This window comes from Streptomyces sp. NPDC030862, from assembly GCF_055571835.1.
In genome coordinates, this window is the sequence record NZ_JBVIEN010000002.1 from 623,428 (window position 1) to 681,098 (window position 57,671).

Here is a 57,671-nt window from a genome sequence, read left to right on the forward strand (position 1 = left end):
AACCCGGGGCTTGACACCATTTGTGGGAGACAACAGGAAGGGAGTGGAAAAGCCCAGGGAGGTGGGGCGAAAAGGAGGGGGGGGAATCCCTTTGGCGGCGGGTCCGGAGGGGAGCTCCGGACCCGCCGCCTTCGTGTCGGCCGGTGTCAGCCGGTGTCCGTCAGGGTTGGACACCGAGGCCAACCACGGATGGGTGATCCTTCCGCAGTGGCGGAAAAGAAACCCCTCATCCGCACTACACTTCTGAACAACAACGCGTCAGGCCCACAGCGTCGTGCGTCTTCCACGCGGCATGCCCCCTCCACCGCCTGCGGCCGTCGGGACGGCCTCCGCACTGGACTTGTGAGGACTCACGTGAGCTCGCACCCCACGAAAAAGCCGGTTGTACTCATCGCTGAAGAGCTGTCGCCCGCCACTGTCGACGCGCTGGGACCGGACTTCGACATCCGGCACTGCAACGGCGCCGACCGGGCCGAACTGCTCCCCGCCCTCGCGGACGTGGACGCGATCCTGGTGCGCTCCGCGACCAAGGTCGACTCCGAGGCCATCGCCGCCGCCAAGCGGCTGAAGGTCATCGCCCGCGCCGGCGTCGGCCTCGACAACGTCGACGTCTCCGCCGCCACCAAGGCCGGCGTCATGGTCGTCAACGCGCCGACCTCCAACATCGTCACCGCCGCCGAGCTCGCGTGCGGCCTGCTCATCGCCACCGCGCGGAACATCCCGCAGGCCAACACCGCCCTCAAGAACGGCGAGTGGAAGCGCAGCAAGTACACCGGCGTCGAGCTCAGCGAGAAGACCCTCGGCGTCGTCGGCCTCGGCCGCATCGGCGTCCTGGTCGCCCAGCGCATGTCGGCCTTCGGCATGAAGATCGTCGCGTACGACCCCTACGTCCAGCCCGCGCGCGCCGCGCAGATGGGCGTCAAGCTGCTCTCCCTGGACGAGCTGCTGGAGGTCTCCGACTTCATCACCGTCCACCTGCCGAAGACCCCCGAGACGCTCGGCCTCATCGGCGACGAGGCGCTGCACAAGGTCAAGCCGACCGTCCGCATCGTCAACGCCGCGCGCGGCGGGATCGTCGACGAGGCGGCGCTGTACGCGGCGCTCAAGGAGGGCCGCGTCGCGGGCGCGGGCCTCGACGTGTACGCGAAGGAGCCGTGCACCGACTCCCCGCTGTTCGAGCTCGACCAGGTCGTGTGCACCCCGCACCTCGGCGCGTCGACGGACGAGGCGCAGGAGAAGGCCGGTATCGCGGTCGCCCGCTCGGTGCGGCTCGCGCTCGCCGGTGAGCTGGTGCCGGACGCGGTCAACGTCCAGGGCGGTGTCATCGCCGAGGACGTCAAGCCGGGCCTGCCGCTCGCCGAGCACCTCGGCCGGATCTTCACCGCCCTCGCGGGCGAGGTCGCCGTACGGCTGGACGTCGAGGTCTACGGCGAGATCACCCAGCACGACGTCAAGGTGCTGGAGCTCTCCGCGCTCAAGGGCGTCTTCGAGGACGTCGTCGACGAGACCGTCAGTTACGTCAACGCCCCGCTGTTCGCGCAGGAGCGCGGTGTCGAGGTCCGCCTCACCACCAGCTCCGAGTCGCCCGACCACCGCAACGTGGTCACCGTGCGCGGCACGCTCTCGGACGGCGAGGAGGTCGCGGTCTCCGGCACCCTGGCCGGCCCGAAGCACCTGCAGAAGATCGTCGCCGTCGGGGACTACGACGTGGACCTCGCGCTCGCCGACCACATGGTCGTCCTGCGGTACGAGGACCGTCCCGGTGTCGTCGGCACCGTGGGCCGCATCCTCGGTGAGGCCGGGCTCAACATCGCCGGCATGCAGGTCGCCCGCGCGGCCGAGGGCGGCGAGGCCCTCGCGGTCCTCACCGTCGACGACACGGTGCCGCAGCAGGTCCTGAACGAGGTCGCGGAGGAGATCGGCGCCACGTCGGCCCGCTCGGTGAACCTGGCCTGACCGGCCCCGTCACGTACACGCACCCGGCCCGCGGAAAGCTCCACGGGCCGGGTGCGTTGCTGTTCGCGCCGGTGATCGTTGAGCGGGTGGACGTGCTTCAGGTGCACGTCCGACCCAGACGCACCTCAGCGAAAGGCCTTGGCATGAGCAACACCGACAAGCGGCAGCAGTTCGACCAGATCGACACGGACGGGGACGGCTTCATCACCGCTGAGGAGCTGCGGGAGGCCCTCGACGGCGACGGCCGCGTCAGCGAGGAGCACCTCGCCACGATCATCCGCATGGCGGACGAGGACGGCGACCGCCGTATCGACTTCGAGGAGTACGCGAAGTTCGTCCGCTAGGGGCACGTGCTCAGAGCCGGTGCGCCTTGAGCGCCATGTGGAGCAGGAGCCGGTCCTCGCCGTCGTCGAGGTCGAGGCCGGTCAGCTGCTCCACGCGGGAGAGGCGGTAGTAGAGCGTCTGCCGGTGGATGCCCAAGGCCGCCGCCGTGCGGCCCGCCTGGCCCGCGCAGTCGAGGAACACCTCGGCCGTGCGGGCCAGTTCCGTGTGCGCGGGGGTGAGCAGGGCGCGGACCGCCGGGTCGTGGGGCGCGTCCGCCGGGAGGGCCGTGAGGAGCCGGTACGGCCCGATCGACGCCCATGGGGCCAGCGGCCCGAGCCGGGGCTGGGCCATGGCGGCGCGGGCGGCGGACGCCGCCTCCCGCCACGCCTCCGCGAGGTCGCCCAGCCCGCGCCGCGGGTCGGCCACCCCCGCGACGGCGGCGGTCGCGCCGCGGGTCGCCCACGCGGCCGTGGGCGTGGCGGCCGCCGGAGCCGGCGTGCCGCCGGCCGCGTCCCGGAGGCGGGTGGCCGCGGTGAGCGCGGGGGCCGGGGAGTCGGCGGAGCGGAGCCGGATCAGGGCGGCGAGGCAGCGGGGGCCGGTGGCCGGCGGCTGCGGGGCCTCCCGGCCCGGCCACGGCAGCGTGCACAGGGCCGCCGCGCCCGGTGCGACGCGTACCGACGGGGTGTCCGCGACAGGCCACGGGGCCACGCACACCAGGGCGTGCAGGCCCTCCGCGTCCGGGCCCAGGGCCGTGCGCAGCGCCGCCAGCGCCATGTCGTACTGCCAGCCCCGCTCGGCCGTGAGCACCGCGCGCAGCTCGCGCGAGAGGTCGGCGCCCGCGCGCTCCTCGTCCGCGAGCAGCGCGCCGATCCGGGAGGCCACCTCCATGGCCGCCGTCAGCCGTTCGGGCGAAGGCCCCGGGTCGGCGTCGAGGAGCCAGACGTACCCGAGGACGACACCCCGATGGCGTACCGGCAGGCAGATCCGGCCCCGGTAGACGCCCGCGTCGGGGGCGGCGGGGATACGGACGGGGCCGGTCGCCCGGGTGATGCCGAAGCCCTCGAACCAGGCGCGCACCGCGGGCGTCGACTTCCGGGTCAGGATCGACCGCGTCCGCACCGGGTCCATCGCGGCGTCGTCGTCGCTGTCGTGCGCGCCGAAGGCGATGAGCCCGAAATCCCGGTTCTCCAGCGTCGCGGGGGCGCCCAGCAGCGCGGAGATCTCGTCGACCAGGTCCTGGTAATCCGCCTTCACCCGGGCATTCTGTCACTCTCCCCTCCCGGCTTCAGACAGATGTATGAGAGGTGGGGCACGGATGCGTGACAGCTGTCGATGGCAGCGCGTGCGCGCGATCCTTAGGTTTCACGGTGGTTCTCCGTGCTGTTCCGGATCTGTACCGGAATGGCCTCCTTCTCTCCGTGTTCCGTGGAGGTGCCCCGTGCTGGGTCCCGTGATCCTTGCCGCGTCGCGCAGTGACAAGATGCGCCGCTTCGTCTCTGCCGCCCCGGGCACCAAGCAGGTCGTCGCCCGCTTCATCGCGGGGGAGAGGGTCGACCAGGTCGTCCCGATCGTCCGTGAGATGGCGGACAAGGGCCTGGAGGTCACCCTGGACGTGGTCGGCGAGGACATCACCACGCACGACCAGGCGCACGCCGCCCGCGACGCCTACATGGAGCTGATCGAGCACCTGGAGGAGCTCGGGCTGGGCGAGAAGGCCGAGATGTCGGTGAAGCTGTCGATGTTCGGCCAGTCCCTGGAGGGCGGGCACGAGCTGGCGCTCGCCAACGTCCGCCGCGTCGTCGAGGCCGCCGCCTCCATCGGCACCACGGTCACCCTCGACGCGGAGGACCACACCACCCTCGACTCGATGTTCGCCATCCACGAGGAGCTGCGGAAGGACTTCCCGCAGACGGGCTGCGTCATCCAGGCGTACCTCTTCCGCACCGAGGAGGACGCCCGCCGCCTCGCCGCGAACGGCAGCCGCGTACGGATCGTGAAGGGCGCCTACAAGGAGCCCGCCTCGGTCGCGTACCAGGACAAGCACGAGATCGACAAGGCGTACGTCCGGATCCTGAAGATCCTGATGGAGGGCGACGGCTACCCGATGATCGGGTCCCACGACCCGCGGCTCATCGCCGTCGGCCAGGAGCTCGCGCGCCGCGCCGGGCGCAAACTGGACGAGTACGAGTTCCAGATGCTGTACGGGATCCGCAGCGACGAGCACGTGCGGCTCGCCGCCGAAGGGCACCGGATGCGCGTCTACACCGCGTACGGAACCGACTGGTACGGGTACTTCATGCGCCGCCTCGCGGAGAAGCCGGCCAACCTGCTGTTCTTCGTCCGCTCGATGATCACCAAGAACTGAAGAATCAGAAGGAGATTCGGAACTCATGGACGCTGTGACCCAGGTCCCCGCTCCGGTCAACGAGCCGGTCCACACCTACGCCCCCGGCTCGGCCGAGCGCACCCGCCTGGAGGCCAAGCTCAAGGAGCTCGCCGAGAACCCCATCGACCTGCCGATGACCATCGGCGGCGTCAAGCGGATGGGCGGCGGTGAGCGCGTGAACGTCGTGCAGCCGCACGCCCACGCCAAGGTCCTCGGCACCTTCGCGGGCGCCACGCAGGCGGACGCCCAGGACGCGATCGACGCGGCCCTCGCCGCCGCCCCGGCGTGGCGCGCGATGTCCTTCGACGACCGCGCGGCGATCATCCTGCGCGCCGCCGAGCTGCTGGCCGGCCCGTGGCGCGAGACCCTGGCCGCCTCGACCATGCTGGGTCAGTCCAAGACCGCCCAGCAGGCCGAGATCGACACGCCGTGCGAGCTCGTCGACTTCTGGCGCTTCAACGTCAAGTACGCCCGCGACCTGCTCGCCGAGCAGCCGCCGGCCAACTCCCCGGGTGTGTGGAACCGCCTCGACCACCGCCCGCTGGAGGGCTTCGTCTACGCGATCACGCCGTTCAACTTCACGGCCATCGCGGGCAACCTCCCCACCGCCCCGGCGCTCATGGGCAACGTGGTCGTCTGGAAGCCCTCCCCGACGCAGACCCACGCCGCCGTGCTGCTCATGGAGCTGCTGGAGGAGGCCGGGCTGCCCAAGGGCGTCATCAACCTGGTGACGGGCGACGGCATCGCCGTCTCCGAGGTGGCCCTGCACCACCCGATGCTCGCCGGCATCCACTTCACCGGTTCGACCAAGACCTTCCAGCACCTGTGGAAGACGGTCGGCAACAACATCGAGAAGTACCGCTCCTACCCGCGCATCGTCGGCGAGACGGGCGGCAAGGACTTCGTCGTCGCGCACCCGAGCGCCGACCGCGCGATCCTGAAGACCGCGCTGACCCGCGGCGCCTTCGAGTTCCAGGGCCAGAAGTGCTCGGCGACCTCGCGCGCGTACATCCCGGCCTCGATCTGGAACTCCGGCTTCAAGGAGGAGTTCGCCACCGAGGTCGACGGCATCAAGATGGGTGACGTCACCGACCTGACGAACTTCATCGGCGCCGTCATCGACGAGCGGGCCTTCGCCAAGAACAAGGCGGCCATCGACCGCGCCAAGGCCGACCCGTCCTGCACGATCGTCGCGGGCGGCACGTACGACGACTCGGTCGGCTACTTCGTCCGCCCGACCGTCATCGCGTGCACCGACCCCGAGAACGAGGTCTTCACGACCGAGTACTTCGGCCCGATCCTCGCGGTGTACGTGTACGAGGACGACCAGTACGACGCGATGCTGGAGCAGATGGAGTCGGTGTCGGCGTACGCGCTGACCGGCTCGGTCATCGCCAACGACCGTGCGGCGGCCGCGTACACGATGGAGAAGCTGCGGTACGCCGCGGGCAACTTCTACATCAACGACAAGTCGACCGGCGCCGTCGTCGGCCAGCAGCCCTTCGGCGGCGGCCGCGCCTCCGGTACGAACGACAAGGCGGGCGCCCCGCAGAACCTGATGCGCTGGACGCTGACCCGCGCCATCAAGGAGACGCTGGTCCCGCCGACGGACTACACGTACCCGCACATGGGCTGAGGTCCGCCCCGCCCCTCGCCAGGGCCCTGAAACGCCGCCCCCGTCCCGGCCCCCACGCCGGACGGGGGCGGCTCGCTGCGCGGGTGCGCGCGCACTCTTGTGCTCATGTGATGCACATGTCAAATTCCCGAGTACCCCACCCGTCATTCACGACGAAGGAGACCCGGGATGAGACGACGCACCACCCGTGCGCGCATCGCCCTGTCCGCCGCACTCGTCTTAGGCTCGCTCGGCTTCGGCACCACCCCCGCCGGAGCCGCGGCCCCCGTCGACGTCCAGGCCGTCGACGTCCACGCCGTCGACTCCGCCGTCGAGCGCCGGCTCGGCGCCGACAGCGCCGGTACGTACGTCGAGGACGGCCGGCTGATCGCCACCGTCACCTCCGAAGCCGCCGCCGAGCGGGCCCGCGCCGCCGGGGCCGTGCCGCGGCTGGTGGAGCGCGGCGCCGCCGAACTCGACGCCGCCATGGCCGCCCTGGAGGCCCGGGCCAAGATCCCCGGCACCTCATGGGGCCTGGACCCGCGCACCAACCAGATCACCGTCGAGGCCGATTCCTCCGTCTCGCCCCGGGCCATGGCCCGGCTGCGGGCGGTCGCCGCCTCGCTCGACGGCGCGGTACGGATCAGCCGCGTCCCGGGCGTCTTCACGCGCGAGGTCGCGGGCGGCGACGCCATCCACGGCGGCGGCTACCGGTGCTCGGCCGCCTTCAACGTCCAGAAGGGGACCACCAAGTACTTCCTGACGGCCGGGCACTGCACCAACGCCGCCTCCAGCTGGTCGGCGACCTCCGGCGGCGCGCAGATCGGCGTAAGGGAAGGCACCAGCTTCCCCACCAACGACTACGGCCTCGTGCGCTACACCAACACGGCCAACACGCCCGGCAGCGTCAACCTCTACAACGGCTCCTTCCAGGACATCGCCTCCGCGGCGGACGCGGTCGTGGGCCAGGCCATCAAGAAGAGCGGCTCCACGACCAAGGTGACGAGCGGGACGGTCACCGCCGTGAACGTCACCGTCAACTACAGCGACGGCCCGGTCTACGGCATGGTCCGCACCACCGCCTGCTCGGCCGGCGGCGACAGCGGCGGCGCCCACTTCGCCGGCTCGGTCGCGCTCGGCATCCACTCCGGCAGTTCGGGCTGCACGGGCACGAACGGCTCGGCCATCCACCAGCCGGTGCGCGAGGCGCTGAGCGCGTACGGCGTCACCGTCTACTGATGCCTCCCGCGTGACGCAGGCGCGTCAGGCGGCTGCCGCGCCTCGGGCGACCACGCGGCGGGCGAGGAAGTCGTCCATCAGGGCGGCGATGTCCGCCGCGTGGGTCTCCAGCGCGAAGTGGCCGGTCGGCAGGAGGTGCACCTCCGCGTCCGGCGAGCCCCGCCGGAACGCCTCCGCCCCGGCCGGCACGAAGATCTCGTGGCCGCGGATGGTGAGGGTGCGGTGGTGCACGGGCATGTCTAACCCACCCATGAGCGCGTGGGTGGTTAGAGGCGAGGGAATCACGCCAGCGCTCAACCCGTCAACGCGCATTGAGCGGTTAGGAAATCGGCCAGATGAAGGGCGGTCAGTTTTGGAGCCCGTCAACCGGTTACACGCGCCCCATGGCGCAGACGAAGACGAACCAGAAGCAGGAATCCACCGCGGCCCCGAAGAAGGCCGCCCAGAACGCCGCCCAGAACGCCACCGAATCGGCGCGGGGCATCGGCGGGGTGACCGCCGACAAGGCGCTCGCCACGGCACGGACCGTCCAGCGGACCGCCGTGTCCGCCGCGTCGACGGCCGCCGAGCGGGCCGCCGGCACGGCGGGCGTCGTGTGGACGGTGGTGAAGGCCCGCAAGGCCGCAGTGGCCGGGGCGGGCGCGGGCGTCGCCACCGCCGTGGCCGGGTCCTACGTGCTCGGCCGCCGCGCGGGCCTGCGGCAACGCGGACCGCTGTCGCGTCTCACGGGCGGCCGCCTGTAAGCCCGGGGTCACACGTCGACCAGCACCTGGTCCAGGGACTTCCGTACGAGATCGGGCACCTCGCAGTCGTCCGCCGGGTAACCCACCGGGATGACCGCGAACGCCTTCTCGTTCTCGGGGCGGCCCAGCACCTCGGACAGGAAGCGCATCGGGCTCGGCGTGTGCACCAGGGCCGCCAGGCCCGACAGGTGCAGGGCCGACAGCAGCATGCCGACGGCGATGCCCACCGACTCGTCCACGTAGTAGTGCTTGTGCTTGGTGCCGTCCGCGCCCAGCCAGTAGCGCTGCTGGAAGACCACGATCAGCACCGGGGCGTCCGTGAGGTGCGGTTTCACGGCGTCCGTGCCCAACGGGCGCAGCGCCGCCAGCCACTCCTCGCCGAGCCGGCCGTCGTAGGAGACCCGCTCCTCCCGCTCGGCGGCCTCACGGATGCGCCGGCGGATGTCCGGGTCCTTGACGAGGACGAACGTCCACGGCTGCTGGTGCGCGCCGGACGGAGCGGTCGACGCGCACGCGATGGCGTCGCGCACCACCTGCTCCGGGACCGGATCGGGCGCGAACTGCCGTACCGTGCGCCGCTGGTCCATGCGCGCGCGCAGCTCCGCCGCGCGGGCCAGGGACTCGGCGGCGGACATCCGCTCGGGGCGGTACGGGACGGGGCGGTAGGCGGCGCCGTGGGTGGGCGTCCACCGTCGTTCGGATGTGGGTGACATGAGGCCGAGTGTGCGGCGCGGTGCGGCCCACGGGAAGGCCGTGGCAGGAGTACGCCGCCACCGCTCCGCACACCTGACCGGATCCTCACCCCGGGGCGTGCCGGGCCTGCCACAGTGGGCCGTATGACCGACGCACCGCGCACCGAACCTCGGACCACCGACCTCCTGCGCACCGCGCACACCTACGCGCTCGCCCCTGCCGTGCTGGACGCCATCCGCGCGATGCTGGAGACCGCCTTCGACGGGGACTTCGGCGACGAGGACTGGGACCACGGGCTCGGCGGCGTCCACGCGTACGTCGAGGACGAGCACGGCGTCGTCGCGCACGGCAGCGTGATCATGCGGCGGGTGGTGCACGCGGGGCGCGCGCACCGCGTCGGGTACGTCGAGGGCGTCGCCGTACGGGCCGACCGGCGCCGGCAGGGCCTCGGCAGCCGGGTGATGGCCGCCCTGGAGGAGGTCATCGACGGCGCCTACGCGTTCGGGGCGCTGTCGGCGTCCGACGAGGGTGCCGAGCTGTACCGGGCGCGGGGCTGGCAGCTGTGGAACGGCCGGATCGAGGCGTACGGGCCGCGCGGCGTGGTGCACCTGCCGCACGAGGAGGACTCGACCTACCTGGTCCCGTCGGCGGGGCGGCCGCTTCCCGCGGCGGAGAAGGGCGCGCTGATGTTCGACTGGCGCGACGGCGACGTGCTGTAACACCGCGCGCAACGCCTCCGAGCGACCCCGCGGGGGCCTCGCGAGCCACCCCGCGGGGCGGCCGCGTCTCAGATAGTAGGAAGTCCGAGTAATTGTGGAGACAGAAGCGTGGCCCGCGCGTAGCGTTGTAGGAGCCGAACGTCTCGCTCCATCCAGCGAATGGCGGTCCGCGAGCGCCCGTGCCCCGGCAGGCCACCCCTGCGGCAGCGCTCCCCGCCCCTTCCGGCGCCTTCGATCATCTCGCTGATCCCCCAGTTGACCAGCTGATCTCAAGGAGTCGACCACCATGGCCACTCAAGCCCTCCGCCGCCGCGTCCGCCACACCACCGCCCGCCCCACCGACGCCGAGCGCAAGAACGCCGCCGCCGCCCTCCAGCGGGCCCTCGACCGCAGGGACAACGGCGGCGCCACCGGGCACTGACCGCCCCGGCCCCGCTCGGCGTATCAGCCGGAACGCCGCACCTCGAAGTGGTCGATCCGCCGCCCGCTCTCCGCGAGCGCCGACACCTTCAGCACCGGCGAAGCACCGCTCACGGCCTCCACCGCGAGGAACGAGAAGCCGGTGTACCGCACGCGTGACCACTCCACGACGTCCGGGTCCGGCAGCCGCGCCTTGGTCCAGTGGAACGTCACGATGTGGTCGTGGTCGTGCACGCGCCCCTCGTAGCCGTCCCGCACGCCCGGCCCGAAGCCGTACAGCTCCCTGCCGGCGCCGCCCGCCGTCACGTACACGATCCCGTCCCGCACCGGATCGGTGGTGGCGCCGATCGGCACCGGGCGCCCCACCTCGCCGCCCCTGATCGCGTCGGTGCGCTCGTAGACGTGGTTGTGGCCGTTGATCACCAGGTCCACCTGGTGCTTGGCGAACAGCGGCACCCACGCGTCGCGCACCCCGCCGTCCGAGGCGTGCGTCGACGTCGAGTACGCGCAGTGGTGGAAGAAGACCACGACGAAGTCCACCGCGGGGTCGCGCCGCAGCGCGCCGAGCCGCCGGTCGAGCCAGGCCGTCTGGGCGCCGTCCGTGTAGCCCAGGTTGGCCGGGATCTCGTACGACACGTCGTTGGCGTCCAGCGCGACGACGCCGACGTTGCCGTAGACGAACGAGTAGACACCGGGCGCCCGCGCCGGGTCCGGGCCGTTGTCCGGCAGGGAGAAGCGGGCCGACTGGCCGCCGTAGCCGTGGGGCGAGTACCACGCCTCCATGTCGTGGTTGCCGGTCGTCACCATCCACGGCACGCTCGCCGCCACGCTCTCCGTCTGCGCCAGGAACTGGTCCCACACGCGCGCGTCGTACGTGTCGGAGTCCTTGCCGTGCCCGCTGTCGTCCGCGTAGCAGATGTCGCCCGCGTGGAGGTGGAACGCCGGGCCCTGCCCCAGGATCAGCTGGTCGTTCGCCAGGGCGTGGTAGCTCACCCCCTGGTCGCCGAAGGCCGTGAAGACGAACCGCTCGGGCGGTGTCGCCGGGGCCGTACGGAACGAGCCGATCGTGCCCAGCCGGGCGGGGGCGGCCGGGTCGAAACCGTCGTGCCCGACGCCGTAGTAGTACGTCGTCCCCGGCTGCAGCCCGTCCAGGCCGGCGTGCAGGTAGTACTGGTCGACCGCCGGGAGCCTGCGCGACAGCGACGGCGTGTGCAGCGGCCGCACCTCGGCCTCGATCTTCCGGCTCAGCTCCCAGGGCGTGAGCCCGATTCGTACGTACGGCCGGGTCACCGCGAGCGGCACCTGCCAGGAGATCCGCATCTGCGTGCGGGGGTCGGCGCCGAACGCGAGGTGGCGCCCGAAGGGGGCCACGAGCGAGCCGTCGACACCCGCGGTCGCGGGCGCCGTGACGAGGGTGGGGGAGGACGGGGACGAAGCGGCGGCGGAGGGGGCCGTGAGGAGACCCGCCCCCGCCGCGCCGGCCGCCGTGCCCGCGAGCACCCGCCGACGGGAGAGCTTCGCCCGCAGGTACGCGTGCTGCTCGGGCATGGACATGCGGCGGGCGAGGGACTCGGGGATGCCGAAGCGTGGGGTGTCTTCAGTCATGGCAGGCAACTTGCCAGTAACTTCCGACGCGCCGCCAGACTCCGGATGAACGAAATCCGACGAACACGGGTGCGGTCACCCGGACGCGCGACGTCCACATCATGGACTCCGCATGTCCGGGCACTGGACCCGGGAGTAGGGTGCCGTCATGTCTCGCAGCATCAATCTCGCAGTGATCCCCGGTGACGGCATCGGCCAGGAGGTCGTGGCCCAGGGCCTCAAGGTCCTTCGCTCCGTCCTCCCGCAGGATGTGAAGCTGGAGACCAAGGAGTACGACCTCGGCGCCCAGCGCTGGCACCGCACCGGGGAGACCCTCCCCGACGCGGAGCTGGACGCGCTCAAGAACCACGACGCGATCCTGCTCGGCGCGATCGGCGACCCGTCCGTGCCGTCCGGCGTCCTGGAGCGCGGGCTGCTGCTGAAGCTGCGCTTCGCCTTCGACCACTACGTGAACCTGCGTCCGTCGAAGCTCTTCCCGAACACCGCGACCCCGCTGGCCGGCCGCCCCGACATCGACTTCGTCGTCGTCCGCGAGGGCACCGAGGGCCCGTACACGGGCAACGGCGGCTCGCTCCGCACGGGTACGGAGCACGAGGTCGCCACCGAGGTCAGCCTCAACACGGCGTACGGCGTCGAGCGCGTCGTCCGCGACGCGTACGAGCGGGCCAACGCCCGCCCGCGCAAGAAGCTGACGCTGGTCCACAAGAACAACGTGCTCGTCTACGCCGGCCACATGTGGAAGAAGATCTTCGACAAGGTCGGCGCGGAGTACCCGGACGTCACCACGGACTACCTGCACGTCGACGCCGCGACGATCTTCTTCGTCACGCAGCCGGAGCGCTTCGACGTCATCGTCACCGACAACCTCTTCGGCGACATCCTCACCGACCTCGCCGCCGCCGTGACCGGCGGCATCGGCCTGGCGGCCTCCGGCAACATCAACCCGACGGGCGCGTTCCCGTCGATGTTCGAGCCCGTCCACGGCTCCGCGCCCGACATCGCGGGCCAGGGCAAGGCCGACCCCACCGCGACGATCCTCTCCGTCGCGCTGCTCCTGCGCCACCTCGGGTACGAGGCCGAGGCCGTCCGCATCGAGGACGCCGTGGCCGCGGACCTGGCCGCCCGGGACGGCTCGACGCCGCGTACGACGGACGAGATCGGCGACGCGCTCGCGGTACGCGTAGCGAGCTGACCCGCCGACTGGAGAAACCCCAGACACAGCCGCCGGGTCGCATTCCGCACCCGGCGGCTTCTCCTGTGCGGCCCCGGGTGCCACCATCAACCCCTGGACCGCACTCAACCGCTCCCCACCCACGCGTTTCGTTCACGGGGCCACCCGGGCGATAATCGAACGCGGGGCCGCGGCATGCGGGAAAGCTCGGACGTCCTAGCAAGTCGTAGCGGCGTGAGCGCGGTCCGTCACAACCAACCGGTGAAGGACACAGCACTCATGACGACGACGCCCACGATCGAGCTCAAGCCCTCCTCGAACCCGCTGTCCGACGCGGAGCGCGAGGCGATCCTGGCCAACCCCGGCTTCGGCCGCCACTTCACCGACCACATGGTGACGATCAAGTGGACGGAAGGGCGCGGCTGGCACGACGCCGAGCTGACGCCGTACGCGCCGCTGTCGATCGACCCGGCCAACATGACCCTGCACTACGCGCAGGAGATCTTCGAGGGCCTGAAGGCGTACCGTCGCCCCGACGGCTCGGTCTCGCTCTTCCGCCCGGAGGCCAACGCCGAGCGGTTCCAGCGCTCCGCCCGCCGCCTGGCCATGCCGGAGCTGCCCGTCGAGACGTTCGTCGCCGCCTGCGACGCGCTGGTCCGCCAGGACGAGGCGTGGGTGCCGCCGCACGGCGGCGAGGAGTCGCTGTACCTGCGGCCGTTCATGATCGCCAACGAGGTCGGGCTCGGCGTCCGCCCGGCCAACGAGTACCTCTTCCTCGTCATCGCCTCGCCCGCCGGCGCGTACTTCCCCGGCGGCGTCAAGCCCGTCTCGGTCTGGCTGTCGGAGAACTACGTCCGCGCCGTCCCCGGCGGCATGGGCTTCGCCAAGACCGGCGGCAACTACGCCGCCTCGCTGCTCGCGCAGGCCGAGGCGGCCGCCAAGGGCTGCGACCAGGTCGTCTGGCTCGACGCGCTGGAGCACAAGTGGGTCGAGGAGATGGGCGGCATGAACCTGTACTTCGTGTACGGGAACAAGATCGTCACCCCCGAGCTCACCGGTTCCCTCCTCGCCGGCATCACCCGTGACTCGCTCCTCCGCCTCGCCCACGACCTCGGGTACGAGTCCGAGGAGGGCCGCATCTCCACCGAGCAGTGGCAGCGGGACACCGAGAACGGCACCCTCACCGAGGTCTTCGCCTGCGGCACCGCCGCCGTCATCACGCCGGTCGGCCTGGTCAAGTCGGAGCAGGGCGAGTGGACCCAGTCGGGCGGCGAGCCGGGCGAGGTCACGCTGAAGCTGCGCAAGGCGCTGCTGGACATCCAGACCGGCGCCGCGGAGGACCCGCACGGCTGGACGCACCGGATCGGCTGAGCCGGTCCCGACAACGGCCCCGGACAGCATGGAAACGCCCGCACCCCCCGCTCGAGGGTGCGGGCGTTCCGCTGCGCCGCGCGTCAGGACGCGGCGGTCTCGGGGGCGGACGCCTCGGGAGCCGGCGTCTCGGACACGGGCGCCGTGGCCGCCGCCTCGTCGGGCCTCGGGAACGCCGCCCGGCTGTTGAGGGTCAGCGCCGTGTACACGCCGCCGCCCACCAGGCCCGACAGGATGAAGCTGCAGTCCACGCCGCCCGTCACGAGCAGCAGCGGGCCCCCGTAGAGCGGGGTCGACACGGCCGCCAGGCCCACCGCCGCGCCCACCGCCCACGCCAGGGTGGCGCGCGGCTCCCAGCCGGCCCGGTACCAGTAGATGCCGCCCTTGGCGCGGCGGTTGTAGACCTGGAGCGCCTCGCGGTCGTACGCCCCGCCGCAGCCGATGTGACCCATCAGCGTGATGACCGCCCACGGCGTGCCGATCGCGGTCAGCAGCAGCACGAACGACGTCATCGCCGACTGCGCGTCCCACGCGAAGTGCCCCGCGAAGACGAACGCCGTCGCCACGGCCGCCACCACGAGCGTGGACGTGGTGCGCGTGGCGCGCGGGATGATCGCGTCCAGGTCGAGGCCCATCGAGTAGAGCATCAGCCCCGCGTTGCCGACCGACCCCGCGCTCGCCGCGATCAGCAGCGGCACCAGGTACCAGGGCGCGGCGGTCTCGACCAGCGGCCCCGCGTAGTCCAGCCCGGCGCGGGCGGCGAGGGCCGTGAACGTACCGAAGAGCTGCGGCACCAGCAGGCCCGCGAACAGGCCGACGCAGGTGGCCCGCCACACGGTGCGCGGGCTGTGCCGCTCGGGCGAGACGTACCGCGTGTAGTCGCCGAGCAGGGTGATGAAGGCGATCGGCCCGCTCAGGCCCGCCGCCACGGCGGACAGCAGCCAGGTCGGCCAGAAGGAGCCCAGCAGGTACGGCGTGTCCGGCGGCGGCGCGGCCGTGAAGTCGCCCGCGTACGCGACGATGCCGAGGGCGAGCAGCACCGTCATGCCGATGGCGAGGGCCCTGCTGAGGCGCAGCAGCAGCCGGTAGCCGAAGACGGCGGCGACCACGGTGCAGCCGGCGAGCAGCACGTACACGAGCGTGTGCGCGAAGGCGCCGGTCGGCACGTCGAAGAGGCGCGACAGCGTGCCGAGCATCACGTCGCCGCCGATCCACAGCGTGAGCGCGGTGTACCCCAGCGACAGCAGGAGGCCGACGATCGAGCCGACGAGCCGGCCGCGTACGCCGAAGAAGGCGCCGCTGGAGGTGGAGAGGTTGGTCGCGGTGCGCAGCGATATGAGCGCCAGCGGCGCGGTGACGATCACGCCGACGACCGTTCCGGCCAGCACCGACGTGACGGCGGGCCACAGGCCGAGGCCGAACGAGACCGGCAGCCAGCCGAAGACGATCACGCCCAGGCACAGGTTCGATCCCAGCAGGATCGAGACGAGGTCACGCGGCCCGCTGGTGCGTTCCGCCTCGGGGATGGTGTCGACTCCGCGCTGTTCGATCTGCATGCGCTGCTCCCTGCTCTCAGCTCCATCAGCTGGTGGGGGTCCTGGTTTGAGTGTCGCTCTAATTGGAGCGGCGCTCAATGTGACCTACGCCGCGCACCCGCGTCAATGCTTCTCGGAAAGAAATCTTGTGGTTAGAGTGGTGCTCAAACAGGAAGGTGTGGTGACGTGCGACTGACCCCCACGGAACGCGACCGGCTGCTGCTCTTCGGCGCCGCCGAGCTCGCCCGGGCCCGCCGGGCCCGTGGCCTCAAGCTCAATGTCCCCGAGGCGACCGCCCTCATCGCGGACACCGTCTGCGAGGCCGCCCGGGACGGCAAGCGCCTCGCCGAGGCGATCGAGGCCGCCCGCTCGGTGCTGGGACCCGACGACGTCCTGCCGGGCGTCGCGGACGTCGTGACCGAGGTCCATGTCGAGGCCGTCTTCGACGACGGCTCGCGGCTCGCCGTGGTCAGCGACCCCATCGGCGGGAGCCTGGGCGAGCAGGCCCCGGGCGCGCTGCTGCCGGGGCCGGAGCACGCCGACCCCGAGCCCGTGGTGCGGCTCCTCGTCACCAACACCGCGAAGGTGCCGGTCTCCGTCACCTCGCACTTCCACTTCTTCGAGGCCAACCCCCGGCTCGACTTCGACCGCGCCGCGGCCTACGGCATGCGGCTCGCCGTCCCCGCCGGATCGTCCGTGCGCTTCGGCCCGGGCGAGAGCGAGGAGGTCGGCCTGGTGCCGATCGGCGGCGACCGGATCGCGATCGGCTTCGCCGGCCTGGTCGACGGGCCGCTGGACGCCCCGGGCGCCCGCGAGGAAGCACTGCGCCGCGCCGCCGCCTGCGGCTACCTCGGCGTACCGGAAACCACTGAGCAGGAGGTCGAGCGATGAGCCGCCCCGGAGGCCACCCCGCCGAAGCGCGCCGCCTCACCCCGTACGAGTACGCCGCCACCCACGGCCCCCGCGCCGGCGACCGCGTCCGCCTCGGAGACTCGGGCCTGACCGTCCGCGTCGAGTCCGACTCGCAGGCGTATGGCGAGGAGTTCCTCGCCGGGTTCGGCAAGACGGCCCGCGACGGCCTGCACCTGAAGGCCGCGGCCGTCCGCGAGACCTGCGACGTCGTGATCAGCAACGTGCTCGTCATCGATGCCGTCCAGGGCATCCGCAAGGTGTCCATCGGCATCCGCGAGGGCCGCATCCACGCCATCGGCCGCGCCGGCAACCCCGACACCCTCGACGGCGTCGACGTCGTCATCGGCACCGGCACGTCGATCGTCTCCGGCGAGGGCCTCATCGCCACCGCGGGCGCCGTCGACACCCACGTCCACCTGCTGTCGCCGCGGATCATGGAGGCGTCGCTCGCCTCCGGCGTGACCACGATCATCGGCCAGGAGTTCGGCCCGGTGTGGGGCGTCGGCGTCAACTCGCCGTGGGCGCTGCGCCACGCCTTCAACGCCTTCGACGCCTGGCCCGTCAACATCGGCTTCCTCGGCCGCGGCTCGTCCTCCCACGAGGCCCCGCTCGTCGAGGCGCTCGCCGAGGGCGGCGCCTCCGGCTTCAAGGTGCACGAGGACATGGGCGCGCACACGCGGGCGCTGGACACGGCGCTGCGCGTGGCGGAGGAGTACGACGTCCAGGTCGCGCTGCACAGCGACGGCCTCAACGAGTGCCTCTCGGTGGAGGACACCCTCAAGGTCCTCGAAGGCCGCACCATCCACGCCTTCCACATCGAGGGCTGCGGCGGCGGCCACGTCCCCAACGTCCTGAAGATGGCGGGCGTGCCGAACGTCATCGGCTCGTCCACCAACCCCACCCTGCCCTTCGGGCGGGATGCGGTCGCCGAGCACTACGGCATGATCGTCTCCGTCCACGACCTGAAGACAGACCTGCCCGGCGACGCGGCCATGGCCCGCGACCGGATCCGGGCCGGGACGATGGGCGCGGAGGACGTGCTGCACGACCTGGGCGCGATCGGCATCACGTCGTCGGACGCACAGGGCATGGGAAGGGCCGGCGAGACCGTACGCCGGACCTTCGCCATGGCCGGGAAGATGAAGGGCGAGCTCGGCCCGCTGGACGGCGACGGGGACGGCGACGACAACGCCCGCGTCCTGCGCTACATGGCCAAGCTCACCATCAACCCGGCGATCGCCCACGGCCTCGCGCACGAGGTGGGCTCGATCGAGGTCGGCAAGCTCGCCGACATCGTGCTGTGGCGGCCGGAGTACTTCGGCGCCAAGCCGCAGCTCGTCCTGAAGTCGGGCTTCCCCGCGTACGGGGTCGTGGGCGATCCGAACGCCGCCACCGACACCTGCGAACCGCTCGTGCTCGGCCCGCAGTTCGGCGCGCACGGCGCCACCGCCGCCGACATCTCCGTCGCCTTCGTGTCGGGCGCGGCCGCCCAGCTCGGCGCCGACAAGATGCCCACGCGCCGGCGCCGGGTCGCGGTACGCGGCACGCGCGGCATCGGCCCCGGAAACCTGCTCCTCAACTCCCGCATCGGAGAGGTGGCCGTCGACGAGCGCACCGGGCTCGTCACGCTCGACGGCGACCCGGTCCGCTCGGACCCCGCCGACTCCGTCTCCCTCAACCGCCTCTACTTCCTCTGAAGTACCTCCCGTGAAGGACCACACGATGTTCCGCATGCCCGCCGAATGGGCCCCGCACGAGCGCACCTGGATGGCCTGGCCCGGCCCCAACCCGACCTTCACCAACGACGAGGAGCTGGCGGAGGCGCGCCGCGCCTGGGCGTCGGTCGCCCGCGCCGTACGCCGCTTCGAGCCGGTCACCGTGGTGCACGGCCCCGGCCAGGAGGAGTCCGCCCGCGAGCTCCTCGGCCCGGACATCGACCTCGTCGAGCGCGACCTGGACGACGCCTGGATGCGCGACATCGGCCCCACCTTCGTCACCGACGGCGAGCAGCTCGCCGCCGTGGACTGGGTCTTCAACGGCTGGGGCGCCGCCGACTGGGCGCGCTGGGAGCACGACTCCAAGATCGCCCGCCATGTCGCGGACATCGCCGGAGTCCCCGTACACAGCAGCCCGCTCGTCAACGAGGGCGGCGCCATCCACGTCGACGGCGAGGGCACCGTCCTCCTCACCGACACCGTGCAGCTCGGCCCCGAGCGCAACCCCGAGTGGACCCGCGAGCAGGTCGAGGCGGAGATCCACGCCAAGCTCGGCACCACCAAGGCCATCTGGCTGCCGCGCGGCCTGACCGGCGACTACGGCATGTACGGCACCCGCGGCCACGTCGACATCGTCGCCGCCTTCGCCCGCCCCGGCACGGTCGTCGTCCACACCCAGCCCGACCCGGCCCACCCGGACCACGAGCTGTGCAAGGCCAACGTCGAACTGCTGCGCAACCAGACCGACGCCAAGGGCCGCCGCCTGGAGGTCATCGAGATCCCCGCGCCGACCGTCCTCCAGGAGGACGGCGAGTGGGTCGACTACTCCTACATCAACCACTACATCTGCAACGGCGGCGTGGTGCTGTGCGCCTTCGACGACCCGCGCGACGAGATAGCGGCCGGCATCTTCCGCCGCCTCTTCCCGGACCGCACGGTCACGCTGGTCGACGCCCGCGCGATCTTCGCGGGCGGCGGCGGCATCCACTGCATCACCCAGCAGCAGCCCAAGGTCTGAGCGGGATCGGGTACAACGTACGAGTGAACGAACCCCAGGCGCCCCAGGTCACACCCGTCACACGGCGGCGAGGCCGCAACGCCGCGCCGCCGCGCGAGGAGGTGCTCGCCGCCGCCATGGAGACCATCGCCGAGCGCGGGCTCGAAGGGCTCACCATGGCGGGGCTGGGGCGCGAAGTCGGGATGAGCAGCGGGCACCTGCTCTACTACTTCCGCACCAAGGACGAGCTGCTGCTCCAGACCCTGGAGTGGAGCGAGGGCCGGCTCGGCGCCGAGCGCAGCGCGCTGCTCTCGCGCCAGTCGGCCCCGGTGCGGGAGCGGCTCGCGGCGTACGTCGACCTGTACGTGCCCGACGGGCCGCGCGACCCGCACTGGACGCTGTGGCTGGAGGTGTGGAACCGGTCGCAGAACGCCGACGACGACGCCCGTGCGCGCCAGGCCGCCATCGAGGGGGCCTGGCACCGCGACCTGGTGGCGCTGCTCGCCGAGGGCGTCTCGCGCGGCGAGCTGCGGCCCGTCGACCCGGACCGGTACGCGGCGCGGCTGCGCGCGCTGCTGGACGGGTTCAGCGTGCACGTCGCCGTGGGCATCCCGGGCACGGGGCGGGCGCAGGTGCTCGACCACGTCCGGGAGTTCATCGAGGACAGCCTCATACCGTGACCGTGAGAGAGAGGGACGGGTCGACCGCATCGTGAGACCCGTCCCCGCCCCTCTGCCCATCTGTGGCAAACTGCCCGGGTGCTTGCTACCACCATGATTATGGGCAGCAGCGCGCCGGTCCGCAGTGACCGCTGAATCGCGGAAGAATCCCCGCGGCAGTGGACACCATGCCCCAGACCCGCGCGCAGACCTCTCGCACCCGCGAGAGGTTTTTTCGTTTTCCGGCACCTACCCCCGGCGGAAGCGAGCGGCGCGCGACGATGGGGGCAGTGGAGCTAAACGTCCGGAGCCGTATCCAACAGGAGCCATCACCGTCATGACCACGGAGACCGACAGCCATTCCGCCGACGCGAGCCCGGTCGACGACAGTTTCCATGTCTTCGACACCACGCTGCGCGACGGCGCCCAGCGTGAGGGGATCAACCTCACCGTCGCCGACAAGCTGACCATCGCCCGGCACCTGGACGACTTCGGCGTGGGCTTCATCGAGGGCGGCTGGCCCGGCGCCAACCCCCGCGACACCGAGTTCTTCGCCCGCGCGGCGAGCGAGCTGCGCCTGAAGCACGCGCAGCTCGTCGCCTTCGGCGCCACCCGCCGCGCCGGCACCACCGCCGCCGAGGACCCGCAGGTCAAGGCGCTCCTGGAGTCCGGCGCCCCGGTGATCACGCTGGTCGCCAAGTCGCACGACCGCCACGTCGAGCTGGCCCTGCGCACCACGCTGGACGAGAACCTCGCGATGGTCGCCGACACCGTCTCCCACCTGCGCGAGCAGGGCCGCCGCGTCTTCGTCGACTGCGAGCACTTCTTCGACGGCTACCGCGAGAACCCCGCCTACGCCAAGGCGGTCGTCCGCGCCGCGCACGAGGCCGGGGCCGACGTCGTCGTCCTCTGCGACACCAACGGCGGCATGCTCCCCGCCCAGATCCAGGCCGTCGTCTCCACCGTCCACGCCGACACCGGCGCCCGCCTCGGCATCCACGCCCAGGACGACACCGGCTGCGCCGTCGCCAACACCCTCGCCGCCGTCGACGCGGGCGCCACCCACGTCCAGTGCACCGCCAACGGCTACGGCGAGCGCGTCGGCAACGCCAACCTCTTCCCGGTCGTCGCCGCGCTGGAGCTGAAGTACGGCCGCAAGGTCCTCCCCGAGGGCTCCCTGCGCGAGATGACCCGCATCTCGCACGCCATCGCCGAGGTGGTCAACCTGACCCCCTCCACCCACCAGCCGTACGTCGGTCTCTCCGCCTTCGCCCACAAGGCCGGCCTCCACGCCTCCGCCATCAAGGTCGACCCGGACCTCTACCAGCACATCGACCCCGAGCTGGTCGGCAACACCATGCGGATGCTCGTCTCCGACATGGCCGGCCGCGCCTCCATCGAGCTCAAGGGCAAGGAGCTCGGCATCGACCTCGGCGGCGACCGCGAGCTGGTCGGCCGGGTCGTCGAGCGCGTCAAGGAGCGCGAGCTCAAGGGCTACACGTACGAGGCCGCCGACGCCTCCTTCGAGCTGCTGCTGCGCGCGGAGGTCGAGGGCAGGTCCCGGCGCTACTTCCGTACCGAGTCGTGGCGCGCGATCGTCGAGGACCGCCCCGACGGCACCCACGCCAACGAGGCCACCGTGAAGCTGTGGGCCAAGGGCGAGCGCATCGTCACCACCGCCGAGGGCAACGGCCCGGTCAACGCCCTGGACCTGGCCATGCGCGCCGGGCTGGAGCGGATCTACCCGCAGCTCGCGAAGCTGGAGCTGGTGGACTACAAGGTCCGCATCCTGGAGGGCGTGCACGGTACGCAGTCGACGACCCGCGTCCTGATCACCACGAGCGACGGCGCGGGTGAGTGGTCGACGGTCGGCGTCGGCGAGAACGTCATCGCCGCGTCCTGGCAGGCGCTGGAGGACGCATACACGTACGGCCTGCTGCGGGCGGGCGTCGAGCCGACGGACTAGACCCATACGGGTGAGAGCGCCGTCGGCTTGTGACTGTGGCGGTCGGGACACGGGTTTCCCGACCGCCACACCGTTCACTGGGAGCCGAGTCGGCCTTCCACTCTGCCCACGAGGTCACGGCACTTCGTGGTGTTCTTGAACAACGGTGCAAGATAGTTGTTCGGATATGCCTCCTCAACGGACTGGATCAGGGCGTCCAGCACGCTTCCCGTGACGTCATGGACCCGGTCGAGCTCCATCTGCCAGTCATACTTCGGGTCGTCCACCTTGCTCAGGTTCAGCTGATTGAAGACCAGCTGCAGAATCAGGCGATTTCCGTGCGTGGCGATTGCGTAGTCCCGGTCGGCCAGATCAGTGCGCCGATCGGCGAGGTCTGCCTCGACGACGCGCATGACTTGTACGCAACGCCAGACCTTGTGAGCGGTCGTCCCGCCGTTGAACAGGTTCACGTACGGAGCTCGTGCCGTGTTCTCGGAGAGCCGCCCCACCGCACTTTTGGCCATCACGGAGTAATAGGGGTCGTTGTAGGCGCACGCCAGCGCCACCAGGGCGTCTTGTACGGTGCAGCCGTCGGCCTCGGCCGGAGGGTTCTCGCCGCGCTTCACGGAGTACTGCTTGCGGAGTGAGAGGAGCATGTCCCGCCGAATCCGCTCCTGCTGCTGGTCCAGTGCGACGAAGTCCCGGCTTTCGACGCTGTTCTGCGTATTGGTAGCCCGCGTGACATCAATGGCGAAGTCAGGAGGGCAGCCTTCGAGCGAGATGAAGCGTACCCACACCCGGGCGTCGTCGAGGGCCTGGGCATCCTTCCTCGCGGCCCGGTGAATGCTGGCCACTGTCTGGGCGCCATTCACCACACTGACGCCTGTGATGGAGAAATCGCCGTAGGTGTGCGTGGCACCGCCGCGAGGTGTCTTCTTGATCGATTCACAGAGGGCTGTGATGCCGTTGTTGAAGTACCAGAAGTGCTGCCCCTGGGTGAGCAGTGTGTTCGTCAGCCCTTCGTTCACGTCGGTGTTTCCCAGTGACTTGCGAAGGTTCTGTGAGAAGAGCCGGTCGCCGTGGTTCTCGTACCAAGAAGCGATCTCGGACGCCTGCACCAATCCGTAGTAGGCCTGATAGGGAAGGTCCACCGTCCCCCACTGCTCGATCGGCACGTTGAGCTCGATGCTAGGGCCGGCGGTGCCCTCCACTACCATGGAGTGGAACTCTTTGAGTCCCAGCGTTTCAAGCGAGACCACAGGGTCGTTTTCGTTGACCTCGTTGAGGAAGTCGTCGAAGACCAGGCGAGCCTCCGCCGGGAGCGTGGTCCTTCCCGTGGTTGCCACCACGATGATGAAGGTGATCGAGGCATCGCTCAGGGCATCGGCGATGGATTTCTGCCGGGCCTGCAGCGCAGGGGAGAAGCGGTCGAAGCGCATGTTGAACAGGTCGCTGCATCCATTGCGGATCTTCAGTGCGTCCGCTTGAGAGAGGCCCGCATCTCCCGAACCGTCCCACTTCGACTGCACGAGAACGATTCGGCGGTTCTCGTTGTCAATGGCGAGCGCATCAATGCCATTGTCGTGGAAACCGTCCACCACTGCTTCGGCCGCTTCTTCGGGTGCCATGCCGGTGAAGCGCTGAATCGCCCGAGCAGCGAGGGCCCGGCTGAGGAAGGCCGGGCGCCGCTGTTTCTCCGGCTTCCCCTCGTAATCACTGAGGTCGATCCGCCCCTCGAAGTCCTCCGTCAGGGAGTCCTCAATGTGTCGAACGCGCAAGGCACGCACAGCCGTCCCACCCCTTGGTGTCGTGTCAATGCGACAAGGTTACCGATCACACAGGGGCTGATCGTCGGTTTATGCGGTAGCGCCTGCTTGCGGCCTCCTTGTCTCCCGCCCTTGACGTGAGGCCGGATTTGCGGCTTCTTAGCCCGAATGGGGTATTTTTGACTCATGAGGACCAGGCGGTTTCCCTTGTGGTCGGCGCTGGCAGGGCTGGTGCTGATGCTGCTGGTCGCCTTGGCTCCCGGAGCTGGGGCCAAGGCCACGGGTCTGTCCGACGCCGGTGACGCCCTCCGACAGGGGCCGGTATACGTCCACCCGCAGGCGGCCGGAGAGCTACCGAAGGCCGACGCGGACGCGCTCGCCGACAAGATCCGTGAGGCGGATAAGCCGGTCTTCGTGGCCGTGCTCCCCGCGAGCGCCGAGTTCCCCCGCGAGAACCTGCTGCGCAACCTGCGCGCCGAGACCGGCATCACCGGTGTGTACGCCGTACGGCTCGGTGACGCGTTCGCCGCCGGGGCCGACCGGGCCGTGATGTCGAACCAGGCCGTGGGCAACATCGTGAGCGCGGTGCGCCAGCCCGGCGCGGACGCCGCGACCCAGCTGGACAACTTCGTCGACCAGGCCCTCCCACTGGCCCGGGGCTCCGCTCCCGGCGCCTGGGAAGGCGTCCCCGGTGACGGCGCGCCCGTCGGCGGGCTGATCACCCTCGGCGCGGTCGCCGCGGCCGGCGGCGCCACCGCCTTCACGGTCGTACGGCGCAGGCGGCAGCGGCGCGAGGCCGAGGAGCGCGAGGCGCTGGAGCGGATGCGGGTCGTCGTGGACGAGGACATCACCGCCTTCGGCGAGGAGCTGGACCGGCTCGACTTCCACCCGGCCGAGCCCGGCGCCGACGACGCGATGCGGGCCGACTACGAGCACGCCCTCGACGCGTACGACAAGGCCAAGTCCCAGATGGGCCAGGCCCGGCACCCCCATGACGTACGGGGCGTGACCGAGGCCCTCGAGGACGGCCGCTTCGCGCTGGCCGTCCTCGCCGCCCGCCGCGAGGGCCGCCCGCTTCCCGAGCGGCGGGCACCCTGCTTCTTCGACCCGCGCCACGGCCCGGCGGCCACCGAGGCCCCGTGGGCCCCGGCCGGCGGCGCGGTCCGCGAGGTGCCGGTCTGCGCGGCGGACGCGGCACGCCTCGCGGAGGGCGAGGAGCCGATGGCCCGCACCGTCGACACCGATTACGGCCGCCGCCCCTACTGGGAGGCCGGCCCGGCCTACGGCCCCTGGGCGGGCGGCTACTTCGGCGGCGGCCTGCTGCCCGGCCTGCTGATGGGCACCATGCTCGGCTCGATGCTGTCCACCCCGGCGTACGCGGCGGAGTACGGCGGCGGCGAGTTCGAGGGCGGCGACTTCTCCGGCGCCGACTTCAGCGCCTCCGACTTCGGCGGCGGTGGCGGCGACTGGGGCGGCGGTGGCGACTTCGGTGGCGGCGGCTTCGGAGGCGGCGACTTCGGCGGGGGAGGGTTCTGACGCCGAGCACCTTGTGACCGGGAACCCCGCCCCCGATACTCGGCCTGACCCGGCGCGGCGCCGGGGAAGGCGGGGGCCGGGGGGCCGGTATGGGCGAAGGCGTGCGCGTCGCACTTCTCTGGCTGGGACTCTTCGGCCTGGTCCATGCCGCCCTGCTCGTGTGCCGGCTCGTGCGCCTGCACACCGACCGGCAGGCCGTGGACGAGGTCATCGCCTCCCGCCCCAACCTGGTGCAGGCCGCCCACCTCGCCGACCCGAGAGAAGCCGACGCCCTCGCGGTACGCCTCCTGCTCGCCGGTCGCGCGGTACGGGTCGACGCCGACGGGCTGATCCTGCCGACGGGTGAGCCGACGCCCGCCGTCGACAGCGGTACGGGCCGGGCGGCCCTGGAAGCGCTGCGGGACGCGATCGGTGCGCGGCCCTCCGGTACGAAGCTGTACGAGGTGCGCGAGGCGGACCCGGAGTTCGCCGGCTACCGGCGGCTGCGGGACGAGGCGGTACGGCGGATCCCCCATGAGGCGCGGATCGGCCGGATGACGGACAGCAGCCGTATCCCGGTGGGTGTGGCGGCCTTCGTCCTGATGTGCGGCATGGCGTTGCACGCGCTGGCGGTACGTGCCCCGGTGCCGTGGCTCGGCGACGGCGGGTGGTGGATCTTCGTCTGGATCCCGCTGTGGGGGCTGGCCACCCTGACGGCTTTCGCCTGGCCGGACGGCGACCCCCGCCCCGGGCTGCTACGGCTGCGGGCGCACTGCGGCGACCTGCTCCGCGCGGCGCTCGGGGAGGAGGATCCCGCCTCGCTGTCCGCGCTTCGGTCGCACGCGTACCGCTCCAGCCGGTCCGAAAGCTGGTGGGAGCGCGGCGGCGCGGACGGCGGCGACGCTGGTAGTTCCTGCGGGAACAGTTGCGGAAGCGGCTGTGGAGGCGACTGACCCGCACCGCGGCGGGCCGGGCAACCGGACGCTGGTGTTCCCTGGTCAGGCGCAGGGTAGGACCGGAACACGTGGGTGCCACCGGCTCGGGGAGTGCGGTATGCGGCGGCGGATAGTCGGTGCCTCGGTCATCACCGCCACGGCGGTGGCCTCCATCGTCGCGGCCTTCGCGGCCCCATGGACACCGCTCTCCGTGTTCGCGATGGCCATGGCGGCTGTCGCGTTCTGCTCGTGGCTCTACGTAGGCATCCTCGGCACCAATGACTACAGGGACTCCTCCACGGGGGGCCGGGGCGACGGGGGGCACGGCCCCGGCGGCGGGTGCGGCGGAGACGCCGGCTGCGGAGGCGGCGGCTGCGGCGGTCTGTGAGCGCTGCTCGCGGCACTCCCCGTACTCTCGGCGACCATGGTCGAACACGATGCCCTCAGTACCACCCGCGCGGCCTACGACGCCGCTGCCGCCACGTACGCGGAGCTGTTCCGCGACTCGCTACGCGACAGGCCGCTGGACCGCGCGATCCTGGGTGCCTTCGCCGAGGTCGTCACCGCGGGCGGAGCCGGTGAAGTCGCGGACCTCGGGTGTGGACCCGGCCACGTCACCGCGTACCTGGCCGATCTGGGGCTGGCGGCGTTCGGCGTCGACGCCTCTCCGGCGATGATCGAGCTGGCCCGGCAGGCCCATCCGGGCCTGCGGTTCGACGTGGGCTCGATGGCCGCGCTGGACATCCCCGACGGCGAACTGGGCGGCGTACTCTCCCGTTGGTCCCTCATCCACACGCCGCCGGAGGAAGTCCCCGCGATCCTGGGGGAGTTCCACCGCGTGCTCGCGCCCGGCGGCCACCTGCTGATCGGCTTCTCGGCGACCGAAGACCCGTCCCGCCTGACGCAGGTCTTCGATCACGCGGTGGCACCGGCCTACCGGTGGTCGCCGGACCACCTCGCCGGGCTGCTGCGCGAGGCCGGGCTGGGGGAGGTGGCCCGGATGGTGTGCGAGCCGCAGCCCACCGACCGGCGGCAGTTCCAGGAGGTGCAGCTCCTGGCCCGCAAGGCCTAGAAGGGAGCCAGGGAGCCGGACCAGGTCGCGGACACCCGGTGCGTGGGGGAGCGGAACCCCGGCGAGCTCGTGTGGTGCGGGTTCCGGTCTAAAGTGCTTCCGTCCCCTCATACCCAGACACGTACGCGCGAGGAGCAGCCGTGACCGACCCGGCGTCCATATCCCTCCAGCAGCAGATCGCCCAGGACCTCCAGGTCAGCGCGTCCTTCGACGCCCGGCAGGAGATCGAGCGGCGGGTGTCCTTCCTCGCCGGCCGGCTGACCTCCACGGGCCTGCGCTCCCTGGTGCTGGGCATCAGCGGCGGTGTGGACTCCACGACCGCGGGCCGCCTGTGCCAGCTCGCGGTCGAGCGGGTCCGGGCCGCCGGGCAGGACGCCACCTTCTATGCGATGCGCCTGCCCTACGGCGTCCAGGCCGACGAGCAGGACGCGCAGGTGGCGCTCGACTTCATCCGCGCCGACCGGGTCCTGACCGTCGACGTGAAGCCCGCCAGCGACGCCGCCCTGGAGGCCGCGCTGGCCGGGGGCACGGCCTTCCGTGACGCGCACCACCAGGACTTCGTCCACGGCAACATCAAGGCGCGTCAGCGCATGATCGCCCAGTACGCGGTCGCGGGCGCGTACGACGGCCTGGTGGTCGGCACCGACCACGCCGCCGAGGCGGTCTCCGGGTTCTTCACCAAGTTCGGCGACGGCGCGGCCGACGTGGTCCCGCTCACCGGCCTCACCAAGCGCCGCGTCCGGGCCATCGCGGAGGCCCTGGGCGCCCCGGCCTCGCTGGTGTGGAAGACCCCCACCGCGGACCTGGAGACCCTGAAGCCGGGCCTGCCGGACGAGGAGGCGCTCGGCGTCACGTACGACGACATCGACGACTTCCTGGAGGGCAAGCCGGTCTCCGAGGCCGCCTTCGCGGCCATCGTCCGCCGCTACGAGCTCACCGAGCACAAGCGTCAGCTGCCGATCGCCCCCTGAGCCGCCGCACGGTCAACTCGCCGCCTCGCGCAGAGCACCGATCCGGTGAACTTCCGTCACCGTAAGGGTGGTCGGCCGTTACCGCGCGTGGTGGCGGTGACCTGCGATGATCACCGCCGTACCGCGAGGATCGGGGGGTTTTGCCTTCTTGATCAGGTGGGGGGTGCTTCCTAGGGTCCGCGCCATGAGCATCCCCACCGAGCCCATCGGCAGCATCCCCCGCCCGCGCGCCCTCCAGCAGGCCCTCGCCGAGCACGCCGCGGGGCGGCTGGGCGACGAGGAACTGGCGAAACTGCAGAAGCAGGCCACCGCCGAGACCCTCGCCCGGCTGGAGAGCCTCGGCTGTCCCGTACTCGTCGACGGTGAGCAGTCCAAGCCGAGCTTCGTCACGTACCCGATCGCGGGGCTCGCCGGCCTCGCCCCGGACGGCGCCGTCATCCCCTTCGCCGATGGCCACACCCGTCAGCTGCCCCGCCTGACCGCCGGGCCGTTCCGCTACCAGGTCCACGCGGACACCTACCTGCGCAACGCCCAGAACCACACCGACCGCCCCATCAAGCAGGCGGTCATCGCGCCGTCCGCCCTCAGCCTGCTCTACCCGGGCGACGGCATCGGCGGCTACTCCCGCGAGGCGTTCCTGCGCGACCTCGCCGACGAGGCGGAGGCCGACATCCGGGGCTGTCTGGAAGCGGGCGCCCACGGTGTACAGCTCGACTTCACCGAAGGGCGGCTGTCGCTCAAACTGGACCCGAGCGGCGGGGTGCTGGACCAGTTCATCGAGCTCAACAACGTGGTGCTCGGCCGGTTCTCCGACGACGAGCGGGCCCGCATCGGCGTCCACACCTGCCCGGGCGGCGACCAGGACTCCACGCACAGCCTCGACATCGACTACGCGGAGCTGCTGCCCAAGCTCTTCCAGCTCAAGGCCGGGAACTTCTACGTCCAGCTGGCGAGCGAGCCCGACCCCGAGCGCGTACTCCGCATCATCGCCGAACAACTGCGGCCGGACGTCCGGGTGTTCATCGGCGTGACGGATCCGATCGGCGTGGCCGTCGAGACGCCGGAGGAGGTACGCGACCGGGTGCTGCTCGCGGCCCGCCACATCCCGGTCGACCAGCTGGGCACCTGCGACGACTGCGGCTTCGCGCCCTTCGCGGACGACACCTCCACCTCGCGCGACCTCGCCTTCGCCAAGATCGAGGCCCGCGTACGCGGAACGGAACTGGCGGCCCAGGCCCTGGGTCTCTGAGCGCGAGCCCCTACGCCTGGTTGCGGTGCCGGGCCGCCCTTGCTCCGAGTGTGGCGGGCGCGTTGCCGGGTGGCGGGTGGGTGGGTGGTGTTCAGGCTGGTGGGCGGGGGCGAGCCGACCGGGCGGCCGAGCGGTGGCGCCGGTAGTAGGAGAAGGTGACGGCAGCGGTCAGCGGCCCCCACAGGGCCAACGGCTGGTAGAGGATGCCGACGACAAGGCTTCCGAGGGGCGTCATGTCATCGTGCGGATACGCCCACCACCAGGGCACGACGGCCCAGATCAGCGTCAGAGCCACCGAGCCGAGGGCGGCGGGGACGACGACGGCCAGGGGCCGGACCCGTCGCCCTCCGATCAGCGGTATCCAGCACGGCACGACCTCGCCCCAAGGTCGTACCAGCCCGATCGTCAGGAGGGCGATCAGCTCGCAGACCACGCTCAGCGTGAGCATCACCACCTTGGAACCGAAGGTCTCGAACGGCACGAAGCCTTCCTCGGTGTAGCCGGCGGGGTGCCCCAGCACCATGACGATGCGCCACAGGCCGCTCGGCAGGACGACGAGCGCGGTCAGGTGAGCGGCCCAGACCGCCCAACGGGGCGGTGCGGGTACGGAGACGACCGGGGTAAAAGGCGGCTGCATGCTCATGCGTCTCATCATCGAGCGGCCCCCGGCGCATGCCATCAGCCTGCACGGCTGACTGGACTGACCACGGGAACGAGAACCGCGCCCCGCGCTCAGCCGCGCGGCGGAACCACCGTCATACCCCGAGGCGATGGGCTCGGCCACACCGTCCACGCCCCGCCCCCACGCAGACGCCCCGTAAAGATCTCCGGGTCCGCGAACACATCTCCCGCCACGTGCCTATGCTGCCGTGAGCACCTCAAGATCGTCTGCTGAAACTCACGGGGACATGAACAAGTACACAGTGATGGCCACCGGCCTCCTCCTGTCGCTCGGGCTCGTCACGGGCTGCAGCTCCTCCGACGGCGGCGGGGAGTCCGCCACCGCCAAGCCGAAGGGTGGCGGCTCGGCGTCTCCGAGCGCCAGCGCGGCGCCCAAGGGGCCCGTTTACGGCGGTCCCGCGATACCCGGTCTCGCCGCGAAGCCGGCGTGGAGCCTGCCGGCCGGCCACGCGATCGACCTCGGCGAGACCCTGCTGTTCGTCAAGACCGCCCAGGGCGAGTACGCCCTGGGCCGGGGCTACAAGGAGGAACCCGTCGACGGCTCGGTCGGCACCCTGCACTTCACCAACGACCCTGAGCCCGTCACCCTCGAGTTCCGGGACGTGAAGACCGGCGAGGTGCGCAAGACCCTCAAGGTGGCGACCAGTCGCGTAGCCGCCACGACCTGGCACAACGGCGTCCCGGCGGTCGCGGTGTTCGCCGGCGCCACTACCGAGTCCGACGGCCTGAGCGCCGAGAAGACCACCACCACGGTCACCGTCTACGGCGCCGACGGCAAGGAGCTGGGCAAGGCCCAGCGCGAGGGCGACACGTTCCACGTCCACGAGGGCCACCTCATCGAGCAGGACGGCGACCTGAGCCTGAAGCTCACGCCCATCGACGGCGGGGCCGCCCGCAAGGTCACCTGCACCGGCCAGATCGCGGCGCAGTGCTCCTACGACCCGCGGAACCACGAGATCGACGGCGGCCAGGCCCACGCCCCGCTGATCACCGGCACGTACGCCTTCCACATCGAGAACGTGTCCGGCTACGACAACAAGCGCGAGGAGCTCGTCATGACGGACCTCGCCACCGGCAAGAAGGCGTGGAGCACCGCGGACGTCACCCCGCCCGCGGGCGTGGTCCTGAACGAGGACGGCGAGCGCAGGACCGGCAACCTCCGCGTCCTCGACGTACGCGACGGCCGCATCCTCACCGCCTGGGGCGCGGACGCCCTGACGCCGGACACCTGGATCACGGCGACGTACGACATGGCGACCGGCAAGCAGGTCGGCGGATCCAGCAAGTACGCCTACGCGGACAGCCCCCACGACACCGTCAACACCGAGGGTTCGTCCGTGTTCTCGCCCGACCGCACCCTCGCCGCCGTCGAGACGGAGAACGGCACCGCCGTGTGGCAGCCCGCCGACGGCAAGGAGGTCTGGGCCCAGAAGGAGGAGGAGATCGCGATGAAGCCGCTGCGCTTCTCCCCGAACGGCGTGCTGTACGGCATCACCCAGGAGGACCAGTTCAGCGAGGCGCAGTTCCTCGCCGTCGACGGCCGCACCAAGAAGGTGCTCGCCAAGAGCCTGCCCGAGGAGAACGTCCCGCTGTTCACCAAGCAGTCCGGGTACGGCTACATCAGCACGGCGAAGGGCTTCTTCCTCTTTCCCGCGCAGGACTGAGACGCGGCGCTTGGATTAACCGGGGGGCGTTGTTGGACTGGCGTCGCCGCACGGAGTCCGTTTCGTTGACGGTGCCGCGAGGCGACCGTTACGCCAGTGGCCATGTCGCCACGATTCCGTGCGGTGTGCGCCCTCGCCGCCGCTTCAGCCGCCGTGTTCGCCCTGGCGGGTCCGGCCACCGCCGGACCGCCCCCCGCCGCCGCCCAAGGGGAGCCGTTACTCATCGGCTCCCCGCAGCTCGCGGTCGCCGTCGCCCGCGACTTCCCGCGTGTCCTGTCGTACACCGACCGCGCGAGCGGGGCGCGGCTCCTCGGCAGTACGAGCCCCGTCACGCACGTCACCCTCAACGGCACGGCGTACGCGGTGCGGCTCACGGCCGAGCCAGCCGTCAGCGGCACCGGCGTCCGCTACACCCTCGGCTTCCCCGGCCTGCCGGGGGTCGAGGTCGACGCCGCGCTCACCGTCTCCGGGCGCGTCACCACCTTCAAGGTGACCGCCGTCCGCGACACCGACGCCTTCCGGGTCGGGACCATCGAGATACCCGGGCACGACCTGGTGTCGGTCGGCTCGGCCGAGCCGGGCGCCGCCACCGCGTTCACCCGCCTCGACCCCGACTCGACGCGTACCGCCGATGTGTTCGCGCCCGCGCCGGAACGGGCGGAAGCGGCAGCGCAAGGGGCGTCGTACGCCCTCGTCAACACCGGCTCCCTCGCCGCCGCCGTCGAGTCCAACTCCAGCTACGACAAGCCCTCCGGCCCCACCAACGGCGACGACGCCCGCTTCTGGCACCAGGCCCGGCAGGCGGGTGACGGCGGCGTACGCGTCGGCGTGTGGTCCGGGCAGTGGACCTACCGGGGCGACGGCGCACCCCGGCCCGAGAGCGGCGGCGACCTTCCCTGGGCCAAGGTCGTCGTCACGCCGGACGCCAACGGCGACGGCCGGACCGACTGGCAGGACGGCGCCATCGCCTTCCGTACGATCGGGATCAAGGCGCCCGGCAGCGAGCAGACGCCCGACCGGGTGGTCACCCACATCCCGTTCAACTTCGCCAGCCAGGCCACCCACCCCTTCGCCCGCACCCTCGACGACGTCAAACGCGTCGCGCTCGCCACGGACGGCCTCGGCCAGCTCGCGGTCCTCAAGGGGTACGGCTCCGAAGGCCACGACTCGGCCCACCCCGACTACGGCGGCAACTACAACAAGCGCGCCGGCGGCCTCGACGACCTCAACAAGCTGCTGCGCGCCGGCGAGAAGTGGGGCGCCACCTTCGGCGTCCACGTCAACGCCACCGAGTCGTACCCGGAGGCCCACCACTTCAGCGAGACCCTCGTCGACAAGACGAAGCCCGGCTGGAACTGGCTCAACCAGAGCTACTACATCAACCAGCGCCGCGACGTCACCAGCGGCGACCTGGCCCGCCGCTTCCAGCAGCTGCGCGACGAGACCGACCGCAACCTCAGCTTCCTCTACATCGACGTGTACTACACGCACGGCTGGATCGCCGACAAGACCCTCCAGGCCGTGCAGGCGCAGGGGTGGCACGTGGGCACGGAGTGGTCGGACAAGTTCGAGCGGGCCTCGCTCTGGTCGCACTGGGCCAACGACCTCGACTACGGGGGCGCGACCAACAAGGGCCTCAACTCCCAGATCATCCGCTTCATCCGCAACGGCGAGAAGGACGTCTGGAACAACCACCCCGTCCTCGGCCAGACGGCCCTGGAGGACTTCGAGGGCTGGACCGGCGAGACCGACTTCACCGCCTTCACCGCGAACGTCTGGCAGAAGAACCTGCCCGCCAAGTACCTCCAGCGCCAGAAGATCCTGCGCTGGAACGGGGACGACATCACCTTCACCGGCGGCGTACGCGGCACCGTCGAGAACGGCCGCCGCACCTTCTACGAGCACGGCCGCAAGGTCCTGGACGGGGATCGCTACCTGCTCCCGTGGAAGGGCAAGCTGTACCACTACAACAAGGCCGGAGGCACCAGCAGTTGGGCCGTGCCGCCGGGTGCGTACACGATCTACCAGCTGACCGACAACGGGCGTGTGAAGTCCGGCACCGTACGCCCCGCCCAGGACGGCCGGATCACCCTCACGGCCGCCGCCGGGCAGGCGTACGTCCTCTCCCCGGACCGCGCCCCCGCCCCGCCGCTCCCCGAGCCGCGCTGGGGCGAGGGCACCCCGGTCGCCGACCCCGGCTTCAACGACGCGCGCCTGGACGCCTGGACCCGTACCGGGGCGGTGGCGCGCCACACCGACGAGCAGGGCCGCACCAGCGCCGCGCTGACCGGGGCTGCGGCCGCCGGGCTGGCCCAGCGGATCGAGGGCCTCACACCCGGCAAGCGGTACAGCGCCTCCGCCTGGATCGAGGTCCAGCCGGGTGCCACGCGCCGTACGACCCTCTCCATCGGCGGCGCGTCCGTCGCCGTCGACCGCTCGGCCGTCCCGAACCGGATCGCCGCCTCCGACTGGCACGGGACACGCATGCAGCGGGCCAAGGTCCACTTCACGGCACCCGCCGACGGCCGCGCCACGCTCGCGATCCGCGCCGAGGGCGGCAGCGCGGCGACCGTGCGCGTCGACGACGTACGGATCGTCGCCAACGACCCCGCGACCAGGCCGGGTGCGGTGGTGTACGAGGACTTCGAGGCCGTCGACCAGGGGTGGGGGCCGTTCCTGAAGGGCGACGCGGGCGGGGCCAACGACCCCCGTACGCACGTGAGCCAACTGCACGCGCCCTACACGCAGGCCGGCTGGAACGGGAAAGCGATCGACGACGTCCTGGAGGGCCGCGAGTCCCTCAAGGCCCACGACGAGAACACCGGCCTCGTCTACCGCACCGCCCCGTGGACCGTGCCGATGAAGGACGGGCACAGCTACCGGGTGGAGTACGACTACCAGTCCAGTCACGCGGGCGCGTACGAGTGGGTGACCGGGTACGACCGGGCCGACGGCACCTCGGCGGAGACCCGCCGCACACCGATCCCGCAGCAGCGAACCACCGGACGGTTCAGCGAGACCCTGACCGCCGGGTGCGGCGACACCTGGACGGGGCTGCGCAAGCGCGCCGACGCCCCGGACGGCGCCGACCTCGTCCTCGACCGGTTCACCGTCACCGACCTCGGCCCGGCCGCCCGGCCCGCCGCCTGCGGCACGCTCGCCCTCGCCGCGGGCGAACCCCTGGAGCCGGGGCGGGGACACGACGTCACGGCGACCTTCGGTAACGACGAGGCGACCGCCGTCACCCCGTCCGTCACGCTCGCCCTGCCGGAGGGCTGGACCGCCGAGCCGTCCGGCCCCATCACGCTGGACGCGGTCGCGCCCGGCGCCCAGGCCACCGCCACCTGGAAGGTCACGCCCCCGGTGGACGCGCCGTACCGGGCGTACGCGCTCACGTCCTCGGCCACGTACACGCTCGGCGGCACGGAACGGAGCCTCACCGCCGCCACGTCCGTCCGCACCCTGCCGCCCCCGCCGACCGCCGACGCCTGGGCGAGCGACCTGGACTGGGCGTCGGCCCGCAGCGGCTGGGGGCCCGTCGAGCGGGACATGTCCAACGGCGGGACGGCGGCGGGCGACGGCGGCCCGCTGCGGATCGGGGGAGTGGCGTACGCCAAGGGCCTGGGCACCCACGCTCCCGCCACCGTGCGCTACCACCTGGGCGGGAAGTGCACCGCCTTCACCGCCGAGGTGGGCGTGGACGACGCACAGGCGACGCGGGGCAGCGTGCGGTTCACCGTCGCGGCGGACGGCGTGGAGAAGGCCGCGTCGCCGGTGCTGAGGGCGAGTGACGCCGCCTGGTCCCTGACGGCCGACGTCACGGGCGCGTCCTACGTCGACCTGGTCGTCGGTGACGGCGGCGACGGCAACGGCAACGACCACGCGGACTGGGGGAACGCCCGGTTCCGCTGCGGCGGCTGACGTCCGGACAGACCGGTTGCGGACGGCGGTCGTGTCCGTCCAGTGCGTACGCGTGTCCGATAATGGGAGGGACTTTGGGGGGCGCGTGGAATCATCGGGACTGTCGGCTGCTGCCATGCCGTGCGGGGACAGGTTCGACTGGTTCTGCGAGACGGTGTCCAGCGATCTGATGCCCGTCGCCCTCAGCACCCGGCACACGGCCGACTTCCGGGCGCAGATCACGGACCTCGATCTCGGTCAGGTGCGGTTGTCGGCCTTCGGTTTCTCACCGGTGCTGTCCCGCCGCACCCCGGCCCACATCCGCCGGGGCGATCCCGAACAGTTCCAACTGGCGCTGGTGACCCGAGGTGCGTTCCGGATCGTGCAACAGCGCCACGAGTCGTTGGTGACGGACAGCTTGGTCGTGACGGACACCTCACGCCCGATGGAGAACGAAGCCGTCGGCGCCGACGGGCAGACCGAGGCGGTGGTGCTGCAAATCCCCCGTGCGGCACTGCCGCTGCGCGCGGACAGGGTGGACCGCCTCCTCGCGCGGGGAATCGGGATCGGTGAGGGGTCGGCCGCCGTCCTCGCCGGCTTCATGAAGACGCTCCTCGACCACGGCCCGCGCTGTCGTCCCGAGGAACTGCGCGGCATGGGGTCCGTCGCCCTCGACCTCGCCACCACGTGCCTGGCACGGCAGCTCGGCGATCCCGGTGAGGCGCCGGCCGAGGCCCGTGCGCGGGAGACGGTGCAGCGGGTCCTTCGCTTCATCGACGACAATCTCGGCGACCCGGAGCTCACGCCCCAAGCCATCGCGGATCGGCACGGTATCTCGCTCCGCGGTCTGTACGCCCTCTTCCGCGACCAGCCGTCGAGCGTGGCGGCGTACATCCGCAGGGGCAGGCTGGAGCGAGCGCGCGCGGACCTCGGGCACCCGGGCTTTCGCGGCCGGCCCGTACAGGTGATCGCGGCTCGCTGGGGCTTCGCCAGTGCCACCGCGTTCAGCCGGGCGTTCCGGGAAGCGTACGGAGTCACCCCCACCGAGCACCGCGCGACCGCCCTGGACGGGGCGCCCTAGCTCGTGCGGGCACGCGCTGCACGCAGTGCACAGAAAGCCTGCACGTCACGCACACCGCAGCACCGCGCGCGGGCCTAGATTCACTCGTGTGAGCCGGCGCCGCGGGTCCGCGCCGTGCGGTGCCCGCATGCCCGGCTCCGCTCGCCGGCCCCACCTCCGCCCTCGCGCCCACCCGCCAGGACCGCCCTCCGGTCCGGCTGCCGCGCGGGACCGACGGGCCGGCGGGCCACGTCTCTTACGGCCCTCGGGTGATCCCCGTGAAGGAAGAACTCATGAAGAAGATGCTGGGCGTACTCGCCGCGAGCATGACCCTGCTCGGCGCCGGCCTGGTCACTGTCGGGCCCGCTTCGGCGGCGCCTCCGTACTGGCAGCCGGTGGACACCAACGCGAACTGGAGCTGTTCGACGTACAAGTCGCACCGGCTGTCCTACAACATCAAGTTCAAGACCTGCATCGTGCGCAACGCCAACAACGACGCCCAGGCCGTGCTCGTCGTCCAGAACAGCGGTACCAAGGCCGCCGACATCCGCGGTGTGCTCGAGACGGAGAACACAGGGGGCGTCTACGAAGGCTCCTGGCGCGCCGTGTGCACGCATTCGACGCTCAACCCGGGCTACACCCGCGGCTGCTTCGGCACGACCTTCTCGGGGACCCGCGACATCGCGGCGACCTCCCAGCTCTACATGAACGGTGACGAAGAGGCCAACCTCAGCGTCGACTCGTGGCACGGCTGAGCCACCGCCTTCCTCGTCACTTCACCCCTTCGTAGACCTTGGAGGTCTTCATGCGGAAACTCTCACGACGTGCCGTCAACGGACGTTTTCCCCTGCGTGCCGTGCGCCGCGCGGGAACGGTCATCGCCGCCTTCGCGGCCATCCTGCTGATGGGTTCCCAGCCTGCCTACGCCTCGGACTACTGGCAGGAGATCAAGCCCAACGCCAACTGGCACTGCGGTACCACCACCCCTCTGCACAAGGCTCCCGCGGGCGTGGTCGGCCAGACCTGCATCATCGCCAACTCCAGCGGCTACGCGCAGGCCGTCTCGGTCATCTCCAACAACTCGGGACGGGCGATCGACTTCGGTTCGTTCATCCAGTCCAACCAGCTCTATTACGAGAACGCCCACCACTGCAAATACAGCACGCTCAACTCCGGTTTCCAGCGGGGGTGCCTGGGCCCGAGCGTGTACGTGGGGTGCAAGCCCTTCACCATCACGGCTCACAGCACGTGGCGTGTCGACGGATCGGCCTCTTCGGTGACGTCCCGCTCGTACACCCACAGCTGCTGAGTCCTCACCGCCCCGCCGCACCTTCCCGACGCCGACCCACCACTCAGGGGAACACATGAAGAAGTCGTCCGTACACCGCTGCCTCGCACTGGCCACCGCGATGGTCGGCGCCCTCGCCCTCGCCACGCCTCAGGCCTCGGCCGCGGAAGTGAACTGGAAGCCCGTCGACACGAACTCATCGTGGGAATGCACGACGTACCAGCAGCACAAGGGCTCCCGCAACGTCTTCTTCAAGCTCTGCGGTCTCCACAACAGCAGCGGCGGCCACCAGACCATCCTCGTCGTGCAGAACAAGGCGAGCGTCGCCATCGCCATCGAGGGAGAGATCATGACCAACTACGGCGGCGACGTCGACTGCGCCCCGTCCACTCTCCAGCCCGGCTACACCCGCGGGTGCTACGGCCCGACGAAGACCGCTTCCGGCCTGCTGACGATGAACGCGCGGCTGAACTTCAACGGCATCGACGACCACATCTGACCGAGGGGGCCGGATCGGCGGCCCGGCGGTACGTCGCGGGCGCGGACCGCCCACGGAAGGGGCGGGGGACCGGGGTTGAGCGTTCGATCGCTTTTGAACGATCGTGCGCGATTCATTGACCCTTGTTCGTACGTGTGGGAAAAACCGTTCACCCGAGTGGTCCCGGGTTCAACGACGTACCGCCCCTCCCGGAGGTCCCCCGTGCCCTCCCGCCGCGCCCTCCTGCTCGCCGCCGCCACCGTCCCGCTCACCGCGTCGGTCCCCTCGGCTCTCGCCGCCGACGCGTACGACACCCTCCGCCTCACCTGGCGCGACCTCATCCTCGGCACCGGCTTCACCCCCACCGCCGAGCCGTACGCCACCAAGCTCGCCGACCTCGGCACCACCGCCCGGGGCCTGCGCGCCGCCATGGCCCCGGCGGCCGGGTCCCTGTGGCCCGACCTGCCCTACGCCGACCCCGAACCGGACACCGACGCCGAGTCGTACACGTACTCCGGCAACCTGGGCACCAGCTACCACCGCCTGCGCACCATGGCCGAGGCGTACGCCCAGCCCGGCACCGGACTCACCGGTGACACCACCCTGCGCGCCGAGATCCTCACCGGGCTCGACCACCTCCACGACCAGGCGTACCACGCCTCCCAGGCCCGCTACGGCAACTGGTACAACTGGCAGATCGGCATCCCGCAGGCCCTGCTGGACATCGATGTCCTGCTGTACGACCACCTCGGCGCCGCCCGCATCGCCGCACACTGCGCCGCCGTCGACCACTTCGTCCCCGACAGCGCGGTCGCCGCCTACTCCGGCACCTCCACCGGCGCCAACCGCGTCGACCTGTGCCGCGTCCTCGCCCTGCGCGGCGTCCTCGGCAGGACCCCCGCCAAGCTCGCCCTTGCGCGCGACGCCCTCTCGCCCGTCTTCCCGTACGTCACCTCCGGCGACGGGCTCCACGCCGACGGCAGCTTCATCCAGCACCTGTACGTGCCGTACGCCGGGTCGTACGGCGCCGTGATGCTCGGTGGGCTCGCCCACCTCTTCGCCCTGCTGAAGGGGTCGGCGTGGGAGGTCACCGACCCCGGCCGGCAGGTCGTCCTCGACTCCGTCGAGAAGGCGTACGCGCCCTTCCTCTACAACGGCCTCGCGATGGACGGCGTCTCGGGGCGGGCCGTCAGCCGGGGCGTCCAGCAGGCCGACACCCGCCGGGTCCGCCAGGACGACCACCTGCGCGGGCACGGCGTCATCGCCAGCATCGCGCTGCTCGCGCGCACCGCCTCCGCCACCGAGAAGGCGCGCTGGGAATCCATGGTCAAGGGCTGGATCGCCCGCGACTACGTCAGCCCCCTCCTCGCCAGCCCGGCCCTCGGCGTCGCCGCCCTCTCCCGCCTCAAGGCCGTCGCCGACGGTCCGGCCGCCCCCAGCCCCGAACCGGTCGGCCACCGGCTCTTCCCCGCCATGGACCGCGCCGTCCACCGCCGCCCCGGCTGGGCCGCCGCCCTGTCCATGGCGTCGCGCCGCATCACGTACTACGAGAACGGCAACGGCGAGAACCTGCGCGCCTGGCACAGCGGCTCCGGAATGCTCTACTGGTGGGGCGACACCTACGCCAACGGCCAGTACAGCGACGACTTCTGGCCCACCGTCGACCCCTACCGGCTGCCCGGCACCACCGCCTCCCGCAAGGCCCTGGCCGACGGCGAGGGCGGGGCGTGGGGCGTGGCACGGCCCGACGTGCGCTGGGTCGGCGGGGCCACGGACGGCACCTACGCCGCCGTCGGCCAGTACCTGAAGGGCCTGTCGTCCACGCTCCTCGCCAAGAAGTCCTGGTTCTTCCTGGACGACGCCGTCGTCTGCCTCGGCGCCGGCATCCACGGCCGCGACGGAGCCCGCGTCGAGTCGACCGTCGACAACCGCAACCTGGGCGCCGCCGGAGTCCACGGCTTCACCGTCGACGGCTCGGCCCAGTCCACCACCCCCGGCTGGAGCGCCGGCCTCACCGGCGCCCGCTGGGCGCACCTCGCCGGGCACGGCGGGTATGTCTTCCCCGGGGGCGCGCCCAGCGGCCTCAAGGCGCTGCGCGAGGCACGCACCGGCGCCTGGTCCACCATCAACAAGGGGGCGAGCACGGACCCTGTCACCCGCCGCTATCTGACGCTCTGGTTCGACCACGGGACCGATCCCACGTGGGCGACGTACGCCTACGTCCTCATGCCGGGCGCCACGGCCGCGCAGACCTCGGCCCGCGCCGCCGACACCTCCTGGTCGGCGGTGCTCGCCAACACCAACGACCAGCAGGGAGTCCGCGTTCCCGCGCTCGGCTTCACGGGCGTCACCTTCTGGCTCGCCGGGACGGCCGGGCCGGTGACGGTCTCCGCGCCCGCGAGCGTCCTCATCCGCGAGACCGGCGACACCGCCACCGTGTGCGTCTCCGGGCCCCTGCGGGACGGCGCCGCGATCGACCTGACCTGGCGCCGGGCCGTGGCGTCCGTCGTGTCCAAGGACCCCTCCGTTCAGGTGCTGTCGACCGGCTCCGCGCTGACGCTGCGGATCACGCCCGGCACACTGGGCGCCGTCCACAAGGCGGTGGTGCGACTGGCGTGAACCGCGCTCGACCGGTCCACACCACTTCCCCCGGGAGGCTCCCGTGCCGCCGAACGTGCCCGACTGGACTCGCCGCACCTTTCTCGCCGCCACCGCGTTGGGGTTGGCCATGACAGCATCGCGCGAAGCCCACGCCGACGACGCCGACGCCGACTTCGAGGGGCTGCGCCGGCGCTGGCTCGGCCTCCAGCTCGGCACCGGCTACGACCCGGCCGCCGAACCGTACGCCTCCCGCCTCGCCGAGACCGGCGACCTCGCCGCCCGCTTCCGCGCCTCCATGGCCCCCACCGCCACCACCCTCTGGCCCGGCTACCCCTTCGACCCGCCCTCCGGCATCACCCAGAGCTACCACCGCCTGTGGGCCATGACCCAGGCGTACGCCCAGCCGGGCACCGGCCACACCGGCGACCCCGGCCTCCTCGCCGACGTCCTGCGCGGCCTCGACCACCTCTCGGAGCGCGTCTACCACCCCTCCACCACCCGCTACGGCAACTGGTGGGAGTGGCAGATCGGCAGCCCGCGCCTCCTCATGGACATCACCGCCACCCTCTACGACGCGCTCGGCCCGGCCCGGATCGAGGCCGCCTGCGCCGCCGTCGACCACTTCATCCCGGACGCGGTGCTCACCGACTACAGCGGCACCTCCACCGGCGCCAACCGTGTCGACCTGTGCCGCTCCGTCGCCCTGCGCGGCGTCCTCGGCCGCCGCCCCGACAAGATCGCCCTCGCGCGCGACGCACTCTCGCCCGTCTTCCCGTACGTCACCTCCGGCGACGGCCTCTACGCCGACGGCGGCTTCGTCCAGCACACGTGGGTGGCGTACTCCGGTACGTACGGACAGGTCATGCTGGACGGCCTCGGCCGCCTCTTCGCCCTGCTCACCGGATCCCCGTGGGCCGTCACCGACCCCGCCCGCCAGATCGTCCTGGACTCGGTTGAGAAGGCGTACGCGCCCCTGCTCTACAACGGCCTGATGATGGACAGCGTCAACGGACGGGCCATCAGCCGCGGACTGCTCCGCAACGACGTCCGGGGCACGATGCGCAGCGACCACTACCACGGGCAGGGCGTCATGGCCGCCATCGCGCTGCTCGCGGACGCCGCCGGCCCCGCCGAGCGCGCCCGCTGGCACGCCCGCGTGAAGGGCTGGATCGAACGCGACACCGTCTCCCCGGTCCTCACCGCCGGTCAGTTCGGCGTCGCCGACCTCGCCCGGCTGCACGCGGTCGCCGCCTCACCCGTCCCCGCCGCGCCCGAACCCGTCGGCCACACCCTCTTCGCCTCCATGGCCAGAGCCGTGCACCGCCGCCCCGGCTGGGCCGCCAACATCGCCATGGCCTCCGACCGCATCGCGTACTACGAGTGCGGCAACGGCGAGAACCCGCGCGGCTGGCACACCGGTGCAGGAATGCTCTCCTGGTGGACCGACTCGACCGGCGGCCAGTACACCGACTGGTTCTGGCCCACCGTCGACTGGTACCGCCTCCCCGGCACCACCGTGTCGACGAAGCGGCTCCCCGACCGCGCGGGCGGCGAATGGGGCGCGCCCAAGCCCGACGTGCGCTGGGTCGGCGGAGTGACGGACGGCGAGTATGCCGCCGTCGGTCAGCACCTGCGCGGCCTCGGCTCGACCCTGGACGCCCGCAAGTCCTGGTTCTGCGCCGCCGACGCCGTCGTCTGCCTCGGCGCCGGCATCACCGCCGCCGACGGCGTCCCCGTCGAGACGATCGTCGACAACCGCTGCCTCGGCGAAGCCGGTACGCAGCGCCTCACCACCGGCACCCACTGGGCCCACCTCGAAGGCCACGGCGGCTGGATCCTCCCGGAGGGCACGGCGGCGCTGCACACCCTGCGGGAGGACCGCACCGGCGCCTGGCGCGACATCAACACCACCTCCACCACCGAGCGCCGCACCCGCCGCTACCAGACCCTCTGGCTGGACCACGGCACCGACCCGGCCGACGCCTCGTACGCGTACGTCCTGATGCCCGGCGCCGCCGTGCGCACCGTCGCCGCCCGCGCGCACGACCCCCACTGGCTGGACGTCCTCGCCAACACCGCCGCCCAGCAGGCCGTCGCCGTACGCTCCCTCGGCCTGACCGCCGCGAACTTCTGGCAGCCCGGTACGGTGGGGCCGCTCAGCGCGACCGCCCCGGCGAGCGTGCTCGTCCGCCGGCGGGGCCGGACCGCCACCCTCCACATCAGCGAGCCGCCGCGCACCGGCGCACCGCTGGAGATCATCTGGCACCACCCCGCCCACCGCGTCCTCGGCCACGACACGGCCGTCGAGGTCCTGGCGACCGGCCGTACGCTGCGGCTGCGCGTCACCCCGGGGACGGCCGGGACGGGCCACCGCTGCGAGGTGTCCATCGACTGAAGCACGGCCGGGCCTTGTCGGACCCCCACAAGGGTGAGTGGCCGGGGGCTGGCACTTCCACCGCTCGGCCGAATGGTTCTGTTCAAGGCTCACAGCAGATCAGCCCGGAGACTGTACGGAGTCGACGGCGTGATTTTCTTGGTCGGCTTCGTAGGGTCAGTACATGACCGTTGTCGACGAAACCCAGAGCGAGCCGACCGACGCCCGGGGGCGTGTGGCCGAGCTGCACGCCCTGCGCGAGGAGGCCCGCCGTGGCCCGAGTGACCGTGCGACGGAAGCGCAGCACGCCAAGGGCAAGCTGACCGCGCGTGAGCGCATCGAGCTGCTCCTGGACCCGGACTCGTTCCACGAGGTCGAGCAGCTGCGCCGGCACCGTGCCACCGGCTTCGGTCTGGAGAACAAGAAGCCCTACACGGACGGTGTGATCACCGGCTGGGGCACGGTCGAGGGCCGCACGGTCTTCGTCTACGCGCACGACTTCCGGATCTTCGGCGGCGCGCTGGGCGAGGCCCACGCCACCAAGATCCACAAGATCATGGACATGGCCATCGCGGCCGGCGCGCCGCTGGTCTCCCTGAACGACGGCGCCGGAGCCCGTATCCAGGAGGGCGTCTCCGCGCTCGCCGGCTACGGCGGCATCTTCCAGCGCAACACGCGTGCCTCCGGTGTCATCCCGCAGATCAGCGTGATGCTCGGCCCGTGCGCGGGCGGCGCGGCCTACAGCCCGGCGCTGACGGACTTCGTCTTCATGGTCCGCGACACCTCGCAGATGTTCATCACCGGCCCCGACGTGGTCAAGGCCGTGACGGGCGAGGAGATCACCCAGAACGGCCTGGGCGGCGCCGACGTCCACGCCGAGACCAGCGGCGTCGCGCACTTCGCGTACGACGACGAGGAGACCTGCATCGCCGAGGTGCGGTACCTGCTGTCGATGCTGCCGTCCAACAACCGCGAGAACCCGCCGACGCACACGAGCGACGACCCGGCGGACCGCCGCTCGGACGTCCTGCTCGACCTGGTCCCGGCCGACGGCAACCGGCCGTACGACATGGCCAAGGTCATCGAGGAGCTCGTCGACGACGGCGACTACCTGGAGATCCACGAGCGCTGGGCGCGCAACATCATCTGCGCCCTCGCCCGCCTCGACGGCCAGGTCGTCGGCATCGTCGCCAACCAGCCGCAGACGCTGGCCGGCGTGCTGGACATCGAGGCGTCCGAGAAGGCCGCCCGCTTCGTCCAGATGTGCGACGCCTTCAACATCCCGATCCTCACGCTGCTGGACGTCCCCGGCTTCCTGCCGGGCGTCGACCAGGAGCACGGCGGCATCATCCGCCACGGCGCCAAGCTGCTGTACGCGTACTGCAACGCCACCGTGCCGCGCATCTCGCTGATCCTGCGCAAGGCCTACGGCGGCGCGTACATCGTCATGGACTCCCAGTCCATCGGCGCCGACCTCACCTACGCCTGGCCGACGAACGAGATCGCGGTCATGGGCGCCGAGGGCGCGGCCAACGTCATCTTCCGCCGCCAGATCGCCGACGCCGAGGACCCCGAGGCCATGCGCGCACGCATGGTCAAGGAGTACAAGGCCGAGCTGATGCACCCGTACTACGCCGCCGAGCGCGGTCTCGTGGACGACGTCATCGACCCCGCCGAGACCCGCTCCGTGCTCATCGCCTCCCTCGCGATGCTCCGCACGAAGCACGCCGACCTGCCGTCCCGCAAGCACGGCAACCCGCCCCAGTAAGACCCCGTAGGAGACCTTCGTGACCAACGCTTCCCTCCTCCGCGTCGAGAAGGGCCACGCCGACCCCGAGGAACTGGCCGCCATCACCGCCATCCTCATGGCCCGCGCGGGCGCCCAGCCCGCCGACACGGCCACCGAGCCCCGCCGCTCCACGGCCGGCTGGCGCCGCCTGGAGCGCCAGTCCGGCTTCCGCGCCCCGCACAGCTGGCAGGGCTGACACCCCGGCACCGACGAAGGGCCCCGCGTCCGTGAGGAACGCGGGGCCCTTCGCCATGCCCACAGGGGCGTACGGCACCACGGGAAAGGCCCGCGCACCTTTCGGTGCGCGGGCCTTTCCGTGAACTCCCGGAGACCTACCGCAGACGGGCCATCAGCGCGTGCTCCACGAGCGTGATGAGGGCGCTCTTGGCGTCGGCGCGGTGGCGGGCGTCGGTGGTGATGATCGGGGTGTCGGGGCCGATCTGGAGGGCTTCGCGGACCTCGTCGGGGGTGTACGGCTGGTGGCCGTCGAAGCCGTTGAGGGCGATGACGAAGGGGAGGCCGCTGTTCTCGAAGTAGTCGACGGCGGGGAAGCAGTCGGCGAGGCGGCGGGTGTCCACCAGGACGACGGCGCCGATGGCGCCGCGGACGAGGTCGTCCCACATGAACCAGAAGCGGTCCTGTCCGGGGGTACCGAAGAGGTACAGGATCAGGTCCTGGTCCAGGGTGATGCGGCCGAAGTCCATGGCCACGGTCGTGGTGGTCTTGTCGCCGGTGTGGGTGAGGTCGTCGATTCCGGCGGACGCGGACGTCATGACGGCCTCGGTACGCAGCGGGTTGATCTCCGAGACGGCACCGACGAACGTGGTCTTGCCCACGCCGAAGCCGCCCGCCACCACGATCTTCGCGCTGGTGGTTGAGCGGGCTGCACCGCCGCTAGAGCTTGCGAAGTCCACTGAGCACCCTTTCGAGCAGTGTCACGTCTGGCTGGCCGCCGGCGGACTCGTCGCCGCCGGGCTGGTGGATGGCGACAAGTCCGGCCTCCGCCAGGTCGGCGACGAGGATCCGGGCAACGCCGAGGGGGATGGAGAGAAGCGCCGAGATCTCAGCCACCGACTTGATCTCGAAGCACAGCCGGCAGATCCGCTGGTGCTCGGGCAACTGCCCTTGCAGCCGCGACGGATCGGCCGTGGTCGACACCAGCGCCTCGATGGCGAGCTGGTAACGCGGCCGCGTCCGGCCGCCGGTCATGGCGTACGGACGGACCAGCGGATTGTGGGTGTTTCCCGCGGAGCCCGACGACGAGGCCGAACCCGACTGCGGGCCCCTGCGCCGCTGCTGCCCCGGCTGGATGCGCGGAGCCTGCGGCTGTACGTACGACGGAGGTCCCTGGTAGGGCTGCTGGGTGCCGTGCCCGCTCGGCGCCGAAGGGAAGTTGAAGCGGTTCTGGCCTGCCTCACCCTGTGACTGATGCGCACCGTCGTATGGGTGGTGTCCGCCCGGGGGTGTTGCCACGTTTCTTCCTCCTCCGACTACCGTTCGCCGGTCCATGTCCCTGTGGACCCGCGCCACCGCACCTTATGGCGCGGTGGCGATAAACGCACGGTCCGTCTGCTAGTTGAGAAGACTTCCCTGGAGTTCCGCACGCAGATCCGGGGTAAGGACAGTGCCCGCACGGTCGACCAGAAGCGCCATCTCGTAGCCGACGAGACCGATGTCGGCGTCCGGGTGGGCGAGGACGGCCAGCGAGGAGCCGTCCGAGATCGACATGATGAAGAGGAAGCCGCGCTCCATCTCCACCACGGTCTGGTTGACCGCACCGCCTTCGAAGATCCGGGACGCCCCCGCGGTCAGCGAGGTCAGTCCGGAGGCGACGGCGGCGAGCTGGTCGGCACGGTCACGGGGAAAACCCTCGGACATCGCCAGCAGGAGTCCGTCGGCGGAGACCACCACCGTGTGGGACACCCCGGGGGTGTTGTCCACGAAGTTGGTGATCAACCAGTTCAGATTCTGCGCCGCCTGGCTCATCGGGCTCACACTAACGCTCCTGGTTGTAGGTGCTACCCGGGCCGAGGCCCGGTCCGTTCGTGTCCGTTCCCGCGTTGCGTCCCTGCTGGACACCGCGGCGCAGGTTGCTCAACCTGCCTCGCACGTCCTCAGGGGCGCGGGAGACCTGTGGGCCGCCCTGCGGGGTCTGCTCTGCCTTGCCCTCGACCAGATTGGCCTTGGGGACCCGCCGCGGCAGTCCGGAGGGGGTGACCCCGCCGGCCGCGGGCTTGCGGAGCTTCTCGGCCCGCTGCCAGCGCTCGTCGTTCGTCGAACGCCAGCCCTCGGAACCGTCCTCGCTCTGCGAAGCCTGCTGCTGCGGAGTCTGCTGCTGCGAACCCTGCTGCTGCGGAGTCTGCTGCGCCTGCTGCTGCGACCGCTCCTGCGACCGGTCCTGCTGCTGCGGAGCCTGCTGCCGCGCGGGCTGCTGCTGGCCGCCGCTGCCACGGCGCGGCAGACCGGCGTCGGTCAGCTCGTGTCCGGTGCTCGGGGCGGGACCCGAGGAGAAGCCTACGCGCTCAGGGCCGTTCGTGTGACCGTCCTGCGCAGATTCCGATTCCGTACCGAACGCTTCCTCGTAGCCGCCCGCGTACGCACCCTGATCCGGCCAGTCGCCCTGGTGGGCACTGGTGTCGAAGGAGCCGTCGTACTGCTGCTGCGGACCGTCCCGATCCGGGAACGGCGATTCCGTATAGCCGGGTTCGGGGTACTCGCCGGTGGCGTATTCACCGGTCGCGTACTCACCCGTGGCGTACTCGCCGGTCGGGTACTCCTGACCGCCGAACTGGTCGTAGCCGTTCTGCGGGTACGCGGCCTGCGGCTCGTACGACTGCTGCTGCTGGTCGTACTGCTGGTCGTACTGCTGCTGTTGCTGCTGCTCGCGCTGCGCCTCGTAGGGGTCGCGCTGCGGCTCGTACGCCTCCTGGGGCTGCCCGTAGGCGCCCTGGGGCTGCTGGTCCGACTCGTCGCGGAACAGCTGCGCGCCCAGCGCCGCACGGCGCTCCTCGCGCATCAGCGAGCGGCCCACCGGGTCCAGCGTCGGCTCCTGGCCCGAGCCCTGCTCGTAGCGCGAGTCGTCGAAGCCCAGCTCCGCCGCCGTACGCAGCGGGGCGGCCTCGTACGCCTGCTGCTCCGGGATGATCTGGGAGACGGTGAAGTCGTCCTCCATCGCCGGGTCGCCGCCACCACCGTGGGTGATCGCGTCCGGGAGCATGACCAGCGACGTCGTACCGGCCTGCTCGCCCGAGGGGCGCAGCTGGACGCGGATGCCGTGCCGGTCGGCGAGGCGGCCGACCACGAAGAGGCCCATGCGCTGCGAGATCGCGGCGTCGACGGTCGGCGGGTTCGCCAGCTTGTGGTTGATGTCCGCGAAGTCCTCGGCGGTCAGGCCGATGCCCTTGTCGTGGATCTCGATCATCACGCGGCCGTCGGGCAGGCGGGTCGCGGTGACGCGGACCTTGGTCTGCGGCGAGGAGAACGTGGTGGCGTTCTCCAGCAGCTCGGCGAGCAGGTGCACGAGGTCGGTCACGGCCTGGCCGTGGATCTCCGACTCCGGTACGCCGGTGAGCTCGATGCGCTCGTACTGCTCCACCTCCGAGGAGGCGGCACGCAGGACGTCCACCAGCGGAACCGGCTGGTTCCAGCGGCGGCCGGGCTCCTCGCCCGCGAGGATGAGGAGGTTCTCGCCGTTGCGGCGCATACGGGTGGCCAGGTGGTCCAGCTTGAAGAGGTTCTCCAGCTGGTCCGGGTCGGCCTCGTTGTTCTCCAGGTCGGTGATCAGGGTCAGCTGGCCCTCGATCAGCGACTGGTTGCGCTGCGACAGGTTGGTGAAGATCGCGTTGACGTTGCCCCGCAGGAGGGCCTGCTCGGCGGCGAGCCGGACGGCCTCGCGGTGGACCTGGTCGAAGGCGCGGGCGACCTCGCCGATCTCGTCCTGGGAGTTGATCGGGATGGGCTGCACGCGGGTGTCCACGCGGCCCGGGTCGGTGCGCGAGAGCTGGTCGACCAGCATCGGCAGGCGCTGCTCGGCGACGTCGAAGGCGGCGGTACGCAGCCGGCGCATCGAGGTGCTCATCTGGCGGGCCATCATCCCGGCGAGGATGAACGCGGCGAGGAGGGCGATCACGACGATGCCACCGGTGACGAACGCGTCCGTCTGGGCGTCGGCGGAGATGTTCTCGGCCTCTTCCACGGCCTTGGTGACGAGGTCGGCCTCGATCTCGCTGTAGCCCTCGAACTTCGCCGTCGCGGCGCCCATCCAGGTCTCGGGGGTGACGTCCTTGTCCTGCAGGTCCCGGATGGCGTCGGCGTCCTGGGCCTCGCCGATCTTGGCGACCATGCCCCCGTAGACGGAGCCCTGCTTGTCCATGGGCGGGTCGAGGCCCGCCTCCTTGAGCCGCTTGGCGCCCTCGGTCGCCTTGCCGGTCATGACCTGGACGAGCTTCTCCTGGTCCTCGGCGGTGCCGCCGGAGACGTACTCGCCGAGGGCGATCTGCTCCAGGTAGTTGTACGAGTGGAAGGCGACGGACTGCTGCGCGAAGGTGGCGTCGTCCTTGCTCGGCCGGATCAGCAGGTGCATGCCGATGGAGCGCTGGAGCGACTCGGCGGCCTTGGCGAGCTGGATGGCGTAGACGGTACGGCCGTAGGCGGTGACGTTGCCGGTGCCGAGGCCGAGCTCGTTGGAGAACTCCATCAGCGAGTGCTGGACCTTGACGTAGCCCTCTTCGGTCTTCGTCGGGTCCATGGCCCTGGTGTACGCGGTCTCGCGCAGCTGCTCCAGGGTGGGCTCCTCCGCGCGGAAGAGCTTGAGGCGGCGCTGGAGGCCCGGGTCGTCGGGCATGTTCTGGACGGCGGCGTCGAACTTCGCCTTGGCGGCGTCGGTCTTGGCGTACGCCTCCTTGACCGGGGCGGCCTCGCGGTCCTCGGCGCTCTTCGCGGTCAGCAGGGGCGCGGCGGTGAGGTCACGCTCGTTGAGGAGGGCCCCGCCGTACTCGGAGGCGGCGCGCACGAGGAGGGCCGTCTTCTCGGCGTCCTGGGCTTCGTTCCAGGTGTCGATGGACGACTTCACCTGGAAGCCGCCCATGACGAGGCCGACGAGCACGGGTATGAGGAGGATCGCGTTCAGCCTGGTCGGCACCCGCCAGTTGCGCGGGGACAACTTGCTTGTGCTGCCGGTGCCGGCGGCGGGGCCGTCCGACGGTGTTCCGGGCGCATCGGCAGGCGGCACCGCAGTGCGCGCGGGCGGGGTGAAGTTTCCCCGCGCCTGCTGCTCTGCGGCGCTGTTCTTGCTTCGCCTCACTCGACCAACAACCTCTCGGCGCCGGCACCTACGTTGTGCCGTTTTTCTGTTCAGGGCCGTACTACTCGGGAGTTCGTCGCATTGCAGCACGTAAAGCGGCCGCGTTCCAAACAGCGGGATTCGGCCGCCGTCACTGGTCCAGACCCCCGATAAAACGGGCATAAAGAGCGAGCCCCGCCAAAAGGCGAGGCTCGCGTGAGCGCAGCGGCACCGCGCGAACGCGGGTCGTGTCCGGCGCGCCCCAATTCTCTGTCGAAACGTTATGTTTGCGCGGGCCGACCGTGTCCCAGGACACATGCCGACCCGCTCTCCATTCACTGGATGTCTACGACAACTGCCGTATATCCACGCCTACTTGAGCCGTGCCATCAGGGCGTGTTCGACGAGCGTGATGAGGGCGCTCTTGGCGTCGGCGCGGTGGCGGGCGTCGGTGGTGATGATGGGGGTGTCGGGGCCGATCTGGAGGGCCTCGCGGACCTCTTCCGGCGTGTACGGCTGGTGCCCCTCGAAACCGTTCAGGGCCACGACGAAGGGGAGGCCGCTGTTCTCGAAGTAGTCGACGGCGGGGAAGCAGTCGGCCAGTCTTCTCGTGTCGACCAGCACGATGGCGCCGATGGCGCCGCGGACGAGGTCGTCCCACATGAACCAGAAGCGGTCCTGTCCGGGGGTACCGAAGAGGTACAGGATCAGGTCCTGGTCCAGGGTGATGCGGCCGAAGTCCATGGCCACGGTCGTGGTGGTCTTGTCGCCGGTGTGGGTGAGGTCGTCGATTCCGGCGGACGCGGACGTCATGACGGCCTCGGTACGCAGCGGGTTGATCTCCGAGACGGCACCGACGAACGTGGTCTTGCCCACGCCGAAGCCGCCCGCCACCACGATCTTCGCGCTGGTGGTCGAACGGCCGCCGCCTCCGGCGCCGCCGCTAGAGCTTGCGAAGTCCACTGAGCACCCTTTCCAGCAGCGTCACGTCCGGCGTACCGCCGGCCTCTCCATTGCCCGGCTGGTGGATCGCCACCATGCCCGCCTCCGCCAGGTCGGCGACGAGGATCCGCGCCACACCCAGCGGCATCGACAGCAGCGCCGACACCTCCGCCACCGACTTCACCTCACGGCACAGGTGGCAGATCCGCTGGTGCTCGGGAAGCAGGCTTCCCAGGTGCGCCGGGTCGGCGGTCGTGCTGACCAGCGCCTCGATGGCGAGCTGGTAGCGCGGCCGGGTCCGTCCGCCGGTCATGGCGTACGGACGGACCAGCGGCTGATCGCCTTCGTGTCCGTACGCGGCGTCCAAGGACGCGCCGTACGGATCGTGAGAGGCGGTGGGCGGGGTCATGGATCCTCCGGGTCGTGACAGCAGGTCCACTGCGTGCCGTCGTGACGGGGCCGGTGGGGGGCCGGATGGGGCGGCCGACAAATGAACAAGAACGAGAGGCGGTACGTACACGAGGGGGGAGGGAGTACGTACCGCCCCGGGGTTGAGCTAACGGAGCAGGCTGCCCTGGAGCTCGGCTCTGAGGTCCGGGGTCAGAACGCTGCCGGCCCGGTCGACCAGCAGCGTCATCTCGTAGCCGACGAGGCCGATGTCGCAGTCGGGGTGCGCGAGCACCGCCATGGAGGAGCCGTCCGAGATCGACATGATGAAGAGGAAACCGCGTTCCATCTCCACCACGGTCTGCGCGACCGGCCCGCCTTCGAAGATCCGCGACGCCCCCGCGGTCAGCGAGGTCAGCCCGGACGCCACGGCCGCGAGCTGGTCCGCGCGGTCGCGGGGGAATCCCTCCGACATGGCCAGCAGGAGGCCGTCGGCCGATACCACCACGGTGTGGGATACGCCGGGGGTGTTGTCCACGAAGCTGGTGATCAACCAGTTCAGGTTCTGCGCGGCCTGGCTCATCGGGCTCAACTAGCGCTCCTGCGGGTGAGTGGGGCCGATATTGAAGCTGCCAGTCGTCGAGCCGCCGGCTTGGCGGCCCTGCTGGATGCCCCGGCGGAGGTTGGTCAGCCGACCGCGCACGTCGTCGGGCGCGCGCGAGACCTGCGGACCGGACTGGTGCTGCTGCTCCTGCGCGGTACCCGGCACCAGGTTGGCGCGCGGCACCCGCTTGGGCAGGCCGGACGTGGTGACGCCGCCGGCCGCGGGCTTGCGGACCCGCTCGGCCTGGCGCACCAGTTCGTCGTTGGGGGACGTACGCCAGGCGGCCGTGGTGGCCGCGTCCGGCCGGGCGGCCGCGCGCTGCTGCTGGGCCGGCTGCTGCGGTACGACGGGGACGGGGACCGTCTGGTCGTGCGCGGCGAACCGGTCCTGCTGCTGGTGGTGCTGCTGCTGGGACTGGTGCTGCTGGTGCTGGCCCTGCTGGTGCGGCTGCTGGGCCTGCTGACCGCCCGGCTGGGCCTGACGGCCGTCCTGCTGCGCGGAACCGTGGAACCAGTTGGTCTCCAGGGTGTCGTACAGCGGCGTGCGACCGTCACCCGACTGCGGAGCGGCCGGCAGCGCGTACTGACCGGTGGCCTCGGGCTCCTCGTGGCCGCGCGGCGCGTCCAGCGGCGTGGTCCGCTGCTGCGGGGGCACGGGGGCCTGGTCGCTGCCCCAGCTGGTGGTCTGCGGGCGCGAGGGGCGCTGCGGCTGCTGCTGGGCCGGCTGCTGGGGCTGGCGTGCCTGCTGCGGCTGCTGCTGCGGGGAGCCACCGGGCAGTTCGGCGCGCGGACCGCCGGCGGTTCCGGGCAGCTGCTGCTGCCGGCGCCGGGCCGGCTGCTGGCCCTGCTGCCGGCCCCGCTGGGGTCCGGCCTGCGGGGCGTTCGCCTGCGGGGCCTGGGTGTTCTGCCAGATGTCCGAGCGGGTCGGGATGCCCCCGGTCGCGGGGTCGCCGGCGCCGTTGAACGAGCCCGTGAGGCCCGCGTCCTGACGCTGCGGTTCCTGCGGCTGCGGCTGCGGGGACTGGGGCTGCTGCGGCTGCTGGTACTGGGTCTGCTGGGGCTGGTTCGGCCGGGCGTGCTGGCCCTGCCGCGCAGGCTGCTGACCGCCGGGCTGACCGGGCTGACCGGCCTGCGCCGTCCGGCCCGCGGAGCCCGCGCCCACCTGACCGCGCGCCGCACCGGCACCGGCTCCGGCGCCGAGGCCCGCACCGGGGCCGCCCTGGCCGCCGGGACCACCGGTCAGGCCGGGCCGACCGCCACCGGCCGCACCCGGGCCGCCGGGCAGACCCGCCCGGCCGGCGGCCGGGCCCTGCGGCATCGCGCCCTGGCCACCGGGGCCACCGGGACCGCCCGGACCGGGCTGACCGCCCTGGCCCGGCTTGCCCGGGAGCTTGCCGCCCTGGGCGACGTCCACGGGGAGCATGACCAGTGCCGTCGTACCGCCCGAGTCGGACGGCCGCAGCTGGATGCGGATGCCGTGTCGCAGGGACAGGCGGCCGACCACGAACAGGCCCATGCGGCGGGAGACCGACACGTCCACGGTGGGCGGCGACGCGAGCCGCTCGTTGATCGCGGCGAGGTCCTCGGGGGAGAGGCCGATGCCGGTGTCGTGGATCTCGACGAGCACGCGCCCGTCGGGCAGGGCGTGACCGGTGACGCGCACCTTGGTCTGCGGCGAGGAGAACGACGTGGCGTTCTCCAGCAGCTCGGCGAGAAGGTGCACGAGGTCGTTGACGACGCGGCCGGCGACCTCGGTCGCCGGGACCGAGGCGAGTTCGATGCGCTCGTACTGCTCCACCTCGGACGCGGCGGCGCGGAGCACGTCGACGAGCGGGACGGGCCGGGTCCACCGGCGCCCCGGCTCCTCACCGGCGAGGACGAGCAGGTTCTCACCGTTACGGCGCATACGCGTCGCGAGGTGGTCGAGCTTGAAGAGCGAGGACAGCTGGTCCGGGTCGGCCTCGCGCGACTCCAGCTCGGAGATGAGCGACAGCTGACGCTGGATCAGACCCTGGGAGCGGCGCGAGAGGTTGGTGAACATCGCGTTGACGTTGCCCCGCAGCAGGGCCTGCTCGGCGGCGAGGCGGACCGCCTCGCGGTGCACGTCGTCGAAGGCCGCGGCCACCTGGCCGATCTCGTCCCGTGAGTGCACACCGACCGACTCCACGGACGTGTCCACGTCCTGCGGGTCGGACTCGGACAGCTGCTTGACCAGCTCGGGCAGGCGCTCCTGGGCGACCTTGGTCGCGGTGTCCTGGAGGCGGCGCAGCGAGCGGATCATGGAGCGGGCCACCACGAAGGCGCCGATCAGCGAGACGCCGAGGACCAGCAGGATCAGCGCACCGTTGATGATGGCGTCGCGCTGCTCCTCCTGGCGCAGCTCACGGGCCTTGGTGTCCATCTCACCGAGCAGCTGGAACTCGATGCGCTTCATGGCCGTGATCTTGGAGTCGTACTCGTCGGTCCAGTCCAGGTAACCGCGCGGCGGCTGGGTCCCCATGCCGTTGGCGTCGTTCAGCACGCGGTCCGCGTACTTGTCCGCCTCGACGATGTTGGGGTTGCCGGTGTTGAGCGGGGCCAGCAGCTCCGTGGCGTCGCCGCCGGAGGACGAGTAGATCGCCTGGAAGGACTGCAGGGCCGCGCGCTCGTTGCTGCGGGCGGCCTGGCCGTAGAGGCGGTCGTTCGGGTTGAGGTTGCCCTTCTCCCGGTCGCTCTTCGGCAGCGCGGCGGCGATGATCGCGCGCTGGATGGACGCGTACTCCTTGGCGGACGAGAACGCCGCCAGCGCACGCGTGCGCTTGATCATGTCGGGGTTGCTGGTCGCCTGGGCCATGTCCTGCGAAAGGCTCAGCAGCGACTCGATCAGCCGGCTGTAGCGCTCGACCGTCTGCGAGTCCTGCACGCCTTCCTTGTAGGCGTCCTTGCGGATGTCCCCGAGGGTGATCACCTGGGTGGCGATCTGGTTCACGTTCGACCGGATCGACTGCAGGGCCTCGTCGTCCTGGGTGTCACCGATCTCCTCGGTGGCGTCCAGGAAGGCCTTCTGCGCGAGGTCGGCCGTCTTGCGCTTCTCGGTGATCTTGTAGTCCGAGCTGATCGGACCGTCCGCGTCGGTGCGGTTGGAGAGCGGGCCCGCCGTCAGGTCGCGCTCCTCCTGGAGCGCCTGGGCGAGGTCGGTCGCCTCTTTGGTGAGCTTGGTGAGCAGCTGCATGTGGTCCAGCTGCTCCATGTCGTTCATGGACTCGTTGATACGGAGTCCACCCAGCGTGGTCGCGGCGACCACGGGCAGGGCGAGCAGGGAGACGAGACGGGTGCTGATGCGCCAGTTGCGCAGGGCTATTCGGGAGCCGGTGTCGTTCGGCCCGGCGCTCTTGCCCTTGGCGCCCTTCGCGGCCTTGGTGCCCTTGACACCCTTGCCCTTCGGAGCGGCCGGGGACTCGGAGCCGCCCGGTGCGGCACTCCCGCGTCCGGCGCGGCCGGCGCCGTCACCGGCGGCCGCCTGTCCGGGGTTCTGGGTGCGCTGGGGTGAGGAGCCGCGGTCGGTCCCGCCGCGCGGCTCCTGCTCCGCCGCAGCTTCCCCTCGGCCCTTGCGGGCCGGGGGAGACCCCATGCCATCCCTCTTGAAACGTCCCTGCACTAGCGTCGCAACCTCTGGACCAGGCGTCCCTCCGCGTGAACGGAAAGGACGGTGTCGGCGTCGTGGAGCGCGAGTCGCGCTCCATGGTGGTCGTGAGTGACCGGCGCAGATCCCCTTCCCGCCGCCGCTTCGGCGCTGCGTTGCGCCCGCTGCGCGCCGGTCTGATTCCGCGGCGGTGCGTGGAATTCCAGCACAGTGCCGGAACTCCAACAAGGGCGACGGTACCCACCCCGGGCCCGGTCGCGGAGTGTGCGCGGACCCTCACCGTATGTGGAAGCCGTTAGGGGAGGAAACGGACTTCAGCGGACGAGTCGCTTACGGGCGGGGGGTGTCCTAGTCGCCATGATCAGGAGCGGAATGAGCGCTTCACATGTGCAATGTCCGTTTTCACTGGTCCAACCAGCGGCCTGAAAGGTCCGGATTGTCCCTGGTGTCGTGAGCAAACTCACATATAGATCGGTGCCTCTTACCGCTATGGGCGGGGAATCGAATGTTTAGCCTGACGCTTTACATAGACACCCGTTCTGTAAACCCCTACCTGCCGAGGTCCGACCCACCGATGAAGACGACGATGATCATCCGCTCCATCGCCAACCCCCGCCGCACCACCCTGGCGCACCTGGCCGACGCCGGTGAGCTCGCCCAGGGCGTGAAGCCGGAGCACCCGACGGACCTCCCGGCCAGCACCGCCAACCCGCGGCGCACGACCCTCATGGACGCCCCGGTCCCCGCCGCGCGGTAATCCGGCAGGTCGGCCGCGCCTCCCGCGTTAGCCTGGAGCGTCAGACTCCAGTCACCAGCGGAAGTAAGGGGCACGGCATCCCGTGCGCATCGCCAGGTTCTCCATCGACGGCAATGTCGCCTTCGGCGCGGTCGAGGGCGACGCCGCCCCCGGCACCGAGGGCGGTCTCGTCCTCGACATCATCAAGGGTATTCCGTACGGGGACTTCGAACTCAGCGGGACCAAGGTCCCGCTGAGCAAGGTCCGCCTCCTGCCGCCCGTCCTCCCGAACAAGGTCGTGGCCATCGGCCGCAACTACGCGGAGCACGCCGCGGAGCTCGGCAACGAGGTCCCCGACGTCCCCGTCGCCTTCTTCAAGCCCACCACCTCGGTGATCGGCTCCGGCGACGCCATCGAGTACCCCACCTTCTCGAACGAGCTCCACCACGAGGCGGAGCTCGCCGTCGTGATCGGCCGCATGTGCCGCGAGGTCCCGCGCGAGCGCGTCAAGGACGTCGTCTTCGGCTACACCTGCGCCAACGACGTCACCGCGCGCGACGTCCAGCAGCGCGAGAAGCAGTGGGCCCGCGCCAAGGGCTTCGACACCTCCTGCCCGCTCGGCCCCTGGGTGGAGACCGACCTCGACCCGGGCGACCTCACGATCCAGTGCACGGTCAACGGCGAACAGCGCCAGCTGGGTCGTACGAGCGACATGATCCGCTCGGTCGAGGACCTGGTCGTCCACATCACCG

At 71.3% G+C, this 57,671-nt stretch carries 47 protein-coding genes and 1 pseudogene (1 of these 48 running past the window's edge); 33 read left to right on the forward strand and 15 right to left on the reverse strand.

Translation table 11 applies throughout. From position 1 onward, the window contains the following. The first annotated feature begins 354 nt into the window (after positions 1 to 354). Both serA and ACZ42X_RS07075 read left to right on the forward strand, forming a co-directional pair. Entirely contained in the window at positions 355 to 1,956 is a 1,602-nt protein-coding gene (gene serA, locus ACZ42X_RS07070; RefSeq protein ID WP_468285112.1) for a phosphoglycerate dehydrogenase, read from the forward strand. Between the two features lie 143 nt (positions 1,957 to 2,099). Further along, positions 2,100 to 2,300, forward strand: a complete 201-nt coding sequence (locus tag ACZ42X_RS07075; RefSeq protein WP_468285116.1) for an EF-hand domain-containing protein — start codon at positions 2,100 to 2,102, stop codon at positions 2,298 to 2,300. A 10-nt stretch (positions 2,301 to 2,310) separates the two neighbouring features. Here ACZ42X_RS07075 and ACZ42X_RS07080 read toward each other — a convergent pair whose 3' ends face one another. Further along, on the reverse strand, positions 2,311 to 3,534 hold the full coding sequence (locus tag ACZ42X_RS07080; RefSeq protein ID WP_468285119.1) for a PucR family transcriptional regulator: 1,224 nt from the start codon (positions 3,532 to 3,534) through the stop codon (positions 2,311 to 2,313). A 184-nt stretch (positions 3,535 to 3,718) separates the two neighbouring features. Here ACZ42X_RS07080 and ACZ42X_RS07085 point away from each other — a divergent pair, with 184 nt between their 5' ends. From ACZ42X_RS07085 to ACZ42X_RS07095, 3 genes are all read left to right on the forward strand, one after another. After that, positions 3,719 to 4,645, forward strand: a complete 927-nt coding sequence (locus ACZ42X_RS07085; RefSeq protein ID WP_468285122.1) for a proline dehydrogenase family protein — start codon at positions 3,719 to 3,721, stop codon at positions 4,643 to 4,645. A gap of 25 nt (positions 4,646 to 4,670) precedes the next feature. Continuing rightward, positions 4,671 to 6,302: an L-glutamate gamma-semialdehyde dehydrogenase gene (gene pruA, locus ACZ42X_RS07090; RefSeq protein WP_468285125.1), complete on the forward strand. Its 1,632-nt coding sequence runs from the start codon at positions 4,671 to 4,673 to the stop codon at positions 6,300 to 6,302. A 168-nt stretch (positions 6,303 to 6,470) separates the two neighbouring features. Then, on the forward strand, positions 6,471 to 7,520 hold the full coding sequence (locus ACZ42X_RS07095; RefSeq protein ID WP_468285128.1) for a S1 family peptidase: 1,050 nt from the start codon (positions 6,471 to 6,473) through the stop codon (positions 7,518 to 7,520). 24 nt (positions 7,521 to 7,544) lie between these two features. On the opposite strand, the pseudogene ACZ42X_RS07100 reads toward ACZ42X_RS07095, so the two are convergent. Then, positions 7,545 to 7,724 (reverse strand): annotated as a pseudogene (locus ACZ42X_RS07100) (hypothetical protein); the annotation flags it as partial. Positions 7,725 to 7,903: 179 nt separating this feature from the next. On the opposite strand from ACZ42X_RS07100, the gene ACZ42X_RS07105 reads away from it, so the two are divergent. After that, complete coding sequence (locus ACZ42X_RS07105; protein WP_468285130.1) at positions 7,904 to 8,263, forward strand: hypothetical protein; 360 nt, start codon at positions 7,904 to 7,906, stop codon at positions 8,261 to 8,263. An 8-nt stretch (positions 8,264 to 8,271) separates the two neighbouring features. Here ACZ42X_RS07105 and ACZ42X_RS07110 read toward each other — a convergent pair whose 3' ends face one another. Next, positions 8,272 to 8,976, reverse strand: a complete 705-nt coding sequence (locus ACZ42X_RS07110) for a nitroreductase family protein (RefSeq protein WP_468285133.1) — start codon at positions 8,974 to 8,976, stop codon at positions 8,272 to 8,274. Between the two features lie 123 nt (positions 8,977 to 9,099). Here ACZ42X_RS07110 and ACZ42X_RS07115 point away from each other — a divergent pair, with 123 nt between their 5' ends. Beyond that, positions 9,100 to 9,675 carry a GNAT family N-acetyltransferase gene (locus ACZ42X_RS07115; RefSeq protein ID WP_468285136.1) on the forward strand — a complete coding sequence of 192 codons (576 nt, stop codon included), beginning with the start codon at positions 9,100 to 9,102 and terminating at the stop codon, positions 9,673 to 9,675. Between the two features lie 286 nt (positions 9,676 to 9,961). Further along, positions 9,962 to 10,096, forward strand: coding sequence for a hypothetical protein (locus tag ACZ42X_RS07120; protein ID WP_468285139.1), 135 nt, complete (start codon positions 9,962 to 9,964; stop codon positions 10,094 to 10,096). Between the two features lie 23 nt (positions 10,097 to 10,119). Here ACZ42X_RS07120 and ACZ42X_RS07125 read toward each other — a convergent pair whose 3' ends face one another. After that, positions 10,120 to 11,700 carry a purple acid phosphatase family protein gene (locus tag ACZ42X_RS07125; RefSeq protein ID WP_468285142.1) on the reverse strand — a complete coding sequence of 527 codons (1,581 nt, stop codon included), beginning with the start codon at positions 11,698 to 11,700 and terminating at the stop codon, positions 10,120 to 10,122. Between the two features lie 148 nt (positions 11,701 to 11,848). On the opposite strand from ACZ42X_RS07125, the gene ACZ42X_RS07130 reads away from it, so the two are divergent. Together ACZ42X_RS07130 and ACZ42X_RS07135 are read left to right on the forward strand one after the other, a co-directional pair. Continuing rightward, on the forward strand, positions 11,849 to 12,892 hold the full coding sequence (locus tag ACZ42X_RS07130) for a 3-isopropylmalate dehydrogenase (protein WP_361418569.1): 1,044 nt from the start codon (positions 11,849 to 11,851) through the stop codon (positions 12,890 to 12,892). Positions 12,893 to 13,150: 258 nt separating this feature from the next. Next, complete coding sequence (locus tag ACZ42X_RS07135) at positions 13,151 to 14,242, forward strand: branched-chain amino acid aminotransferase (RefSeq protein ID WP_468285145.1); 1,092 nt, start codon at positions 13,151 to 13,153, stop codon at positions 14,240 to 14,242. 83 nt (positions 14,243 to 14,325) lie between these two features. On the opposite strand, the gene ACZ42X_RS07140 is transcribed toward ACZ42X_RS07135, so the two are convergent. Next, on the reverse strand, positions 14,326 to 15,798 hold the full coding sequence (locus ACZ42X_RS07140) for a cytosine permease (RefSeq protein ID WP_468285147.1): 1,473 nt from the start codon (positions 15,796 to 15,798) through the stop codon (positions 14,326 to 14,328). Positions 15,799 to 15,963: 165 nt separating this feature from the next. Here ACZ42X_RS07140 and ureA point away from each other — a divergent pair, with 165 nt between their 5' ends. From ureA to cimA, 5 genes are all read left to right on the forward strand, one after another. After that, positions 15,964 to 16,668 (forward strand): urease subunit gamma, encoded by a 705-nt coding sequence (gene ureA / locus ACZ42X_RS07145; protein ID WP_468285150.1) that lies wholly within the window; start codon positions 15,964 to 15,966, stop codon positions 16,666 to 16,668. Then, positions 16,665 to 18,386, forward strand: a complete 1,722-nt coding sequence (locus ACZ42X_RS07150; protein ID WP_468285154.1) for an urease subunit alpha — start codon at positions 16,665 to 16,667, stop codon at positions 18,384 to 18,386. The genes ureA and ACZ42X_RS07150 overlap by 4 nt, the downstream gene beginning before the upstream one ends. Positions 18,387 to 18,411: 25 nt before the next feature. Next, the gene (locus tag ACZ42X_RS07155) at positions 18,412 to 19,422 is read left to right on the forward strand and encodes an agmatine deiminase family protein (protein WP_468285664.1); all 1,011 of its coding nucleotides are present in this window, start codon (positions 18,412 to 18,414) and stop codon (positions 19,420 to 19,422) included. 116 nt (positions 19,423 to 19,538) lie between these two features. Beyond that, the gene (locus tag ACZ42X_RS07160) at positions 19,539 to 20,081 is read left to right on the forward strand and encodes a TetR/AcrR family transcriptional regulator (RefSeq protein WP_468285667.1); all 543 of its coding nucleotides are present in this window, start codon (positions 19,539 to 19,541) and stop codon (positions 20,079 to 20,081) included. A gap of 316 nt (positions 20,082 to 20,397) precedes the next feature. Then, entirely contained in the window at positions 20,398 to 22,026 is a 1,629-nt protein-coding gene (gene cimA / locus ACZ42X_RS07165) for a citramalate synthase (protein WP_468285157.1), read from the forward strand. Positions 22,027 to 22,100: 74 nt separating this feature from the next. Here cimA and ACZ42X_RS07170 read toward each other — a convergent pair whose 3' ends face one another. Next, positions 22,101 to 23,792 carry an AIPR family protein gene (locus tag ACZ42X_RS07170; protein ID WP_468285160.1) on the reverse strand — a complete coding sequence of 564 codons (1,692 nt, stop codon included), beginning with the start codon at positions 23,790 to 23,792 and terminating at the stop codon, positions 22,101 to 22,103. A gap of 165 nt (positions 23,793 to 23,957) precedes the next feature. Here ACZ42X_RS07170 and ACZ42X_RS07175 point away from each other — a divergent pair, with 165 nt between their 5' ends. The 6 genes from ACZ42X_RS07175 (at position 23,958) to ACZ42X_RS07200 (ending at position 29,513) form a co-directional block, all read left to right on the forward strand. After that, on the forward strand, positions 23,958 to 25,307 hold the full coding sequence (locus ACZ42X_RS07175; protein WP_468285163.1) for a hypothetical protein: 1,350 nt from the start codon (positions 23,958 to 23,960) through the stop codon (positions 25,305 to 25,307). A 101-nt stretch (positions 25,308 to 25,408) separates the two neighbouring features. Continuing rightward, positions 25,409 to 26,239, forward strand: a complete 831-nt coding sequence (locus ACZ42X_RS07180) for a hypothetical protein (protein ID WP_468285165.1) — start codon at positions 25,409 to 25,411, stop codon at positions 26,237 to 26,239. Between the two features lie 100 nt (positions 26,240 to 26,339). Beyond that, positions 26,340 to 26,609, forward strand: coding sequence for a hypothetical protein (locus ACZ42X_RS07185; protein ID WP_468285168.1), 270 nt, complete (start codon positions 26,340 to 26,342; stop codon positions 26,607 to 26,609). 36 nt (positions 26,610 to 26,645) lie between these two features. Next, positions 26,646 to 27,293: a class I SAM-dependent methyltransferase gene (locus tag ACZ42X_RS07190; protein WP_468285171.1), complete on the forward strand. Its 648-nt coding sequence runs from the start codon at positions 26,646 to 26,648 to the stop codon at positions 27,291 to 27,293. Positions 27,294 to 27,433: 140 nt separating this feature from the next. Next, on the forward strand, positions 27,434 to 28,264 hold the full coding sequence (gene nadE, locus ACZ42X_RS07195) for an ammonia-dependent NAD(+) synthetase (protein ID WP_468285174.1): 831 nt from the start codon (positions 27,434 to 27,436) through the stop codon (positions 28,262 to 28,264). 184 nt (positions 28,265 to 28,448) lie between these two features. Beyond that, positions 28,449 to 29,513 (forward strand): cobalamin-independent methionine synthase II family protein, encoded by a 1,065-nt coding sequence (locus ACZ42X_RS07200; protein WP_468285177.1) that lies wholly within the window; start codon positions 28,449 to 28,451, stop codon positions 29,511 to 29,513. A 91-nt stretch (positions 29,514 to 29,604) separates the two neighbouring features. Here ACZ42X_RS07200 and ACZ42X_RS07205 read toward each other — a convergent pair whose 3' ends face one another. After that, the gene (locus ACZ42X_RS07205) at positions 29,605 to 30,165 is read right to left on the reverse strand and encodes a hypothetical protein (protein WP_468285670.1); all 561 of its coding nucleotides are present in this window, start codon (positions 30,163 to 30,165) and stop codon (positions 29,605 to 29,607) included. A 256-nt stretch (positions 30,166 to 30,421) separates the two neighbouring features. Between ACZ42X_RS07205 and ACZ42X_RS07210 the strand changes: the two genes are divergently transcribed. The 10 genes from ACZ42X_RS07210 (at position 30,422) to ACZ42X_RS07255 (ending at position 45,544) form a co-directional block, all read left to right on the forward strand. Then, on the forward strand, positions 30,422 to 31,858 hold the full coding sequence (locus ACZ42X_RS07210; RefSeq protein ID WP_468285179.1) for a hypothetical protein: 1,437 nt from the start codon (positions 30,422 to 30,424) through the stop codon (positions 31,856 to 31,858). 102 nt (positions 31,859 to 31,960) lie between these two features. Beyond that, on the forward strand, positions 31,961 to 35,779 hold the full coding sequence (locus ACZ42X_RS07215; RefSeq protein WP_468285182.1) for an endo-alpha-N-acetylgalactosaminidase family protein: 3,819 nt from the start codon (positions 31,961 to 31,963) through the stop codon (positions 35,777 to 35,779). A gap of 85 nt (positions 35,780 to 35,864) precedes the next feature. Next, on the forward strand, positions 35,865 to 36,839 hold the full coding sequence (locus ACZ42X_RS07220; protein ID WP_468285184.1) for an AraC-like ligand-binding domain-containing protein: 975 nt from the start codon (positions 35,865 to 35,867) through the stop codon (positions 36,837 to 36,839). A gap of 272 nt (positions 36,840 to 37,111) precedes the next feature. Next, positions 37,112 to 37,573: a hypothetical protein gene (locus ACZ42X_RS07225; RefSeq protein ID WP_468285187.1), complete on the forward strand. Its 462-nt coding sequence runs from the start codon at positions 37,112 to 37,114 to the stop codon at positions 37,571 to 37,573. Positions 37,574 to 37,674: 101 nt separating this feature from the next. Continuing rightward, the gene (locus tag ACZ42X_RS07230; RefSeq protein WP_468285190.1) at positions 37,675 to 38,127 is read left to right on the forward strand and encodes a hypothetical protein; all 453 of its coding nucleotides are present in this window, start codon (positions 37,675 to 37,677) and stop codon (positions 38,125 to 38,127) included. A gap of 55 nt (positions 38,128 to 38,182) precedes the next feature. Continuing rightward, entirely contained in the window at positions 38,183 to 38,605 is a 423-nt protein-coding gene (locus ACZ42X_RS07235) for a hypothetical protein (RefSeq protein ID WP_468285193.1), read from the forward strand. Between the two features lie 201 nt (positions 38,606 to 38,806). Beyond that, the gene (locus ACZ42X_RS07240) at positions 38,807 to 41,203 is read left to right on the forward strand and encodes a polysaccharide lyase 8 family protein (RefSeq protein WP_468285196.1); all 2,397 of its coding nucleotides are present in this window, start codon (positions 38,807 to 38,809) and stop codon (positions 41,201 to 41,203) included. Positions 41,204 to 41,312: 109 nt separating this feature from the next. Continuing rightward, a complete protein-coding gene (locus ACZ42X_RS07245) occupies positions 41,313 to 43,580 on the forward strand; it encodes a polysaccharide lyase 8 family protein (RefSeq protein WP_468285200.1) in 2,268 nt (755 codons plus the stop codon). Positions 43,581 to 43,743: 163 nt separating this feature from the next. Further along, positions 43,744 to 45,327 (forward strand): acyl-CoA carboxylase subunit beta, encoded by a 1,584-nt coding sequence (locus ACZ42X_RS07250; protein WP_468285203.1) that lies wholly within the window; start codon positions 43,744 to 43,746, stop codon positions 45,325 to 45,327. A gap of 19 nt (positions 45,328 to 45,346) precedes the next feature. After that, entirely contained in the window at positions 45,347 to 45,544 is a 198-nt protein-coding gene (locus ACZ42X_RS07255) for an acyl-CoA carboxylase subunit epsilon (protein WP_468285206.1), read from the forward strand. A gap of 136 nt (positions 45,545 to 45,680) precedes the next feature. On the opposite strand, the gene ACZ42X_RS07260 is transcribed toward ACZ42X_RS07255, so the two are convergent. From ACZ42X_RS07260 to ACZ42X_RS07295, 8 genes are all read right to left on the reverse strand, one after another. Further along, positions 45,681 to 46,262 carry a GTP-binding protein gene (locus ACZ42X_RS07260; protein ID WP_069978110.1) on the reverse strand — a complete coding sequence of 194 codons (582 nt, stop codon included), beginning with the start codon at positions 46,260 to 46,262 and terminating at the stop codon, positions 45,681 to 45,683. Beyond that, positions 46,243 to 46,821 (reverse strand): DUF742 domain-containing protein, encoded by a 579-nt coding sequence (locus tag ACZ42X_RS07265; protein ID WP_468285208.1) that lies wholly within the window; start codon positions 46,819 to 46,821, stop codon positions 46,243 to 46,245. The genes ACZ42X_RS07260 and ACZ42X_RS07265 overlap by 20 nt, the downstream gene beginning before the upstream one ends. A gap of 99 nt (positions 46,822 to 46,920) precedes the next feature. Beyond that, a complete protein-coding gene (locus ACZ42X_RS07270) occupies positions 46,921 to 47,334 on the reverse strand; it encodes a roadblock/LC7 domain-containing protein (protein ID WP_030980891.1) in 414 nt (137 codons plus the stop codon). Between the two features lie 10 nt (positions 47,335 to 47,344). After that, complete coding sequence (locus ACZ42X_RS07275; RefSeq protein WP_468285210.1) at positions 47,345 to 50,650, reverse strand: sensor histidine kinase; 3,306 nt, start codon at positions 50,648 to 50,650, stop codon at positions 47,345 to 47,347. A 351-nt stretch (positions 50,651 to 51,001) separates the two neighbouring features. Continuing rightward, positions 51,002 to 51,592 carry a GTP-binding protein gene (locus tag ACZ42X_RS07280; RefSeq protein ID WP_361418491.1) on the reverse strand — a complete coding sequence of 197 codons (591 nt, stop codon included), beginning with the start codon at positions 51,590 to 51,592 and terminating at the stop codon, positions 51,002 to 51,004. Beyond that, the gene (locus tag ACZ42X_RS07285) at positions 51,573 to 51,980 is read right to left on the reverse strand and encodes a DUF742 domain-containing protein (RefSeq protein ID WP_355356342.1); all 408 of its coding nucleotides are present in this window, start codon (positions 51,978 to 51,980) and stop codon (positions 51,573 to 51,575) included. The genes ACZ42X_RS07280 and ACZ42X_RS07285 overlap by 20 nt, the downstream gene beginning before the upstream one ends. A 147-nt stretch (positions 51,981 to 52,127) precedes the next feature. Next, the gene (locus ACZ42X_RS07290) at positions 52,128 to 52,541 is read right to left on the reverse strand and encodes a roadblock/LC7 domain-containing protein (RefSeq protein WP_361419743.1); all 414 of its coding nucleotides are present in this window, start codon (positions 52,539 to 52,541) and stop codon (positions 52,128 to 52,130) included. Between the two features lie 9 nt (positions 52,542 to 52,550). Continuing rightward, the gene (locus ACZ42X_RS07295) at positions 52,551 to 56,171 is read right to left on the reverse strand and encodes a sensor histidine kinase (RefSeq protein ID WP_468285213.1); all 3,621 of its coding nucleotides are present in this window, start codon (positions 56,169 to 56,171) and stop codon (positions 52,551 to 52,553) included. Positions 56,172 to 56,757: 586 nt separating this feature from the next. Here ACZ42X_RS07295 and ACZ42X_RS07300 point away from each other — a divergent pair. Next, positions 56,758 to 56,940: a hypothetical protein gene (locus ACZ42X_RS07300; protein ID WP_361428148.1), complete on the forward strand. Its 183-nt coding sequence runs from the start codon at positions 56,758 to 56,760 to the stop codon at positions 56,938 to 56,940. Between the two features lie 82 nt (positions 56,941 to 57,022). Next, a protein-coding gene (locus ACZ42X_RS07305; protein ID WP_468285217.1) for a fumarylacetoacetate hydrolase family protein crosses the window boundary here: on the forward strand, positions 57,023 to 57,671 show its 5' portion. 140 nt of this gene lie beyond the right edge of the window; only the first 649 of its 789 coding nucleotides appear in the window; it begins with the start codon at positions 57,023 to 57,025; its stop codon lies beyond the right edge, outside the window.

Excerpts from the sequence above, each read along its gene's own strand:
- ACZ42X_RS07075 (WP_468285116.1), top strand. The coding sequence starts at position 2,100 with ATGAGCAACACCGACAAGCGGCAGCAGTTCGACCAGATCGACACGGAC.
- pruA (WP_468285125.1), top strand. The coding sequence starts at position 4,671 with ATGGACGCTGTGACCCAGGTCCCCGCTCCGGTCAACGAGCCGGTCCAC.
- ACZ42X_RS07095 (WP_468285128.1), top strand. The coding sequence starts at position 6,471 with ATGAGACGACGCACCACCCGTGCGCGCATCGCCCTGTCCGCCGCACTC.
- ACZ42X_RS07105 (WP_468285130.1), top strand. The coding sequence starts at position 7,904 with ATGGCGCAGACGAAGACGAACCAGAAGCAGGAATCCACCGCGGCCCCG.
- ACZ42X_RS07110 (WP_468285133.1), bottom strand. The coding sequence starts at position 8,976 with ATGTCACCCACATCCGAACGACGGTGGACGCCCACCCACGGCGCCGCC.
- ACZ42X_RS07115 (WP_468285136.1), top strand. The coding sequence starts at position 9,100 with ATGACCGACGCACCGCGCACCGAACCTCGGACCACCGACCTCCTGCGC.
- ACZ42X_RS07120 (WP_468285139.1), top strand. The coding sequence starts at position 9,962 with ATGGCCACTCAAGCCCTCCGCCGCCGCGTCCGCCACACCACCGCCCGC.
- ACZ42X_RS07125 (WP_468285142.1), bottom strand. The coding sequence starts at position 11,700 with ATGACTGAAGACACCCCACGCTTCGGCATCCCCGAGTCCCTCGCCCGC.
- ACZ42X_RS07130 (WP_361418569.1), top strand. The coding sequence starts at position 11,849 with ATGTCTCGCAGCATCAATCTCGCAGTGATCCCCGGTGACGGCATCGGC.
- ACZ42X_RS07135 (WP_468285145.1), top strand. The coding sequence starts at position 13,151 with ATGACGACGACGCCCACGATCGAGCTCAAGCCCTCCTCGAACCCGCTG.
- ACZ42X_RS07140 (WP_468285147.1), bottom strand. The coding sequence starts at position 15,798 with ATGCAGATCGAACAGCGCGGAGTCGACACCATCCCCGAGGCGGAACGC.
- ACZ42X_RS07150 (WP_468285154.1), top strand. The coding sequence starts at position 16,665 with ATGAGCCGCCCCGGAGGCCACCCCGCCGAAGCGCGCCGCCTCACCCCG.
- ACZ42X_RS07155 (WP_468285664.1), top strand. The coding sequence starts at position 18,412 with ATGTTCCGCATGCCCGCCGAATGGGCCCCGCACGAGCGCACCTGGATG.
- ACZ42X_RS07160 (WP_468285667.1), top strand. The coding sequence starts at position 19,539 with ATGGAGACCATCGCCGAGCGCGGGCTCGAAGGGCTCACCATGGCGGGG.
- cimA (WP_468285157.1), top strand. The coding sequence starts at position 20,398 with ATGACCACGGAGACCGACAGCCATTCCGCCGACGCGAGCCCGGTCGAC.
- ACZ42X_RS07175 (WP_468285163.1), top strand. The coding sequence starts at position 23,958 with ATGAGGACCAGGCGGTTTCCCTTGTGGTCGGCGCTGGCAGGGCTGGTG.
- ACZ42X_RS07185 (WP_468285168.1), top strand. The coding sequence starts at position 26,340 with ATGCGGCGGCGGATAGTCGGTGCCTCGGTCATCACCGCCACGGCGGTG.
- ACZ42X_RS07190 (WP_468285171.1), top strand. The coding sequence starts at position 26,646 with ATGGTCGAACACGATGCCCTCAGTACCACCCGCGCGGCCTACGACGCC.
- ACZ42X_RS07200 (WP_468285177.1), top strand. The coding sequence starts at position 28,449 with ATGAGCATCCCCACCGAGCCCATCGGCAGCATCCCCCGCCCGCGCGCC.
- ACZ42X_RS07205 (WP_468285670.1), bottom strand. The coding sequence starts at position 30,165 with ATGAGACGCATGAGCATGCAGCCGCCTTTTACCCCGGTCGTCTCCGTA.
- ACZ42X_RS07210 (WP_468285179.1), top strand. The coding sequence starts at position 30,422 with ATGAACAAGTACACAGTGATGGCCACCGGCCTCCTCCTGTCGCTCGGG.
- ACZ42X_RS07215 (WP_468285182.1), top strand. The coding sequence starts at position 31,961 with ATGTCGCCACGATTCCGTGCGGTGTGCGCCCTCGCCGCCGCTTCAGCC.
- ACZ42X_RS07225 (WP_468285187.1), top strand. The coding sequence starts at position 37,112 with ATGAAGAAGATGCTGGGCGTACTCGCCGCGAGCATGACCCTGCTCGGC.
- ACZ42X_RS07235 (WP_468285193.1), top strand. The coding sequence starts at position 38,183 with ATGAAGAAGTCGTCCGTACACCGCTGCCTCGCACTGGCCACCGCGATG.
- ACZ42X_RS07245 (WP_468285200.1), top strand. The coding sequence starts at position 41,313 with ATGACAGCATCGCGCGAAGCCCACGCCGACGACGCCGACGCCGACTTC.
- ACZ42X_RS07250 (WP_468285203.1), top strand. The coding sequence starts at position 43,744 with ATGACCGTTGTCGACGAAACCCAGAGCGAGCCGACCGACGCCCGGGGG.
- ACZ42X_RS07270 (WP_030980891.1), bottom strand. The coding sequence starts at position 47,334 with ATGAGCCAGGCGGCGCAGAATCTGAACTGGTTGATCACCAACTTCGTG.
- ACZ42X_RS07285 (WP_355356342.1), bottom strand. The coding sequence starts at position 51,980 with ATGACCCCGCCCACCGCCTCTCACGATCCGTACGGCGCGTCCTTGGAC.
- ACZ42X_RS07290 (WP_361419743.1), bottom strand. The coding sequence starts at position 52,541 with ATGAGCCAGGCCGCGCAGAACCTGAACTGGTTGATCACCAGCTTCGTG.
- ACZ42X_RS07295 (WP_468285213.1), bottom strand. The coding sequence starts at position 56,171 with ATGGGGTCTCCCCCGGCCCGCAAGGGCCGAGGGGAAGCTGCGGCGGAG.
- ACZ42X_RS07300 (WP_361428148.1), top strand. The coding sequence starts at position 56,758 with ATGAAGACGACGATGATCATCCGCTCCATCGCCAACCCCCGCCGCACC.